Below are 57,671 nucleotides of genomic sequence, written 5' to 3' on the forward strand. Positions count from 1 at the left end.
CAACTGCCGATGATAGTTTGCGCCTGTGCTACTTTCCCAATCTTAAAATTGCCTGTGGTCATTTTAAAACCGGCAATATCAGCGAGGCCGAACAATGGCCCGCCCCGGCTGGTTTTGGCAGCCTGAACCCTGCTAAACACTTTTTAGCCCGCGCCAGCGGCAACTCGATGAACGGTGGAAAAACCCCGATATTAGACGGCCAACTACTATTGCTGGAGCTGATCAGCCCAACCAGCGCCGGTTCACTACAAAACTGTACCGTTGCCATAGAACGCCAGGATCAAAGTGGTGATAACCAATACCTGCTGCGTGATGTGAAAAAAATCGCCGACGGGCAGTATCTGCTGATCGCCAAAAACCCCGATTATCCGCCTCTGGCGGCCGATGAAACCATGCGAACTTTTGCCAGGCTAAAAGGTATAGTGGAATAAGCTCGGCACAGAATAATGATTTGGTTATAGTGCTTAGTTTGGAAGGATGCAAGGCTAAACTTTTGTTTCCAAAAGCGGACATTGCCGATTTAAATCTCCCACAACTCACTTTTGCTGCATATGTGTTAACTTTAACTGAAGTAGTGACAACTATTTTGAAATTAACTATTTTAATGCCAAGGTATTCACCTTGTCGCTAATCCAGTTATCAATCTGCACTTTAATGTACGTTAAAGTGAAAAAAGTTCTCTAGCGGCGAGCTCGACGCAACTTGCTCACTGATTCACATTTCTGTTCGTTAAATTAAAATGAGAGTGTTAATGGCTGAACGCGTAATTCCCTTCGCAGTCAGAACGGTTGATGACAACACAATATCTGACCTTTTCTGTATTGCTGCTGAGCAAGCAAAAGCTGCTGATAAAGTTTCTGAAGCAATGGATTGTGACGTTACAATTCCATATTCAGAATCAATTTTAGATATAATTTTTGATGCCGTTGGTGCACCTGATGACAGTGAGTTTAGAGAACCATTTTTCGAGCTGTTTTTTGATTGGGTGCAATCTGAAACGCAGAGCATGCAAGAATTTTTAAAAGAGTTTTACTTGTGTCTTGATGATCATCTGCACATGTATAGCCTCCGTGAGCAAGATAGTGAGAGCACTTGATATCACACCAATCATCTAATCAGAGACGTTACTAAGTGATAATCAAGGAGCCAAGACACGTTGCTACTGAACTTAGGTACGCGCTGAGAAATGGCATATTTGTGTCAATTGAGGATCTAGCGGTTACTGAGCGAGGGCTAGCATGTAACTGTGTATGTCCTAATTGCAGTGTTGCATTGGAGGCATGCCTCGGAGAAATCCGCCAACATTATTTCAGACACTGCAAAGATTCATCCGATTGTGGTGTAACAAATGAGTCTGCTTTACACGCCTTCGCGAAACAATGTCTCAAAAGTGCTGTTGGGACAGACAAAGTGTTTAAGATACCCCGAGTTGAAGTTGGTAAAGTCATACCGAAAACATTGAGCGGTGAAATCACTGATTCTGTTATGATTACTGCCGCAGAACTTGAGTACCGAGATGAAAATACCGGTACGATCACAGACGTAAGGTTAACCACGTCAAATGGTTGGGTTTTGAATGTGGAAATTAAGGTTACTCATGGCATTGACGATACCAAAGCTACAAAAATAGTTACAGGTAAAGCGTTCACCTTAGAAATCTCACTTAATACCCACACGCTAACTTTATTCAAGCTGGAGGAAGTAGAAAAAGATATATTCGGCTTTAATGGCAAGACAGTTTGGAACCATCCAGAAGCGCAGAGTTGGCAGCATAACCCTAAGAATATATACAAAGCCAAGACTGTGGCACCTAAACCCAAAACTGATCCACCACCAAGATTATCTCCCAGACAGCAAATCAACATACCCCAAGATGTTAGTTATGAGCTGAAAGACTGCTATCTAAGCCATGATGTACATGCTGATGATAATGGACTGAATGTTTTACTAGAGTTTTGTGATGAGCATGGTGAGGTATTAAAACTGCCAGTCATAAAATTCAACGCCCGGTATTACGCATCAATTTTTGAAAAGTTGGAGCCAGGCGCTAAAATCATGGTGATTAGGCATAATGGCGAAGTGGTTAATGTCCGAAAACACTGAGCTCAGACAATCTCAATTTTTAATCATGAACAATTGGCAAGCAATCGACGAAGTGATGATGCATCTCTCTTATAGGCTCCATTGCTTCCTCGTAACCAGTCAAAATAGATAGCATTTGCATATTTATAGCAGCAACAGCGTTGCAGTTCCGAAGAGAATCATAGATAACCTTGGGTTCATAACCTACGCCATTGCTGACAAGTGCTGTAAGACCACTGTGTGTAAAGCTATTAAACGCTGAATTGTTAATGCCTCTAAAGTCATTCAACTGGCCGAGGATATGCGCTGGCGCTTCCGAATTATCAAGCGCTTTAAGCATATCTCCAATCAGGGGTGTTTCCAGCTTTTTTATCTCGTTCGGACCAACGTTGCCCGCTGTTGCGAGTTTATTAAACCAAGCCTCAGTATCAGCGTACATGAGCCAAAATCCGCGTATCAGGCTTTCGTATTGGGGCCGCATCAACGCAAAGCCTGATGATGTAAAGCCATCAGCAATTAACTTAAGAGACGATAGTCCATGTTCAAATGACAAAAGACCCGACTGAAAGGCCATTCGCCATTTAAGCTCCGGCACCGCTTCAAGATGCTGTAACTGCTCAACGTGCTCCGCCATAAAATCATACATCTCAAAGCAGCGTGGCAGTAGCGCTTCTAGTTCTTTTTCGTACACAACTGTTCCTTAGTGCCTCAAAGCCAAAATTGAGCGGGAGCGCCAAAAGGTGGCAATCTGCCATGAATTGTTAGCTGTCTTAGTGTTTGGGTCAATAAAGGTTTTATGTGGTTTACCACCATACTCAAGCATTAGCGAATATAGTTCTCCCTCATCTAACTCTGCGGCTAACATTAACGGAGTGTACCCTTTGACCGGGCTGTTGTGCTCTGCATTGACATCTGAGCCTTGTCTTATTAGCAGTCTTGAAATGTCTCTAAGTTCTTCGATGTTGGTATGTTTACATACTCGATCAATCATCAAATCGGCCATCATTTCTGATATTTCTTTGTAGAACTGCGTTTTTCTATGTTCGGATAATTGTGCCTGTAAGTCAGAGAGGCTGAAGCCAAAATCTCCAGCTGACAACCTCCTACCCACGTCGATGAGCTCTGGCGTTATCGGGTGTTGCAACATGATTTCCCTAAATCTCTCCGGATTCTTTTTAATGCCGACCAGCTTAATGATCTCGTTTAGTGCTGTTTGATTATCCGCTAAGCCCCGTTTACCAACATCTGCACCTAACTCTAAAATCTTACGTACTATTTCGAGCTTACCCGTTCTGACAGCTTGAATAAGTGCGAGGTGCTTTTGCTTTAACGTCTTTTGATTAACAGTGTCGGGAGTCATCGGAGTTTTGATTATCGCGTCGTAATAGCGCCTATCAAGAGACATATAGGGTACTTCGAGTAAATCGAGTTTATGGAGTGACAGCAGTAGTGGTGTATCACCAACCTCAGAGCAGACATTTACGTCAGCACATTGCTGAAGAAGTTGGTTAACTGAAGATAAATCATCCACCATGATGAAGTAATTGATCTGAGGCATTCTGCGCTGCCATGTCCTGCCAACGTTGATTTTCTTGTCTGAATACCTCAAATCGGGCTTAAACTCGCTGTTGAGATCTAGCATCAATGGTCCATACTTATCTGTGAATGGATAAGAGACGCCAGGGAATAAAGTGCGAGGTATGAACATCTGATCAAACCCTTTTCGCCACATATCAACTTCCCACTTTTCCACAGTGTCTTTAAAGCGTAATTGTTTTTGCCCAGATTCGACCGCAGCTGAGGGGATGTCATAGCCGTACAGTACCTGAGCTGTTTTAAGCTTTTTAAAAAAAACGTTATCGGGATTCTCTGCAGCACTTGTAACCACTAAGCTCTCATTTACTACTTGCTCAATGTACGCCCCGCCGCAGCATAGCAAAGCATCAAATGCTTTTTCATAGAGTTCTTTTGCAGGTGCTAAGTGACCTGACAAAACTAAAAATCTTGCTTCAAACCAATTGAGCAATCCCTCGCCACCACTTGGAATTAGGGATGCTGGGATGTTTTTACAGACTTGAAGTTGTTTCGCAGCAAATTCAAAGTCATCTAATGTTTTATACCGTTTGACCAGAATTTTCTCTAAAGCTGATAGCTCTTTTCGAAAACTAGTAAATGCCGAAAAATAACGATTTGGGTGTCTATTCATATTTGCTTGCAAATCGAAGCTGCCAGAAACGTGTATGTCGATGGCACCTTTAATAAGTCGTTTGCCCCAACTTTTTTTCTTGAGTACGTCGATGAATCTGGCTACCAGCAACAACGGCAATATATAAGATTGACTTCCTTGAGGGATAATAGCGTTCAGACGTTGGTAATCAGGGAAATGCTTTCCTGACCGCCAATTTCTGATTTTATCTTTGTCTTCTTTAGTTGCCTCTTCAAATTTTTTCCAGTCCAAAAACGTGTCGCTGCACCACTGCCAAACCTGATCAAAGGCTGAATGTGAACTCAATAAATCGAGAGCCGAAGGCGCATGATAACGTCTATACGGGTCGAGCACTTTTTTTAGTAACGGCTCTAGCTGTATAGCGAAGAAGTGCCGGTTAATTGTAACAAGGGCTCTTCCACGGCTCGATCCGATGAAAAAGCCGCAACCCGCCATTTTGCGGCAGTATGTATTGATAATGTTATATATTGCTTGTCTGGTAAATTCAGCAAAACCGTTTAAGTCGCTTTTGGCTAAGCCTTCATAAAATACGCTATTTATTAACTCACTGATTTGAGCAGGGTGAAGAACTGCTTCCTTAGCTTTTTCATCCAGAAACTTTGTTGCTTTAGTATTTCGGATGCCAAAACAGCCGGCCGCTTCTCGAATGATTTCAACGGGTGTTGGTAGAATGAATCCCTGCTTCATATAGCCTCCATGGCGCAGTAACGTCTTATATCGCGTTTAAAATTATCCAAGGCTCTCTTGTCACTCGGTGAGCTTGGCACTGCAACGCTTTTACCTGAAGGGGCTAAAAGCTTTGAATGCTTCTTTCCGTGGATAAATGTACAGCCAGCTTTGCAAAGTTGCTTAATATACACATTAAAGTCTTTATTTGAGGTAAATTTTTTCATAGTCTAACCCTGAAGCGGGGGAAAGCTCCCCCGCAGACATTATCTAACGCTTAGCAGGTGCAGGAGCAGCATTGCCGCGACCATTACCAGATGGATTGCCTGTAGTGCTTGGCCAATTACCACCATTGCCAGGCTGGTTTGATACTGGGCGAGATGAACCTTGTTTACTCATTGCTTTTTCCTCAGTTAAGCCCGGAATTGGGCGTAACCAAAAATACAATCTTGCTTACTAGATTACGGCAGTGTAGTTGGCGGGATTTTTTTAAATTTTACAAATTACTGAATTTTATATGGAAATTATTTAATGCAAATAGGCGGTAGTGTTAGTGAATTTACATTGCACCAAAAAGCTTTTTGAACAACTGAGTATTTCACGTTTTGAGGAAGGTAAAACAAGCGCCTCAAGCCAGGCTGATCCTTTGCTTAATTGGCATGCCAATATCGTTACCATTCAGCGTAAACAAAACTTGGTGTTTATAAACGATGCAACCCGTTACGCGGTATTTATACCCTGCGTGACAAAAAGTGATCTGAACCGCTTACCCATTCTGTTTCAAGATGTTTTCATAAACAGTCTATTAAAAGCCGGATTATCGAGTGAGCTTGTGGAAAAGGCCGCGTTATATCTGCACGATACTGAGATGAAACTGGATACAGAGTGCAGCCGTTCGGTCCAGGGTACGATGAGACTAGTGGTGAGTGATGTAGAGATAACCCTGAGCTACCGAAAGCAAAAAATCACTGATTTGCTTCCTTACTCTACATCGCTGATGCTCTCCGACCGCCCATGCACAATCAAAGGGGTAAAGGGGGCTATTTGGCCAATCAGGGAAATGGAAAATTTACTAAGAAACCTTCCAAACACATAGGCGGTTGAATGAGCATAATAAATAGCATTGATGATGAGTTGCTAAATTCTGACCTGAAACTGGACGGTAATTTACTGGATTTCCTCTCATGGGCTTATTCAGACTTATGCGACGACGTTAATAAAGGCATTTTTGCTGAGTGGTTGGTGGCAAAAATTTTAGGCATAAAAAGTCCCAGACGCTATTTATGGGCAAATAGTGATTTGGAAACAAGTAGCGGTGTTCGAATCGAAGTTAAAGCCAGCGCATATTGGCAGTCCTGGAAGGCACTTAATCCCGATGGGAGCCTTAAAGACTTATCGAAAGTCATCATCCAGCCTTACAATAAAATTAGGTTTGGTGGATTAGTAGCAAGAGATACGATTGATAACAGTAAGCAAGAATTTGGCTCATTGAAGTCAGATTATTACTGCTTCTGTTTTCATACGGAGAAGAGTTATGAAGCTTGGAACGGGATGGATATGTCGAAGTGGGAGTTTTATCTCGTAGCTGCTAAGGACATTAAGACAAAGAGCGTTAGTCTGAAGTGGTTAAAAGAACGTGGTTATGGGCCGTACACCGCAGCTGGATTGAGAAATCATTGGTTTTCTTGTGACCGAGCTTAGAAGACGAAACTTTTTGTTTTTGGATGGCGCCTCGTTTGAAAGTGTGTGCTGAATTTTTGAGGAAGTCTATTCATCCCCATCCCTGAGCCCACCGACAATGCCAGCTTCACTTATATCTACCAAGTCAGGCAGTTAAATAATATTAAAACGAATGCGCCCGTGAACGTGAACTTGCTGGTACACCAAATTTTATAGCGCTGAGAAAGTATCTGCAGTTTGACATTTAAAACCTCACATCAATACCCCTGCAACTTTAAGCAACACAGGTATACTAACCTATTTCGGAATACCCGATGACTGCAGACACCCACTACCACCTGCTTGTACCCACCCGTAGCAACCACTTTAACACCTGCTTTTACTGCGGCTGCATTGCCGCTACGCATGACTATGCGCCACCGCAGCAGTATCTGGAGTTTTACCTTGCTACACGCGAGGCCAGTGAGTTTTTAAAAATTCCGGTTTGCAATGAATGCCATGAGCTGGTTAAACCCTGCAAAGCCGGCACTTTGGATGAGCGGCACAAATTTGCCAAAACCAAACTGGCTAAAAAGTATGCCAAGGCGCTGAGCATTTACGACATGTGGACGGTGGATGAGTTAGCGGCGTTAGATTTTAGCCTGCGCCACAGTATTGAAGCGGGGTTAAAACTGGGCGCGGAAACCACAGAGCGGCTTAACTTTTTTGGCTTTGACTATGAAGCCGGTGGTATTAGCCAGCAGGTACAAGATACCGCGCCGTTGCACTTCGAGGTGTTTGGCGAGAGCTTTGATAGCTTTCGCGAAGCGCTGGATTTTGCCAGTAAAGCCTACCGCATACCGAAAAACGCGCTAAAAGAAGCCTTTGCCGATAACGGCAACAGCTTTGAGCAGGCAATACAGGCGACTCACCAGCAAGTGGCAGAAAAAGAATTTAACCAGCAGCTAAAACAGCAATGCGCTGCCTTTGCCAAACAGCATAAACAAGCGGTTATTTTTGTGCACAAACAGGTAGAGCGTTACCTGAGTGAAAACGCCGATATGACCATAACCGAAGCGCTGCAGCATTTATATGACACCCGAGTAAAACCGGCCGCCGCGAGGCGTTAACCGCAGCGCAACAGTTTACTGCTAAGGTTGTTTAACCACAAAGCCGCGCGCGCCCAAATCCAACGCCAGGGCGCGCAGTTCGCTTTGCTGAGTTACCGGCGCATAAGCAAAGCAGGTTACCTGTAACCCCGCCTCAGCGGCAGTGTGAATAAACTGGCACACTTCGCTAAAACCCAATTGTATTGGCTTAACCGCTTGCTGATAGGCCGGCGGATTAGTGGCCGGCAGGTAAATTTCTAACTTTTCTACTTCCAGCTCAAGCAGCTGTTGGCACAATGCAGGCGCCTCCTTTGGTGCCACCAGGCCATAGCTGACTAAGGTTACCGGCACGCCATGGCGCCTGGTTTTAAAAGGCGGTAAAAACTCCGCCAGCAGCTCCCTATGCAGCAGCGGATCGCCTATACCGGCGATAGCAATGCCTTGCAGCTCAAACTCGGTAGAAGCATCTTGCTCATAACCGGCCTGATAGGCTTGTTCTGCCACGTTCAGCAATTGCTGCACCGTGGGCGCTGCTGCCAGTTGCGCCAGCAGTTGTGCATTGCCCGCCAGTTGCAGCAACGATTGCGCCGCCGGTAAGCGGCTGCCGCACTGCAGGGTTAAGCGCTGATTATCTGCATAACTGATTAGATTTGCTGTCATTTTTCCTCCTGTGCTTTGGCTGCTATAAGGCCAGTTGGCGCCAATCGTCGGCGGTTAAAAACGCCGGCGCCTTGTGCAGCAGTAACAGCACAAATTTATCTGCCAACCAGGGCTGAAGATTATGCCAAATGCGCTGTGCCATTGCTGCATCCAGGCCGTTAAACGGTTCGTCCAATACCACCAGTTGCGGCTGGCGCAATAACAGCCGCGCTAAACATAAACGCCTGGCCTGGCCGCCGGACAGTTGCTGGCCTGTGTCACCCAACCAGGTGTCCAAACCTTGCGGCAAGTTGCGCGCCCATGCTGCCAGCTCTACCCTATCTAATGCTTGCCATAGCTGTGCCGCGGTAATATTGGCCAGGCCAAGGCTAAGATTGGCGTACAGGGTGTCGGCTATAACGCTGTTTTGTTGGCTAAGATAGACGCTGTGCTGCGCGATACTGCCGGCGGCCTCTGCGCTTAACGGTTGATTATTCAGCAGGTAGTGGCACTGCGCGCCTAACTGCCCGGCTTCTGCCAGTCGCTCTGCTAATACCAACCCGGCCAAAGTAGATTTACCCGCCCCGGAGCGGCCGCTAACCAATAGCCACGGCCGGGCCGTACTGAAACTAAGTTGCAGCGCCCCCTGCCGGCCTGCCGCCAGATACGGGTGCTGCGCCACCGTTAAGCTTAAGCTATGCCATGGTGCTGCTGTGGTTATTGCCGAAGGCGCAACCGCATGCTGTTGGGCCTGCGCTAACGGATACAAACGCTCTGCCGCGTAGCGGGTTTTGCCGACATGGCTAAGTTGGCCGGGCAGCAACTGCAATAACTCGCCCAGCGCAAATACCGCTAACACCAGTAATACCGCTACCGGCGCAGTAACCAGCCCGGCATTAAAACCGGCCAGCGCCAGCAATGCCGCCAACACCACCTGTATACTGTGCAATGCGTTTACCGCTAACTGCGCATTGGCTTGCTGGCGCGCAGTGCGCAATTGTAAGTTGCCAAGGCTGGTACTTAATTGCAGCAGGGCGCGTTGCTGATGCGCCTGCAACCTGGCCGCTCTTAGCTCCGGCAGGCCTTGTAAGTGGTTAATCAACGCGGCTCTGGCCTGATTAAACTGCAGCGCCAGTTGGCGGCTAAGCGGTTGCTGACAGCGGATCAGCAGGCTGAATACCACAGTGCAGCCCACCAGCGTTAACCCCAGCAACAGCAACGCTGAGGGCCAGCTCCAAATGCTGACCACCGCGCTTAGCAGCAGTAAACTAAGCAGCGCCGACAACGGCGGTAACAACAGGCGCAGCAACAGGCTGTCGAGACTCTCCAGCTCGGCCGTAAGCCGGCTTAGCCAGTCAGCATTGGCTTGTTGCTCAACAGCTGTGACAGGTAACACCGCCAACCCCTGAAACAATTGCTGCCTTACCAGCGCCAGTTGCCGCAGCACCGAGTCATGGTTGTACAGCCGCTCAAGATAGCGGCTTACTGTGCGGCCCAGCGCAAAAAAGCGGATACCACTGCCGGGCAGATATACATCCAACGCCAACATAGCGCCTGCTGCCACACTGATACCGGCTAAGGCCGTAGCGGTGATAAACCAACCGGACAATGCCAGTAGCGCCAGGCCGAAGGCCGCTGTAACAAAAGCCAACCCTGCACCAGCCAGCACGCGCCGGCGCTGGTGCCACAATAGTTGCCGGGCCCAATAGCTCAGTGCATTTTTATGTTCTATGTCAGCCATTTACCACCTGCCCTGCTACAATTTCCGACGCCAGCTGCGTTTCAGCTAACTGCCAATGCTGATCTGCCAGCACCTGTAAAGCCGGATCATGGCTGACTAAAATAAGCATAACCTGAGGCTTTAGCTGCTGCAGTGCGCTGAGCACCAGATCACGGCTGTGGCCATCTAAACTTGCGGTGGGCTCATCCAGCAGTACCACGGCTGTAGGCGCCAACAATACCCGCGCCAGCGCCAACCGCTGCAGCTGACCACCGGATAAACCGCGACCCTGCTCACTGATTTGCCGGTACAAGCCCGCAGCGGTTTCTGTAACTAATTCTGCCAAACCCAGCCGACTTAACACCGCCAACATTTGCGCTTCGCTGGCCGCCGGTGCCAACAAGCGCAGGTTGTCGGCCCAGCTGCCGTTGATCAGCCAGGGTTGCTGCGGTAAGTAAGCAAGGGTGTGCTGTGCTAATGATTGGTTATTCAACAATACACTACCGGCCAGTGGCGGCAATAAACCGCACAAACTCTGTAAAATGGTGGTTTTACCGCGGCCGGAAGCCCCGCTGATAAGCAGGCACTGGCCGGTGGTCAGGTTGGCACTAAGCCGGCTTTGCAACGGTTGGGCCGGGGTGTAACCTACGGCTAAATTGTTAATGTGCAACTGCTGCACCTCAGGCACTATGGCTGCAGGCATCGGCTGCGCCGGCGCATGAAAATCAGCTTCGCTTAGCTGAGGCGCTAACTGGTTAGCCGCAGCCAGCGCGGCGGCTCTGTCATGATAAAACTGTGCAAAGCTGCGCAGTGGCTGAAAAAACTCCGGCGCCAGCATTAAAATAAACAAGCCGGACAATAAGCTAAGCGCAGGAGCCGGCCCCCAATTAATGGCGCCCAACAGGCCAAAGCCGATATACAGCGCCACACTGGCAATGGCGACACTGGCGAAAAACTCCAGCACCGCGGAAGATAAAAACGCCACTTTTAACGTGCGCATTAACACACGCCGATACTGATCGCTGCGATTGGCGACTTCCGCGTGGGTTTCGGCTACCGCCTGTAAACGCTGAATGGTAGCAAGATGGCGGATACGATCTAAAAAATGCCCGGCAAGGCGCTGGCGCAGCAGAAAATGGCGCTGGTTCAGCTGCTCTGCCCCCAGCCCCACCAGTGCCATAAACAGCGGGATAAGCGGGGCACTAACCAACAGCAGTAAAGCTGCCAGCCAGTCCATACTGCATACTGCCAACAAAATAAACAGCGGAGCCAACACGGTGAGATATTGCTGCGGCCAATAACGCGCCAGATAACCGTCGAAGGCTTCGACATCTTCCAGCCACTGGCTGGCCAGCGCTGCCGGTGACTGCTGCTGTAACTGATGCACAGCCCGGTGTTGCCAGCTTTGCAGCAATGCCTTACGCAACGCCTCACGGCCGGCAACGGCTGCCGCACCGGCCAATAATTCCTGCGCACGTAACAAGACCAGGCGCAACAACATAACCAGCAGCAGCGCGATCAGCGCTTTAGCCGCTAAGCCAGGTGCTGCTGTGGCATCAGATGCCAGCAGCAACCCCTGATACAACAGATAGCACAGCAGATACCACTGACCAATTAAGCCCAGACAGGCCAACACACCACACAGCACCGCCAGGCGCAACTTGCCGCGTTGCCGGTAGCTGACAAAGCGCAGCAGCTCAGTGCCGCTGCTAAAACTTGCCGTGTTACCGGCCGCGCTAATCATGTCGGGCATGCTGTGTAACAACAAGCTTTAATGGTAGCCACCGGCTTTTACCTTGCCGCGAAATACCCAGTAGGTCCAGGCGGTATAGGTTAGCACTATCGGGATAACGAACAGGAAGCCAAGTAACAAGAACAGCTGTGACTCAAAGGCTGAAGCAGCGTCGTACAAGGTGTAGTTTGGCGGCACCATATAAGGCCATTTGCTGGCCAGCAGGCCTAAATAAGTAAACAAAAACAGCCCCATAGTAGCGACAAACGGCATGCCTTCGTGCTGTTTGCGCAACGAACTGAACACCACATAAGCGCAATACAACGCCAACAATGGCAATAGCCAGATGGCACTGAAACCGCTGAACCAACGCTGTTTAACAAAGGGGTCGACAAAGGGGGTGTACACGCTGATCACGGCGAACACCACCAGTACCATCAGCAATAAGCGCGGCGCCAGCTTGTAAGCCCATTGCTGTACTTCGCCCTCGGATTTCATAATCAGCCAGGTGGCACCCAATAAGGCATAGCCGGCAACCAGGCCAAGGCCGGTGATCACGGTAAATGGCGTTAGCCAGTCCAGCGCGCCGCCAACATAACGGAAGTTTTCTGTTTTAAAGCCCTGAATATATGCGCCTACTACCGCGCCTTGCGCAAACGCTGCCACGGTAGAGCCGCCGGCAAAAGCCCAGTTCCACAAGTACTTAGAGGTTTTGGCTTTAAAGCGAAACTCAAACGCCACACCGCGGAAAATAAGCCCGGCCAGCAGTAAAAACACGCCAATATACAGCGCCGGTAAAAACACCGCATACACCAGAGGGAACGCCGCCAGCAAGCCGGCGCCGCCTAATACTAACCAGGTTTCGTTGCCGTCCCACACCGGCGCTACCGAGTTCATCATCACGTCGCGGTGATGCTCATCCGGCGCAAACGGGAACAATATGCCCTGGCCTAAGTCGAAGCCATCCATTAGTACGTACATCATCACACCAAAGGCGATAATGCCGGCCCAAATCAGCGTTAAATCAAATGGCTGTTCCATTAGTTGTCTCCTTCCAGGCTGGCATGCGCGGCAGAAAATGGCCGCTTGGCGCGTTCAACTTCTTCTTGCTCGTGTGGCCGGTTAGCTTTTTCTACACCACCACGGAACACCTTGAGTAAATAGTAAACCCCGGCACTAAATACCAGCGCATACACCACGATATAGCCAATCAGGGTAAACAGTGCCATGGCGCCGGTAAGCGACGGCGTTAAACCTTCGGCGTGGGTCATCTGGCCGTAAATAAGCCAGGGCGCGCGGCCGGACTCAGTAACTATCCAACCGGCCAGTACAGCAATAAAAGGGCTTAAACTCATTAAACGCAAACCCTGTAAAAAGCTGCGGCTTTGGTGGTATTTGGCCTTGTAACGCAACACCAGGCCCCACAGGGCAAACAGCACCATTAACAGCCCCATAGCCACCATAATACGGAACGACCAAAACACAATAAACACCGGTGGCTGCATTTCCGCTGCCACTTCATTTAAGCCCGGTACTTCGCCGTTCCAATCGTGGGTTAATACATAGCTGGCCAGCTTGGGAATTTTTACTTCAAAATGGTTGCTTTGCGTCTGTTGATCCGGAATAGCAAACAATAACAGCGGCACACCGTTAGCGGTTTGCCAGTTACCCTCCATCGCTGCTACTTTCATTGGTTGATGCTTTAAGGTATTTAAACCATGAAAATCGCCGATGACCACTTGCAGCGGTGCCAACAGCAGCAACATCCAAAGTGCAATAGATAAGGCTTTGCGGTTAGTGTCAAATTCACGCTTTTGCAAAATAAACCATGCGCTTACACCAGCCACCACCAACGCAGCGGTAAGGAACGACGCCAACGCCATATGAATAAAACGGTAAGTAAAGGATGCGGTAAACAGCGCTTCGCTCCAGGACACCACATGGTACATGCCGTTACGCAGTTCTAACCCACCCGGGGTTTGCATTAACGAGTTGGCGGATAAAATCCAGAATGAGGAAATAAAGGTTCCCAGCGCCACCATAATAGCAGCGAACAAGTGCACACCTTGCGGCACTTTGTCACGACCGAACAACAACACACCAAGGAAGGCCGCTTCAAGGAAAAAAGCGGTAATGACCTCGTAACTAAGCACCGGGCCGAGGAAGTTGGCGGTGGCATAAGAAAAGTTACTCCAGTTAGTACCAAACTGGAATGACATAACTATGCCGGATACCACGCCCATACCGAACACTACGGCAAACACCTGGATCCAAAACTTAGATAATTTCTGCCACACCGGGTTACCGGTTCTAAAAGACAACGCTTCAAGCACAGCAATAAAACTGGCCAAACCAATAGTAAATACCGGAAAGATGGCATGAAAACACACCACAAAGGCAAACTGAAGGCGCGAGAGCAATAGCGGGTCAAGTTCCATAAATACTCCTGAGTAAAGCTATAAAAGTAAGCTAACTTTGGCATTATAACCAATGAATATTAATATTCTCTGATATATAAAATGCGCCACTTTGTCGCAGATCATGTTTTGTCGCGTTTAAGTTATAGCGCTCAGCCGCCGGCAACACTATTCTTAATAAGGATTTACTAATTAAAAGGGTGGGTTATGCAAGCTAACGTAGGTGGAATAGATAAAGGCATACGCATTGTGGCCGGTATGACATTAATGACGCTGGCCGCAACCGGCGCCATAGGAGTATGGGGCTGGCTGGGCATAGTGCCGCTGCTGACCGGGTTATTTAACTTTTGCCCGCTGTACAGCTTGCTGGGGATTAAAACCTGTAAGGTGTAAAACCAAAAGCCGCCATAGCGGCATAACCCTGAAAGCTAAACCAACCGACAGCTACGGTTGTGTTTGGCTTTTTAGTTAATCTTAGTTATGGCTACTGCTGCTTTTGGCTGCGGTGGCAATAAAGCGATCCATTTCCGCCTGCAGAATTTCCAGTGGCAGCGCACCGTTGGCTAATAACGCATCATGAAAAGCCCTGATGTCGAAGGCGCTGCCCAATGCCTGCTCTGCTTTGGCGCGTAACTGCCGGATAGTAATTTCACCCATTTTGTACGACAGCGCCTGGCCGGGCCAGGAGATATAGCGATCTACCTCGGCCCGCACATTGGCTGCTGATAACGAGGTGTTGCCGGATAGAAAATCCAGCGCCTGCTGGCGGCTCCAGCCCTGAGAATGAATGCCGGTGTCGATCACCAGGCGGCAGGCGCGCCACATTTCATAGCTGAGGCGGCCAAATTGCTGATAAGCGTTTTCGTATACACCCATTTCTACCCCCAACCGTTCGGCGTACAAACCCCAACCTTCGCCATAGGCGCTTAAATACAAATTACGCCGGAACTGCGGCACGTTTTCCAGCTCTTGTGACAAAGCGCTTTGTAAGTGATGGCCCGGCACCGATTCGTGCAGGGTTAAGGCGACCAGTTCATACAGCGGGCGCTGATCCAAGGCGTCGGTGTTAAGCCAATAGGCGCCGCCACGGCTGCCGCCAATGGCCGCCGGGTTATAAGATGCTGTAGTGTAGTTCGGCGCTATCTCGGCCGGCACCGGCACCACGCCGTAAGGCAGGCGTGGCAGCTTGCCGAAAAACTGCGGCAGGCGGTAGTCGATGCGCTTGGCAATGTACGACGCTTCTTTTAATAACTCGCGCGGCGTCGTGGCATAAAACTGCGGATCAGTGCGTAAAAAAGTGGTGAAGCCGGTAAAGCTGCCGCTAAACCCGGTTTGTTTAATCAAGGCATCCATTTCAGCGCGGATGCGTTTTACTTCCGCCAGCCCGGTGTTGTGGATATCAGCCGGGTCCAGATCTGCGGTAACGTAAGTGTTAATAGTATGCCGGTAGTAGGCTTTGCCGTTGGGTAATTGCTCTGCCGCTAAGCTGTCGGTGGCGGCCTGCATATAATCACCTTCAAGAAAATCCGCTAAACGCGCAAACGCCGGCAGCGCCACCTGTGCAATAGCCTGTTTTGCCGCGCGTTGTAACTGCTGTTGTTCGGTTTGCGAAAAGGCCGCCGGCAGGTTTTTAAACGGCTCGTATAAGCTGCTTTGCAGCGGGTCGCTGTACACCTGCGCCCGCACCGTGGGTGCTATGCCCTGCACGACAATTTTTGGCAGCACAAAGCCGTCTTTAATACCTGTGCGCATATTATTGATGTTTTCGTCAAAGTAGCGGCCAAAATCTTTGATGCGACTGATATAGTCTTGATAATCAGCCACTTTGGTCATAGTGAGGCCACTGCTGGCATCTAACGCCAGGCTCCAGAAACTGTAAAAGGTATTAGCCGGTATACGATCGAGAAACAGTTGATTCGCCTGAATCGAATTGCGCAGCACCCAGCCGAGTAACTGATGATTAACCCGGTCGGCATCGGTTAGTTGCTCTGGCGCAATAGCCTCCAGATGCTGCAGTAGCTGTTGTTCACTGGCAAGACGACGGGCGCGATCTGCCGGCGTGACACCCGGCAAGCGATCATTGTAACCGGCCAGCCCCATGCGGCCGGCGGTAACCGGGTCTTCCTGCAGGCTGTATTGCCAATGATCGTCGATCACTTGTTGCAGTTGCTCAGTCGCCGTGGCGGCTAAAATTGCAGGGGCAATAGCCAATAAGGCCAGGCTAAACAAAGCATGCGTGAATAACGCGGTAAGTGTACGGGACCTGAGCACGGGTGTTCTCCAGACTAATCAAAGGGCTGCGTTTTATCGCTGTACCTTAGCATGCCAGCGCTGAGAGCAGGCAATTTTCTAACCCATGCTGTAAACGGTTTGGCGCATTCGGCGTGGGTGGCAGATCAAACCATCAAACCGCCGTACCGCAGAGGGAGTGATTTCATGGCGCGATAAATACAGAGCAAATGCCGAGCGCTCTTATGCTCTGGGCAGTCTGAGAAATATCATTAGTTCTGTGAGAAAAAAACTGGCCCAAACAGGCCAGCTGCATAATTAAGAAGTGACTTTTGGTGCTGCTTTTTTACTTTCATGCTTGTGAGCAGCTACAGGGTGCTTAAACTCAGCATCATAGTAAGCAACGCCGTTATGATAGTGATAGCCGGTGCATAAGCCTTTATCTTTAGAGGCTTGGCTGCAATTATGACCACCGTTAGAGTCCGTTCTGCCACTATGTGCGTTTACGGAAATGCTCAGCACCGCCGCAACAGCAAGCAACATGGTAACTTTTTTCATGTTCATTCCTTAAATCATTATTTTAATTATAAAACTTTGGGAGATTGCTCAAAGCCTAACCAAGCTATATAAGGTTTCCCTTTATTGCAAACAATTAAGTTGCCGCGGCAATATACCATCTACAAAACCATACAGCTGCGCTAACGTTAGTAGACAGCCACATCAAATCTTGGCAAATGCCTGTGAAAAGTGCTTTTGATGTTTGTGAAACCGCTGTCCACCGGCTGCATTTAACCGTATCTGATTACAGCTGAAAGGCTTTATTATGTAACCCCAATTTCCCTTCTGCGAAAAATAGATGACATAATCGATATTCGTGTCAGTATTTTTCCACTGGTTCTTTACCAGAACGGAATCATCAGTAGTCTCAAGCGACTTTATCTGAACCCGATAGAATACCTGACCATCTGAAATGACTAGATCGGTTTTGCGCCCATGATCCAAAGCGGGCACAAGCACTTCCCAGCCGTCATTCATAAAGAGGCTGGCTGCATATTGTTCAAATGAATGGCTTTGGTAATGACGATGTTGTTCTGAAGCTAAAACAGAGGTTTTAAGTGGCATAGTAAATCCAAAAATTAATGCCGCTACGTGTTTAATGGCCACATCGCTAACGACAGAGATAACCTGTGGTTAATCTCTTAATAATTTAAGAAGCACTATACCGCTTATGCGTGTATCGAGTAGTAACGGAGGCCAGTCCCAAATTTCCAAGCTCTGCTCGTACTTTCTGCTAATACTACTTTCAGCCCCTCTGGGGCGTGTTTCCAGTTCGGTTGTAAACTTAAACCAGACACTGACGTTCGTCAATACAGCCAAGCTAAAAGGCATTTGCCACCTTGGCTGGGCATAACCCCCCGCCTGCAGCGGTGGCGGCTGGAAATCAGCCATAGCGCTTTTCGCTTTTTCAGGCATAAACAAGAAGAGTCATTTATGTGCTCAAACCATTACCACCTATGCCATTTGCATGATGTTTGTGCAGGTAACATAGCTCTCCAGCACTTTTGACTTCACTCCAAACACCTACCCATTAGGTAATTATCTAATCTTTATCATTAAAACAGCGTTGTTCCCATTTTAACTTCATCGTATGTTATGTATCGCATTTCTCTTTTCAGTACGCAGGCAGTATATGGATATAGCATTTTGTACCATTGACGGTAAAAAATGGGTAGCTCAGGACTTTTTTGATTTAGGCGAAGCTGTTTACACCTCTCTAAGGCGTAATCTAAAGTGCCCTTCTTGTGAGGGTGATGCTTGGTTTAGAAAGGCAAGCTATGGCAATAAAGTTCCGCATTTTTGTGCTCATCATCTGGAAGGGTGCGAGTATTCCACAACCTACGAACAAATTGGTGAAGGTGATGGCGGAAGTGAATTTCCTGCCGCAAATCCCGACAGCGGAATCATTCTGGATTTAGGTTTAGAAAAAGACTATTCAATTGACGTAAAGCCTCAAGATCAAAAAGATATAGATCCACAAGGGCAGCATCGTGTAGCAACCAAAATCGAAAATGGTGGAGGAAAAGATTTTCCGGCGCACCTGACATTAAAAAGCCTGCTATATAAACTTGTTCGCTCTGACAAACTCTACTTTTCCGATTCGAAAGTAATAATCCCGAATAGTCCAGTAAAAGGTTTGCCAGAAACGGCCAAAGACCTGTTTGTAAATTTCAAAAACATTAATGAAAACCTGAAAGATAAAAACCGAATTTTTTGGGGTTTCATTAGTGATGCAGGCTATACCACTGATGGTAAGCTATGGCTTAACGCAGGTAGCCGAAATGATGGGCTCAGCGTATCAATAAACCCTGAAATTGCAGACGAGTTTAGACGATATTTCAAAGTGGAAGGCTCTTTAGATAATCTTGCTGGATGCCACGTTTTGGTTATAGGGAATTGCTATTTTGCAGCATCCGGTAAGCCTGTTATATGGTGCGGTCAATTAGACTATATTGTCCTGCGAAGGTACAAATCTGATCTAGCTCATTGAGTTAAATAATAATAAATTCGGATTTGATAGAACTTAATTAATGGGAATTAACAATGGTCGATACTGTCCACAATCCAGACCAATATATGTACGATTTAAAGCATATATTAACTAGTGGTAAAAAGAAGATTGGTATTCTAATCGGAGCAGGCGCTCCTGTTAGCATCAATGTTGCTACTGATGGTACTTGGAAATCATTAATTCCAGACATCGCAGGACTAACAGAAATTGTTGTAGCCAATCTTAACAAGACAGAGCAGTCAGTTTACGCAAACATTAAGAACGATGTCGGCAGCAATAATATCGAGTTGATTTTAAGTCGGATCAGATCTCTTTCCGAAGTCATAGGTAACACAAAAATTCATGGTTTTGATGCCACTGGATTTGAAGGTTTATCAAAAAAAATATGTAGCGAAATAAAAAATGTCGTAAGCAAGCAATTGCCTGATGGAGAGAACCCCTTTTCAAATCTTATTTCATGGATAAATGGCATTAACAGGGAACACGCGGTCGAGGTTTTCACAACCAATTACGACTTACTGCTTGAAGAGGCGCTAGAGAGAACAAGAACTCCTTATTTTGATGGCTTTTCAGGTTCAAGAATAGCGTTTTTCGACCCATCTACCATTTCTACAAACAACTTACCTGCTAGATGGGTTAGGCTTTGGAAACTACATGGTTCTATAAATTGGTCAAAGAATAGCAATGGCGAGATTACTCGCTCGGCTGGCAGCGATGATGGAACTATGGTTTACCCTTCACATATTAAATATGATCAGACTCAGGCCGCCCCTTTTTCAGCACTTTTTGAACGTTTGAAGAATTTCTTGTTAGAACCTGACAGTTTATTGCTAACTGCAGGCTTTTCTTTTGCAGATGCTCATATAACAAACAAATTGGACGAATGCCTTGCGGCTAATGGCTCGTCCGCTTTAATTGCTTTCCAATATAAAAATCTAGACGAAGAAACGCCAGCGCTTAAAATTGCGTCAAGAAGGCCGAATATGAGTGTTTACTGTAAAAATGGAGCAACTATTAATGGCGTATCTGCACCATGGAAGCTTGGTGAACCTCCAAGTAAAAACTGGCATGCCATTCGCGGCGAGTACTGGCACAATGAAAGCTTTTTACTCGGTGACTTTCTAAAATTCACTAAATTCCTTGCGGGGTCAAGAGGGGGAAAATCAGTTGCAATTGTTGAGTTGGTAAATGCTGTAGCCGAGGCTCTTGCGGAAAAAGAGCACGAAGGGAATAAAGATGACGCTTGAACCAACATATTTAGGAAAAGTGACTTCAGTTTCAGGTGCTTCAGTAAGTATTGAAGTAACTCCACAACTAAAATCAGGGCTACTTATAATCGAAGGCAGGACTCATAGAGTTGGACAAGTAGGAAGCTTCATAAGAATACCTCAGGGCTATAATGATCTATATGGTGTTATATCAGAAACATCTGAATCTCAATCAAACGGGGATTTAGATACAAGAATTCTAAAAGCTGAATTAGTTGGCGAAGTTATAGGTTCAGACTTCGAGCGAGGTATAGGGCAATACCCGAGCATCTCAGATGAAGTTCATTTAGTGACTGAAAATGATTTAAAAAAAATATACGGTAACGACACGCACGGACAGATTACCGTAGGAAGACTTTCAAGCTCTGACAGTATAAAAGTAAGTATTGATTTAGACGACTTAGTTAATAAACACTCTGCAATACTTGGTTCAACTGGTGCCGGTAAGTCGACAAGTGTCGCTAGCTTACTTCGTTCCATCGTAACAAATCACCAAGACAATGTATTAATGCCCTCAGCCAGAATAGTTTTATTTGACATACATGGCGAATATGCAGCAGCTCTCAAAGATATTTCTGAAGTCTTTTCTATCACTCCAACAGCTGACGAAAAAAACTTCCATATCCCTTTTTGGTGTGTTTCTCCTGACAGCTTAATAGAGTTTTTATGCGGCTCGAATGAACCGCTGCGAAATAAATTCAATGAGCTTATCCTTGAAGATAAGCGGATATATGCTAGAGACAATCAAGATTTACAACTTGATGAGCACAAAATCACGTCCAATACTCCACTTCCATTTCGCTTAAAGAAAATTTGGTATGATTTGGTTTTTGAAGACAATGTAAATTGGAACGATAAAGAAAAAACTGCAGACCCCGCGTATAAAGATAACGAAAAAGGCGACCCAGATAAACTTATTGCACCCAAATTTATACCTCCTGGTGCAGCTTCAAACCCGCCCCACAAAGGAGGCCCAAAAGCATGGAGCAAACCCCTCGATTTAATGAAGTCTAGGCTATTAGACAATCAATACTCATTTCTCTTAGAACCCGGAGGTTGGAGTCCAGACCTTAAAAACTCTATTGAGAAAGATATTGATCACCTAATTTCAGAGTGGATAGGAAGTAATAAGCCGATAACGATTTTTGATTTGTCGGGAATGCCAACAGCTCGCTTAGAACTGCTTCTTGGCTCAGTACTAGATATTCTGTTCGAAGCGGCTATTTGGAGCAGAGGTCTCGAAAAGGGCTTCAAAAGCACTCCCGTCTTACTAGTTTTGGAAGAGGCACATCGCTACTTGTCTTCAGAAAACTCTGGTTTAGCTAAAAAAATGGTCAGGCGTATTGCCAAAGAAGGTCGCAAATTTGGTGTAGGTTCAATGCTAATAAGTCAAAGACCATCTGAAATAGATGAAACAATACTCTCTCAATGCGGCACTATATTTTCCCTCCGAATTACAAATACAACAGACAGAAATCGAGTTAAAGCAGCAATGTCTGATGGCTTAGCCGGTATTGTAGATTCTTTGCCTGTTCTTCGAACAGGCGAAGCTATCGTAACCGGAGAGGCAGCAAAACTTCCGATGAGATTTAAGTTTCGCCTTCCTAAAGATGGGCAGTTCCCTGACAGTCAAGACCCTCAGGTGAGCCAAAATTGGGCCCGCAAATATGAAGAATCCGATTTCAAAGATTTTATAAATTGTTGGCGACAACAAGACGCCAAAACTAAAAAAAAGGAGAGAGATGATGAATAGGGAACCAGTAACATCAACAAATATTAGCTCAATAGGATATGACCAAGATGCGAATATTTTAGAAGTTGAGTTTAATTCCGGAGCAGTATACCAATACTTTGATGTCCCAGAGTACGTTTGGAGGGAGCTTATGGACGCCACATCACATGGCTCTTTTCTTGCTCAAAACATTAAAGGTGTATACAGCTATTCGCGGTAAATCAAAAATTGCATTCTGAACTGCTACACAGGCGCTACACAAAAAAATTTAGGCATAAAAAAGGCCTCACTTTTCAGCTAAGAGATTAATTTATATAGCGAAACCGATAGGATTACTCGGGCTATCCTGCCCTCGCCCTGCGGGCCAGCGGAGCTGTTCCAAATCGTTCCCGACGATTTGGTCGAACGCCCGTTCTCATCGGGCAGAGTGCCAAAAACACAAAAACCACCCTAAAGGTGGTTTTGATGTTTTGTGGTGCACCCGCCAGGATTACTCGGGCTATCCTGCCCTCGCCCTTCGGGCCAGCGGAGCTGTTCCAAATCGTTCCCGACGATTTGGTCGAACCTAACGGTTCGCCTCCTACGGGGGCTATAAACGCAAAAACCGCCGAATTGGCGGTTTTGACGTTTATGGTGCACCCGCCGCGATTCGAACGCGGGACCTCTGCCTCCGGAGGGCAGCGCTCTATCCAGCTGAGCTACGGGTGCACAATCTGCAATACTGCAGAAGCTGCGCATTATAGACAGCCTTGCTCTGTGTGTCTATCGCCTTACTGCCTGATTTTTCAGCACTCAGTTTCACTGCCCGTATTTACATTGTTGCAGCGTTAGCGCTAGAGTGAGGGCTGGCTAACTTTCCGGCATTCCCCCGCTACGATGAATACAAAATTTTTGCTGTCTTTTGGCCACTGGCTACTGCTGCTAACCTTGCTGCTATTGGCGATGTACGCCACTGAAACCATAGTGCAGCACGAGCAGCAACATGCACGCAGCCAGCAGTTACGCCATGAAATAGCCAGCGCCGGCCAGTTGCGGGCTTTGTTAGAGTCAGAGCTGAATATTCCGCTGTACCTTACCATTGGCCTTACCGCTTACGTGCAGGCCAACAATGGCGAAATTTCGCCGGCTGAAATCCATTTGCTGTTGCCGGAGCTGGTGCATCAGGCGCGGCATATCCGCAATATCGGTGTCGCGCCCGGCAATACCTTACGCTATGTCTACCCGCTAAGCGGCAATGAGCAAGCCATTGGCCTGTATTACCCCGACCTGCAAGAACAATGGCCCGACATTGCCGCCATTATTGCCCAGCGCGAAGCACGGCTGGTGGGCCCTATTGAACTGGTGCAGGGCGGCACCGCCTTTATTTACCGCCTGCCGGTGTACCTGAATGCCGACAGTTACTGGGGCATTATCAGTACCGTAGTTAATATCGACTCGGTTTGGCGCCTGCTGGAAAAGCAAACCACCGAGCAGGAAGTGCAGGTAGCTATTCGCAGCTTGTCGGCACAGGGCCGGGCCAGCACAGCGTTTTATGGTGACGACCGGCTGTTTTATGATGACAGCCTGTTGTTGGGCATCAGTTTGCGCGGTGCGCTGTGGCAAATGGCCGTGCGCTCTTTGGCGCCACTGCCGGATCGCGCGCAGCAAATACGCATCGCCGCCTATGGCATAACAGCATTGCTGCTGTGTTTGCTGGGCTGGCTGTTAATTTCACGTCAGCATTTGCGCGACAGCGTAACAGAGCAACAGCGCAGCAAACTCTATTTACGCAGCATGATGGATAACGTGGCCGATGCCATTATTACCACCGACCCGGACGGCATTATTGAGCAGGTAAACCTGTCGTGCTACCCGATGTTTGGCTATGCCACCTCCACCCTGCCGGGGCTGCATTGGTCGGTATTGCTGGCCGACCCGCAGCGGCTGGACGAGGTATACAGCGCTACCTCCAACGGCAACGCCGAATACGAAACCGCCGGCCGGCGGCGTGACAACAGTACCTTTCCGATGGCAGTGCACCGCAGCCATATCCGGATGCTGCAGCAATCGCGCCAGCTACTGGTATTAAGCGATTTATCTGAGCGGCGGCAAACCGAGCAGTTAAAGCAGCAGTTTATTTCTACCGTAAGCCATGAACTGCGCACGCCGCTTACCTCAGTTTCAGCGGCGTTGGGCCTGGCGGTGGCCGGCGCTTTAGGTGAGTTGACGGCGTCGCAACAGCGTATGCTGCAGCTGGCGCATACCAATTGTCAGCGCTTGAATGCGTTGGTGAGTGACTTACTGGATATTGAAAAAATTACCAGCGGCACTATGACGCTGGAGCTAAGCCTGGTGGCCCTGCGGCCGCTGGTGCAGCAATGTATTGACGAAATGCTGCTGTTTAATAACAACCGTGTGATCACCCTGCACTGCGATACCAATCTGGCTAAGGTGAACGTTGAGGCCGAACCAAACCGGCTTAGCCAGGTGTTAATGCATTTGCTGTCTAACGCGGTAAAGTTTTCACCGACCGACCAGCCGGTACAAGTTAGTATCAGCATGGCAGGTAACCGGGTACGGGTAACGGTGCAGGATAGCGGCCAGGGTGTGGCTGCACAGTTTGTGCCGGGTTTATTCAGTCGCTTTAGCCGCGCCGACAACAGCGACAACCGCGAACATGGCGGTACCGGGCTGGGGTTAGCCATCAGCCGCAGCCTGATCACACTGATGAACGGCAGCATGGGCTATAAACCGGCACCGCAGCAAGGCAGCTGCTTTTACTTTGAACTGCCGTTTATCGCCACCCTGCAACCACAAACGTTGCCCTAAGCCGGTTTTTATCTTAATTTGTTGGCATCTGGCTGCAAACGCGGGGCTTTGTCAGATTTTTTTGGCATACTCGGGTGGCCATGCGCCCAAGCGTAACTATTACAATAAGCTTTAACATCTTCCAGGGAGATATCCATGCGTAAAACACTGATTGCCACCACCGTTGGTGCCGTACTGGCGCTTAGCGCCTGTTCTGATAATACGGCTCCGGCTCAAACTAATACTCAACCAGGCTCTGCCGCGGTAACCGAAGTGACTTCTACTAACCCGTTATTCGTTAAAAGCATGCTGCAATACGAAGCGCCCAATTTCACTGAAATAAAAGACGAGCATTTCCTGCCGGCCTTTGAAGAAGGCATGAAGCAGCATATGGTTGAAGTACTGGCCATTGCCAATAACCCGGAGCCGGCCAGCTTCGACAACACCTTAGTCGCACTGGAAAAAAGCGGCGAGCTGCTTACCCGTGCGTCGCGTATTTTCTATAACCTGGCGGGCTCTAACTCTAACCCGGAGCGGCGTAAAATTCAGTCTGAACTGGCACCGAAAATGGCCGCACACTCAGACAACATTAACTTAAACCCGCAGTTATTCGCGCGGATTAAAAGCCTGTACAACCAGCGCAACGAGCTGCAACTGGACAGCGAGTCGGTACGCTTAGCAGAAGTGTATTACGAGCGCTTTGTGCGGGCCGGGGCCGAGCTGACTGAAGAGCAAAAAACCGCGATTCGGGCGCTGAACGAAGAACACTCTAAACTGACCAACCAGTTCTCGCAGAACCTGCTGGCCGAAACGAAAAACATCGCCGTAGTGGTTGAGACCAAAGAAGAACTGGACGGTTTATCTGACTCGCAAATTACTGCCGCTGCCAATGCCGCTAAAGAAGCCGGCCATGAAGGCAAATACCTGTTAAGCATTACCAACACCACGCGCCAACCGGTGCTGGCTCAGCTGAGCAACCGCGAGCTGCGTAAGCGTGTATGGGAAGTGTCTGCCAACCGCGCGCAAAGCGGTGAAACCGACAACCGCCCACTGGTAGCCCGTTTGGCCCAGCTGCGTGCTGAACGCGCCAAACTGTTAGGCTACGACAACTGGGCCAGCTATGGCCTGGAAGCGCAAATGGCGAAAACTCCACAAGCCGTGTTTGATATGTTAGGCAGCATGGTGCCGGCAGTAGTGGCTAACACTAACCAGGAAGCCGCGGCCATTCAGCAGATGATTAAAGAGAAAGGCGGTGATTTTGAGCTGCAACCGTGGGACTGGGAATACTATGCCGAGTTTGTGCGCCAGGCGAAGTTTGACCTGGACGAAAACGAAGTTAAACAATACTTTGAGTTTAACCGCGTATTAAAAGACGGCGTGTTCTTTACCTTTGAGCGCTTGTACGGCATTACCTTTAAGCCACGGCCGGATTTACCCACTTACCACCCGGATGTAGATGCCTATGAGCTGTTTGATGCCGACGGCACCAGCCTGGCCATTTTCTACGCCGATTACTTCGCCCGTGAAGGTAAGCGCGGCGGCGCCTGGATGAGCTCTTTTGTTGGCCAATCGCACTTAACCGGACAAAAACCGGTAGTGGTTAACGTAATGAACATTCCTAAAGCCCCGGAAGGCGAGCCGACGCTGGTAAGCTATGACCACGTAACCACTATGTTCCACGAACTGGGCCATGGCTTACACGGCATGTTCTCTGACGTAAAATATCCAACATTGGCCGGTACCTCAGTATCGCGCGACTTTGTTGAGTTTCCGTCTACGTTCGAGGAAGACTGGGCCGCCCACCCGGAAGTGATCGCTAACTACGCCAAGCACTACAAAACCGGCGAAGCCATTCCCTCTGAGCTGCTGCAAAAAGTAATGAATTCACGCAGCTTTAACCAGGGCTTTGATACGCTGGAGTATTTGTCTGCCGCCTTGCTGGATATGGAATGGCATTCACTGTCTGCCGACGAGCCGTTGCAGGATGTTAACGCCTTTGAAGCCGCAGCGCTGAAAAAGCACGGTGTAGATTTAGCGGCGGTACCACCGCGTTATAAGTCGACCTTTTTCTCTCACTCTATGGGTGGCGGCTATTCTGCCGGTTACTACGCCTATATGTGGAGTGAAATTCTGGCGGCCGATGCTTTTGCCTTTGTACAGCAGCAAGGTGGGTTGAAGCTGGAAAACGGCCAGAACTACCGCAAAAACATTTTGTCTGTAGGTAACTCACGCCCGCCAATGGAGTCTTACAAAGCCTTCCGTGGCCAGGAGCCTACTACAGATGCGCTGTTAATCCGCCGCGGCCTGAAAACCAAAGTAGATTAATAACCACTTAGCCGCCTGCCGGTTATGCATAAAAAAGCCCCGCTAACTTAGCGGGGCTTTTTCTTGGTTGCCGCTTAATTAACTGCCGGCTACCTGCATCTGGTTTATCAAGATCGAGCCGGTTAATACGCCGCCACGGCGATCAACGTCGTTACCTACCGCCACTATGTTCATAAACATATCTTTTAAATTACCGGCAATGGTCACTTCAGACACCGGAAACTGAATTTCGCCGTGCTCTACCCAAAAACCGGCGGCGCCACGCGAGTAATCACCGGTTACGGTGTTAACGCCCTGGCCCATCAGTTCGGTGACCAGCAGGCCTTTGCCCATGCTGCGGCACAGTTGCAGTAAGTCTTCATCGCCGTGCTGTACCAGCCAGTTATGAATGCCGCCGGCATGGCCGGTACTGGCCATACCCAGCTTACGCGCCGAGTAACTGGTGGTTAGGTATGTTGTCAGTACGCCCTGCTCTATTACGGCTAAATCACGGGTTTTTACGCCTTCGCCGTCAAACGGGCTGGAGGCCAGCGCCTGCTTTAAATGCGGCTGCTCAACAATGCTGACGCCGGGCGCCATAATTTGTTGGCCAACCTTGTCCATTAAAAAGCTGGATTTACGGTAAATACTGCCGCCACTTATAGCCGAGACTAAATGGCCAAACAGGCTGCTGGCGATGTCGGCACGAAACAATACCGGCACTTTTTGCGTGGCAATTTTACGCGCATTAAGCCTGGCTACGGTTTCCAGTGCGGCTTCGCGGCCAATTTGTTTCGGGTCCAGCAGCTGGTTGTAGCGCCGTGCCACGGTAAAGCTGTAGTCGCGCTGCATATCATCGCCATCTTCGCCTATCACCACACAACTGAAGCTGTGGCGTGAGCTGGGGTAGCCGACTAACTGGCCATGGCTGTTGCCGTACACCTTTAAGCCCTGATGCGACGAGAACGACGCGCCTTCCGAATTGGTAATACGTTTGTCGGTGGCAAAGGCGGCTTCTTCGGCGCCGGCACATAAGCGGATGGCTTCGTCGGTGCCGATGCTGTCGGGGTAAAACAAGTCCAGATCCGGTGGCGACATTTCCAGCCAGGCCGCTTCGGCCAAACCGGTATGCGGGTCTTCCGAGGTATAGCGGGCAATATCGGCCGCCGCTTCTACCGTGCGGCGCAGCGCATCGTGGCTTAAATCGGCAGTAGAGGCCGAGCCTTTGCGCTGGCCAAAGTACAAACTGATGCCCAGGCCACCATCCTGATTAAACTCTACCGTTTCCACCTCGCCGTGGCGGGTTTCCACGCTTAAGCCTTTGGTGCGGCTCATCGACGCTTCAGCGCTGCTGGCACCCAATTGCTTTGCATGGGCCAGCACTTCAGCTACGGCTTGTTTTACTTCGTCAATTTCCTGCCAAATAGTGCTTTGGGTTACTTGCATAATGTCTGTTCAGCTAAATTATTTGCCACAAGCTTATCATAGTCTGCTTATGCTGGCTGCTGCTGTGCATCACTATCATGTATACTTAGCGCATTATTGTTAAGAGTGAAGCAAGCATGACAGATTTTATTAACGGCGATACCTGGGACGAAGAAGAAGGTAAGAGTAAGTCTCAGGTTAAGCGTGAAATGCACGAGCTGCAAAAACTGGGCGAAGAGCTGGTAGAGTTAAGCGCCGCATCACGCGCCCGGGTGCCGCTGGATGACGAATTAAAAGACGCGCTGCAATTGGCCGACAAGCTGAGCAATAAGCGCGAAGCGCTGCGCCGGCATATTCAGTTTATCGGCCGCTTAATGCGCACCCGTGATTTAGAGCCGATTGAGCAAGCTTTAGCGGTACTGCGTAATACCAACCAGGCGGCGACACGGCAGTTTCATAAGGTAGAACAATGGCGCGATAAACTGTTGGCGAAAGACGACAGCCTGACCGACTTTATTGCCGCCTACCCGGAGGCCGATGTGCAGCAACTGCGCCAGCTGATCCGCAATGCCAAGAAAGAGCAGGAAAAACAACAGCCGCCCAAAGCCTACCGCGAGCTATTTCAGCTAATTAAACCTTTGATTATTGAAGAATAGTTTATCGCAGATGCCAGCTACAAACTCCGTTGTGCTCGCCACAGCGAAATTCGGGGGCAATCCTGCCCCTCATCCGGCGGGCCAGCTACGCTGACGAAATTCGTTCCCGACGAATTTCTTACCCGCCTTCGCTATACGCGAAAATGTCTGTGGCTGCGCTAACGGAGTTGTAGCCTGCCTTAGCAGACCTTAGTTAGCCAGCCGTGTTTATCTTCGGCCTTGCCCCACTGAATATCATTCAGTGCCTGGCGCAGGGCATTAGTAGTGGCGCCGGCAACACCGGAACCTACCTGATATTCCTTACCGCCATGAATTAAGGTACCCACCGGGGTTAATACAGCAGCAGTGCCGGACAATGCCGCTTCTGTACCCGGCTTAGCGGCGCGCTCCAGCAGTTCGTCTACTGTAAGCTCGCGCTCAGATACGGTCATACCGCGATCGCGGGCCAGGGTTAAAATAGAATCCCGCGTAATGCCATGCAGGAACGAGCTGTCCAGCGCCTTGGTGATAATTTCATTGCCGTCGATCAGCAAAAAGTTGGCTGCACCGGTTTCCTGCACATCGCCATTGGGGCAAAACAGTACCTGGTCGGCCTGCACGCTGGCGCGGGCTTTCATGATCGGCTGCAGCGCACTGGCGTAGTTACCGCCGCTTTTTACCATGCCCATATGCGGCGCACAGCGGGCGTTGTCTTCCAGCAGTAAGCGCAGTGGTTTGGCACCACCGGCAAAATAGTCGCCTACCGGCGACAGTAACACATACAGCATAGACTCCAGGCTTGGCGCGGCAGCTTTGCCGATTGAGGCTTCAGTGCCGATATGGGTTGGCCGGATATACATAGAGCCCGGTGGCACCGGTACGTCTGCCGCATAGCGGCCGACAATATCCAGAATCATCTTGCTTAACATGGCTTTATCAAAGCCCGGCAGCGCCAGCAATTGGCTGCTTTGCGCTAAGCGGGCAACGTTTTTCTCCATGCGGAAGGTATAAATACCACCATCGGCATGGCGAAACGCCTTTAAGCCTTCAAAACAGGTGCTGGAGTAATGCAGCACATGCGCGCCCGGATGCAGGCTGATGCTGTCGGTGGCGACAATTTCCGGCGTGCTCCAGCTGTTGTTGTTAAAACGGGAGATGATCATCTCCGGAGTAAATACGGTGCCAAATGCTGCCATTTTTTACTTTTAATCCCTGTTGATGTTGTTAGTTAAGCACTGAGTGAGCTATCCGGTCTGCCCTAAACCAACCGTTGAAGCCCCGGATGGGCGGAATCGAGCCTACAGGGACGTATTTACGGCGTGTTGGTGTGGGCAGCCGGTTTGCTCACGATCAGTAGTTTAATTCATTCTGTTACTGCGTGCCGCCTACGGTCATCGCGTCCAGCTTCAGTGTCGGCTGGCCGACACCTACCGGTACGCTCTGGCCCTGCTTACCACACACACCCACGCCGGCATCGAGGGCTAAATCGTTACCGACCATCGACACCTGTTGCATCGCTTCCGGGCCGCTGCCAATTAAGGTAGCACCTTTAATTGGTGTGGTAATTTTACCGTTTTCAATTAAGTAAGCCTCAGAGGCAGAGAAGACAAATTTACCCGAGGTAATATCTACCTGGCCACCGCCAAAGTTAGGCGCATAAATGCCTTTTTTCACGCTGGCGATAATTTCTTCCGGCTCGTGCTGCCCGGCCAACATATAGGTGTTGGTCATCCGCGGCATCGGCAAATGAGCGAACGACTCACGCCGGCCGTTACCGGTTGGGTCGACATTCATCAGCATGGCGTTGTGCTTATCCTGAATATAGCCTTTTAAAATGCCGTTTTCGATTAACACATTGTATTGGCCGCGCACACCTTCATCGTCAATATTCAGTGAACCGCGCCGGTGCGCTAAGGTGCCGTCATCAACAATAGTGCACAGCTTAGAGGCTACCTGCTCACCAATACGGCCGGCAAAAGTAGATGAACCCTTGCGGTTGAAATCGCCTTCCAGACCATGGCCTACCGCTTCATGCAGCAGTACGCCCGGCCAGCCGCTGCCCAGTACCACCGGCATAGTACCGGCCGGTGCATCGATAGCGGTTAAATTGACCTGCGCCTGACGCACCGCTTCGCGCGCGTATTGCTGCCAGCGTGGCTCGCCGTTAACCGGCTCAGAGAAGTATAAATAATCGGTGCGCCCGCCGCCACCGGCACCGCCGCGCTCGCGCCGGTCGCCCTGCTGCAGCAACACCGAGCAGTTCAGCCGTACTAACGGCCGGATATCGCTGGCAAAGGTGCCATCGGTTGCCGCGACTAAAATCTCTTCATACACTCCGGTTAAACTTACCATTACCTGCTCGGCACGGTTATCCAGCGTGCGGATATAAGCTTCAATCTGATGCAACAACGCCACTTTGTCGGTATTGGTTAAACTTTGCAGCGGCTCGCACGGCAGGTAAATATCGCTGTTGCCGCTTTTGCTGAAGGCTTTGACTTTGCCACTGCTGCCCTGCGCCGCGATGCCGCGCGCTGCCGTGGCCGCTTGTTTTAACGCCGCAGCACTGATGGTATCGGCATAGGCGAAACCGGTTTTTTCACCGCTAACGGCACGTACGCCGACGCCGCGTTCAATATTAAAGGAGCCGTCTTTCACCAGGCCGTCTTCCAATACCCAGGATTCATGCACACTGGACTGAAAATACAGATCGGCAAAATTCAGCTGATGATCAAATAAATATCCCAGCGTTTGCTGTAAATCATCGGCTGTCAGCCCGGAGGCGGTGATCAGGTTCTGCTCTGGTGCAGTCATGGTTTGGGCTCACTGTTAAATCGGTTATGGTGCGCCAGCGGCATGCTCTGTTTAAGCTGCGCGCAGTCGGATAAATCTATTTCGGCTGAGATCCAGCCGGGTGCCGTGCCGGCATCTGCTAATACGCGGCCCCAGGGATCGATGATCAGGCTGTGACCATAAGTTTCGCGGCCATTGGCGTGTACCCCGGTTTGGTTCGGCGCCAGCACAAAACACTGGTTTTCTATCGCCCGCGCTCTTAGCAGCGTATGCCAGTGTGCGGCACCGGTAACCTTAGTAAAAGCCGAGGGTACACTCAGCAGATTCATGCCCTGTGCCGCTAATGCCTGCATCAGGCCCGGAAAGCGCACATCATAGCATATCGACAGGCCAAGCTTTAACTGGTCGATGTGAGCTACACTGATTTTTTGCCCGGGGTAAGTGCTGGCCGACTCGCGATAACTGCCGGTACTGTCGCTGATTTGCACGTCAAACAAATGCATTTTCTGATAATCGGCCACTATGCTGCCATCGGGTGCGAACACTATGCTGCTGGCGCTGAAGCGCTGCGGATCCGGGCTGGTGGTGGGCAAAGAGCCGGCCAGTAAATACACACCAAACTGTTTTGCTAACGCAGCACAGCCCTGCTGAATAATGCCCTGGCCCAACGCGGCCTGATACTGCAATTGTAAGCCGTCACGGCCGCCAAACACGGCAAAACACTCCGGTAACGCCACCAAATGCGGCAAGCCGTTGCCATAGGCCGCACTCAGTTGCTGCAGATACAGCGCCACCTGCGCCAGATTTTGCTCCGGCTGCGGTACGCTGTTAAGTTGAATGGCAGACAGCCGCCAGTTAGCCATGGGGTTGTTTTCCGCCCGGTTGCGGTTGGTCCGGCGCCGGCAGCTCAATAATGGCTTCCGGCTGAGCTACCCGCACCGGTACCGGCACTTCGGTACTGTGGCGGTTTACTTCGGTCACCACCGGCTTATCGAAACTGCCGGTAACGATAAAATTAATTTTCGAAATCACTTCCGCACTTTGAAACACTTCATCCAGCGCCAGCGCAGCCAGCCCGGTGGCGGGGTTAACCATCCAGGCAATAATCACCGGTAAACTGGAGGTGACCTTGGGCGAGAACGCCATTTGGTAATCCAGCTCTTTACTGACCAGGTCGGCATAGCCCTGTATTTGTAAATTGCCCGGCACGCCATCTATTGCCGCATCGCTGGTTTGTGCCACGCCCTGCGCAATAGCCAGGTTGCCGCTCATGCTGTTATAGAAAAAGCCTTTGGCGAACACATCGCGAAAATCCAGCCGCAATTTGCGCAGCAGGGAGTCCAGGCTGAAAATAGAGAATAAACGCGAGCCCTGGTCGCTGACTTCTGTTAGTGCCCCCTCGCCTAAATTGAACTTCACCTGGCCAGCCAACTCGTCCGGTGCAAACTGCTGCGGCGCACCCGGCCAGTTCAGCGCGAAATCAATTTCGGCACTGCTGCCGGAGATAGCCGACGTAAGCTGAAACTCATCCAGCATAGCGCCCAGGTTAGCGGTTTGCAGCCGGCCGCTGAAACTGCTGTGACCGGCGCTGCTGTTATCGTTCAGCCACACGCCGTTGGCGGTTAAGCGGCTGCGTTTATAGTCGGCACTGAAGTCACTTAACAGCCATTGCTTGCCATCGCTGTGTGCTTTGGCATTAACCTTACCAAAGCGATAACTGCCCAACGAACAATCGCCGCAGGTGAGCTGTATTGGCGGCAATTGCAGCAGCCAACGCTGTGGCTCGTGCACCAATTCAGCCACCGCCGGCGGCAAAGCATCCGCGTCAACCACAGCGTTACTCAGCGGCAAATGCAGGTAGTCCAGCGCGGCGCTGATGCCTTTGCCCTGCCAGTCTTTATTGAACGACCAGCGGCTGGCAATCTCGGTACCGTTTAGCTGTAACTGCCAGCTGTCCGGCAAGGTGGTTAACTCAAATACGGTATTGTTCAGCACTATGCCGGGCGCCATATCCAACCGCGCCACTTTGCCGCGCACCAGGCTTAGCGTCGGGAAAAACGGCTGCTCTGCGTCAGTGTTGCCACTCAATTGCTGTTGTAACAGTTCAAACCAGGGCAAAAATTCGGCCTGCGCCAAATCAATACTGACGTTAAAACCATCGGGATTCAGGCCGCTGTCTTTGTGGCCCAAGATCAGGTGGGCACGGTTTAAGCGTTGCTGCTCGTGCGCCAGCTCGGCATGAAAATGTAACTCGCCGTTATAGTGCAGCGCTAACAATGAGCGCAGCTCATTACCATGGGCGCTAACGCTGAGTTTGCGTTTATCAGCCGCTGCTTTGGCATAAGGTGCCGGTAATAGCAATGCCGTTTGCTGTAAGTCAGTGTGCAACTCGGCGCTGTAGCTAAAGCCGCTTTGCGGCAGGCTAAGCGCCAGGGTTAATTGCCAGTCGGTGTCGCCGTTAACCAGCTCTGTCAACGGTTGATGCAGCGCCTGTGTCAGCTGCTGCGCCTGATGCGCGCCGTTTAACTGCAGCGCCAGCTGATAACCCTGCGCACTGTTCTCTCCCTGCAGCGCCGCAGTTAGCGGCAGGCCGCGCCAACTCAGGCTGAGGTTGTCAGCACGAATTTGTTCATTATCAAATCTCAGCTGGCCCTGCAACCGGCTCAGCTGCATCGCCGGCGCCGCCAGTGCCAGCTCAGTGTCGTTAAAGGTCACAGTACCGCTGGCCTGCACAGTAGGTTGCTTCAGGCCCACGGCCAGCAATACATCGCCCTGTACCGGCCCGCTGGCGCCAAGGTGTTGCAGAGTTTTGCCCAGGTTATCCGCCAGCGGTGATTGCAGCATCAGCGCCGTTAAAGCCGATGCCTCTACTGTTTGTTTGATGCGGATATCCAGGGTGTCGGCAGCAAATAAGTCGGGAATTTCAGCACTGACCGTCTGTTGCAAGGCGATACCGGCCAGCTCACCGGCTTGAGTATGGATTTGCATATTGGCATTATCAAACAGCAATTCAGCGCTTAAACCGGTGAGTTGTGGCCACTGTGGCGCAAACGCAAACTGGCTGTCGTCTAACTGCGCCCGCACCTGAAACACGCCCTGGTGTTCACGGTAAGGAAATTCTGCCGGTTTACCATGCCACAGCATCGTCGCTTCGCTAACGGTGCCACTGACAATGGCCTGATCTAAATAAGACCGTACTTTGTCCAACATATAAGGCGTGGGGAAAAACCGTCCGGCCTGACCGGCATCGACCTGCTGCAATTTTGCCAGGATCTGTAAACTGTCATCCAGTTGCAGGCTGGCATCCAGCTGCATCAAACCAGCCTTTAGTTGCAACTGCGGTGCGCTTAACCGCCAATGCCGGCCATCGGTGCCCGCCTGCCAATACAGGGTTGCGGCCAGCTCGTCATAGTCGGTGGCTTGATTAAACAGCCTGTCCCAGCTTAACTGCGATGCTTCACTGTGCAGTCGCAACCGCGCCAGCTCCGCACTGACGACAAAATCACCGTTGACCTGCTGTAGCCCCGGCACATCGGCCACCGCCACGGTATTCAGGTTGTTAACAGCGCCGCTGAATTGCCATTGTCCGGCGCTGCTGTGCCATTGCAGCTGTGTCAGCGCAGCATCCGGTTGATACTGCATCAGCTGTTGTAACGGCGCTATATCCTCGGCCAGCAACTGTGCCAGTGGCGACAAGGCTGCCAGGGAAAACTGATTCAGACCGGCTTGCCACTGCGCATCGCGGCGGTGCAACTGAAACTGCAAGCCGGGCCAGCTTTGCTCTGCCGCACTGAGGGTTAAATCGCCGGAATACATTGACCAGCCATTCTCAGCCGGCTGCCATAGCAACTGCCCCTGACCCAATTGCAGGCGATGCTGCTCGCCCTGATGTTGCCAGCTCAGGCTGTTATCGGCCAACTCTACCTGGATGCGTTGTAACAGGCCGTTATCTATCCGGCCCCAGGCGGCAAAATTAATGCTGGCCTGGTCCAGCTTGCGACTGGGCGGTAATAATTTGCCAAACCAGGGCAATACATCGAGCTTTTCACTTTGCAAATACAACTGGCCAAAGGCTTGCGCCAGGCTGTCACCGTGCAAATCCAGTACAAAGGACACCGTATTGGCCGTAACACCGGCGAGAGATAAATCGCCGTAACCCTGGTGGCGGTTGCCGCTGTTCAGCCAGTCTAATTGTTTAATGTTGATCATCAGATCCGGGTTATTGTCGTTTTGCAGGATCAACTGGCTGTCGACGACCGAAAAGTACTCTAACTGGCGGAAAAATAACGTTTCCAACGCATCCAACACCGGAGCACCGTCCAGCGGTTCGTCCTGCTTCGCTGACAGTACAGTGTCAGCGTCGAGATAATACCTCAGGCCGCTGAGTTCAAAGTGTTGAGCTGTAAGCTGCCGGCTTAGCAGGCTGCGCCAAAAATCTACTCTGACGCTGGTTTGAGCAATGCTCAGTTGCAACTGCTCAGTGCTGTCATGCAATTGCACATCCTTGAGCAGCAGGGCCGGGCCATATTTTTGCCAGCCGGCACTGAGCTCGCCAATACTGACATTGGCGCCATAGCGGTTGTAAATTAACTGTTCAAGATGATGTTTGTAGCTATCAGCGTACGGCAGGCTGTAGCGTAACACTGAAATCAGCACAGCAAGCAGCACCAGCCCCAGCGCTAATGCCAACCAGAGTTTATGTAAACAATAAAAACAAACCCGCTTTGTGCCTTGCACTACATCATCACCACATCAAATTGCTCCTGGGTATACAGAGGTTCGGTATGAATACTGATCTGCTTACCAATAAACACCTGTAGCTCTGCCAGATTATGAAACTCATCGTTCGTCAGGGCGTCTTTTACCGCCGGCGACACATAAACCACAAATTTATCAGCGGCATAGGCCCGGTTTACCCGCACTATTTCGCGCAGCACTTCAAAACACACCGTTTCTACCGTTTTTAAACTGCCGCGCCCCTCACATACAGGACACTCAGAACAGAGGATATGTTCCAAACTTTCGCGGGTTCTTTTGCGCGTCATCTCAACCAACCCCAGGGCCGAGAAGCCATGAATATTGGTTTTCGCCCTATCGCGCGCCAGTGCCAGCTCTAAGCTGTGAAACACCCGCTTTTTGTGTTCGCTGCTTTGCATATCGATAAAATCGATAATAATAATACCGCCCAAATTACGCAGCCGCAGCTGTCGCGCTATGGCCTGGGTAGCCTCGGCATTAGTATTAAAAATGGTTTCTTCCAGATTGCGATGACCAACAAAGGCGCCGGTGTTAACGTCTATGGTGGTCATCGCTTCGGTTTGGTCGATGATCAGATAGCCGCCGCTTTTCAGCGGTACTTTGCGCTCCAGCGCGCGCTGAATTTCGTTTTCCACGTCAAACATATCAAAAATCGGCCGCTCGCCGGGGTAGTACTCCAGCAACGGCGATAAATGCGGAATAAACTCTTCGCAAAAGGCGGTAAGCTGCTGAAAGGTTAACTTAGAATCGACCCGTACCCGCTCTAACTCAGTGCCGACAAAATCACGCAAAATGCGATACGTCAGGGTGAGGTCTTCATATACCACGCCTTCTTTGCGGGTTTTTTGCTTGCGCTTAATAATCTTGGCCCAGAGCTTTTTCAGAAATTTGGCATCCTGTGCCAACTCTTCTTCTTTCGCGCCCTCGGCCGCGGTGCGCACGATAAAGCCACCGCTGTCATCAAGATAATGGCTGACAATGTCTTTCAGCCGTTGCCGCTCGCTGTCGCTTTCCAGCCGCTGTGACACCCCAACATGCGGCGAGCCCGGCATAAACACCAGATAGCGCGACGGCAGGGTAATATCGGTGGTCAGGCGTGCGCCCTTGGTGCCCAGCGGGTCTTTTACTACCTGCACCAATAAAAACTGGCCTTCATGCACCAGTACGCGAATATCTTTACTGACTGCCGGCTTGCCTTCCAGCTCGGCTACGCTGTCCGGTTGTACTATGTCAGAAGCATGTAAAAACGCGGCTTTATCCAGGCCGATATCAACAAAAGCGGCTTGCATGCCGGGTAAAACACGGCTGACTTTACCAACATAAATATTGCCTACCAGGCCTAACTTGGCCTGGCGCTCTATATGCAGCTCCTGCAATACGCCGTTTTCGATCAGCGCTACCCGGGTTTCACTGGGGGTAACGTTCAGCAGTAGTTCTGCGCTCATAGCTGCTCCTGCCACTGTAGTAATAACTGTTCGGTTTCGCACAGCGGTAAGCCGACTACCGCGGTGTAGCTGCCGTTAATGCGTTGGACAAACTTTGCCGCCAGGCCCTGAATACCGTAACCGCCGGCTTTGTCTTGTGGCTCGCCGCTGTGCCAGTAGGCGCTGATCTCCGCTGCGCTCAGCCGGCGAAAGCACACTTCAGTGCAAACAAGTTGCTGCAACTGGCGGGCAGAGTTTACCAGCGCGATGGCCGTCATAACCTGATGGCAGCGGCCGGACAATAACTGCATAGTGCGCTCAAACCGGGCAAAATCGGCCGGTTTACCAAGGATTTCACCATCGGCTACCACCACAGTATCGGCGCCCAGCACCGGTAAATCACTGTTAGTCCGGGCCAGCCCGGCGCGGGCTTTTTGCAGCGCCAGCCGCTGTACATAGTCGGTTGCGGCTTCACCCGCCAGCGGGGTTTCGTCTATATCGGCGCTGACGAGGCTGAAACTCACACCAAGTTGTGCCAGCAGTTCACGCCGGCGCGGGGAAGAAGAGGCTAAAAAGATATCGGGGTAGCTCATTACAAAGAACTCATTGGATTTTTAATTGCCGCCTGTAGCGCCGCAGTAGCCAGAATAACCAGGGCCACACCAACATACCGGTCAGCACCGGCCACAAATATTGCGGCAAAAAATACACTCCGGTTAAGAAGTGGCTGAGCCAAAATAACAGTAAATGATACAGTGCCAGCAATAAGCCCAGTAACAGCGATTGCTGCACGATGGAAAAATTGCGGATTTTAAGATGATGCAGTGCCACAACAAAAATAACCACAGCAAAGGCCAGCGCATTGACACCCAATACCGTGCCTACCAACACGTCGACAATAAAGCCGGTAAAAAAGGCAGTACCCACGCTAACCCGCTGCGGCAGAGCCATGGTCCAGTACATTAGTACCAGTAAGGCCCAATCCGGCCGCGCTAACTTCACCAGTTGCGGCATCGGCATAACGGTAAGCAGCAGCGCGACAAATAGCGTCAGATAAATAAAAGCTATGCCTTGGGGTCTGCGCATCAGGGCTGCTCCTGCGGTGGTTCCGCTGGCGTCAGTTTGCTGCTGTCTGTTAACAGCAACACATGCCGGATTCGGTCCAGCCGGGCGTAAGGTTCGGCGTATACCAACATAAACGGCTGGCTGGCATCCTGACTGATCCTGACTACCCTGGCCACCGGATAACCTTCCGGGAAGCGACCATCCAGGCCCGAAGTTAATAAACGATCACCTTCGCGAATATCGGTACTGTGCGGTAAATGCAACACCCGCAGCACATCCCATTGCCCGAGGCCTTCGACAATAGCCCGCACTCCGGTGCGCTCTGCCCGTACCGCCAGCGCATGAGTGTTATCAGAAATAAGCAAGGCCCGGCTGCTGGTGGGGCCGACACTGACAATCTGGCCCACTATGCCCTGATCATCAATTACCGGCTGATGCTCTGTTACGCCATCGCTACTGCCTTTGTTCAATACCACCTGGTGGCTGAACGGATGACTGTATACCGCCAGAACTTCGGCAACGAGGCGCTCGCCTTCGATCACCGAGGACGAACCGAGCAAAGCGCGCAGTTTTTCATTTTCCTGCTGAAAAAAGCGCAATAACTGCAACTGGCCGCTTTGCTGCAGCAGGGTTTCTTTTAACCGGGCATTTTCTTCCAGTACGGCTTGCTGCGACATAAATTGGGCAGACGCCCCGGAAAACAACGTTTCCGGCAAACTGGCAACATAAAACAGCGGGCTGACGGCGGTGGTAAGGTAACTGCGCAGTTGGGTGGAACTGTCGGTGTAGCGATCGAGAAACATCAGGCCAGCACTGCACACTACGGCTAAAAACAACCGCAGTGGCAATGACGGGCCCCGACTATAAATCTGGTTCATACAGGTGCAGACACAGCAGACAGGTTCAGTTAGTCATAACTGAACACATCACCACCATGCATATCAATCATCTCCAGTGCTTTACCGCCACCACGGGCGACACAGGTTAACGGGTCATCAGCCACCACCACCGGAATACCGGTTTCTTCCATCAGCAAGCGGTCAAGGTCACGCAACAGTGCGCCACCGCCGGTTAATACCATGCCGCGTTCAGAGATATCTGACGCCAGCTCTGGTGGTGCTTGCTCCAGCGCTACCATTACCGCACTGACAATACCGGCCAGCGGCTCTTGCAGTGCTTCTAAAATTTCATTGCTGGTCATGGTAAAGCTGCGTGGTACGCCTTCAGCCAGGTTACGGCCGCGCACTTCAATTTCCAGTACGTCGTCGCTGGGGTAAGCTGAACCAATTTCAGTTTTAATCCGCTCAGCGGTAGCTTCGCCAATTAAAATGCCGTAGTTGCGGCGGATATAGTTGACGATAGCGTCGTCAAATTTGTCACCACCAATGCGCACTGACGAGGAATACACCACACCGTTCAGCGAGATAATGGCAACTTCAGTAGTACCACCACCGATATCAACAACCATAGAGCCGGTGGCTTCTGATACAGGTAAGCCGGCGCCGATGGCGGCGGCCATAGGTTCATCAATTAAATACACTTCACGTGCGCCGGCGCCCTGGGCCGACTCACGAATAGCCCGACGCTCTACCTGAGTAGAACCGCAGGGTACGCATACCAGCACGCGTGGGCTGGGGCGTAAAAAGCTGTTGCTGTGTGCCTGGCGGATAAAGTGCTGCAGCATTTTTTCAGTCACATAAAAGTCAGCAATTACGCCGTCTTTCATCGGCCGGATAGCTTTAATGTTGCCGGGCGTGCGGCCTAACATGCGTTTAGCGGCATGGCCCACAGCAGCAACACTTTTGGGGCCGCCGGCGCGTTCCTGACGGATAGCCACTACGGAGGGTTCATTCAGCACTATGCCCTGATCTTTTACGTAAATCAGAGTATTTGCTGTACCCAAATCGATAGATAAGTCGTTTGAAAAGAGGCCACGTAATTTATTAAACATGAAAGAACCGGATCCTTATAAACCTGAGTGTCGCACGAGCACTCAGCACTGCGTCGCCTTAGCATAGCAGCGTTGGTAAACATAGCGAGAGTTATTCTAAGTAACTCCCCGATAAGTGAATAGCTTTATCTTACATTTTTGTGCAATTAAACCAAGCCCCCGGCGCATTTATCTATCTGCTACAACGAATTGTACCAAAGTAACCCGGCACGGCAGTAAGATTAGCAGTTACTGAAATAGTTCACGCCAGGAAATTTGCCGTGGATTACCTCTAAAGCGACCAAACATTACCTCCGCTGAAGGGTTTTGTTGATAGTCCGGTGTGGCACCCCGCCAGTAGTATTGCAACCAGGGATGAGTTTCGTATTGCACTTGCCAGGTTCCCACCGCTGAGGGCGGATTAAGCCATAATGTCTGCGCCGGCAAGCGGCCTGACTGCATAATAGCGCTGTTGCCAATCAGGCTCAGATCAGGCGAGCCGCTGATTGTAGTCAGCAAAGCTGAACTGTTGCTGATTAACGAGCAACTATCAGCCGCATTGAGCAGAAAGTCGCTGCCATCCCAATATTCTGTGGCAAATACCAGCGGTAGCGGTTCATCTTCCGGCCCGGCCAGGTTTTGCATACTTAAACGGCCATAACGCAATGCCGTGGTGTCACTATGCAGTGCGCTGATTGCATCTGTCGACACGCCGTCGGCATCGGTTGGTTGGGCATACACTGTCAAATCAAGCGGTGCCGCCGGCAGCGACGGCCGGCTGGCGTAGTGCGACACTGTCATTTGTGCTACACCATCTTGCCAACTACCCAGCGGGCTTATTGCCCCCTCGCCCAGCACGGAGCCGGCAGGCAAATCCGGCGCACTGTAGCGCATACCCTGTGTCACAGTAGCATCACCCCATACCGACAGATCCAGCCTGGCAAAGGCATCGCGGTAATTTTGCGTTACCATGCCGGCCGTATTAAGCGCCTGCAAGGTAAAAGCGGTGCTAAAACCGCGCTGACCAAAATAGGTGAAGCTGCCACAGGCTGCGATAGCACTGCCGGCTTCAAGGTTAAAGCGCTGCGGAATAAAACGCCCGGTTGGTGCACTGGCAGCCGCCGGAATGGGCTCGGCCATACCCAGGTAACTCAGCGCCGGTACTGCAAAACGAAACACCCCAACTTCCGACACACTTTGCACCACAACAGTGGCAGCGTTAACTGCACTTTGCTGCTGATATTGGCTCACCGCCAGGCTGCCGGCATTACCATTGGCCGGTGCCAATAACTGATGCGTAATGGCAATATTGCTGCGGCTGAAATTAGGTGTTACGGGATTTTGGCAAATATCGGTGCTGTTTTGGGCAAAAGCGCGCGCGCTGATGCTCAGGTTAAAGTTCTCTCCGGCGCGGCGAAACACCGGGCAATCGGCATCGGCTGCACTACACTCACCGCCGGTTTGAATACATAGCCCGGCCGGGCGGCGCTTAAACTGATCGGCGCCGTTCATTACCAGGCCGTTATCTTGCGTTGCCGCCGATCCCGTATAGCGGGCATTAAGTTGCAACTGGCCGGCATCGGCATAATTCAGGTCAAAACTGGCCTGACCCTGGGCATTAAAGTTCAGTGCCAGTGTTTGCCGCGTCGCTTCTGTCAGGCCAACGTCGGTATTATTAATCTGTACCGGCCAGGACACCGGCCTGCCGGCGGCGCCTGGGCTGATATAGTCACTCCAGAACGCCACATTTCTGCTGACGTTGGCAAATTGCGGCACACATTGCTGGCTGCTGTCGTCTTTACGTACGGCACTGATAAGAATATTCTGCGTTTGCTGGTTGGCAATGCCGTCCGGCACGTCAAACACCAGGCCGCTGTCAGCAAAACTAATGTTGCAGGCCGCCGCACTAAGCGCACCATTGCCGGCGCGGCACAGCGTTTGGCTTAGCGGCCGCGTTGTCGGCACAGAGCCACTGACACCTATAGTGGTACTACCGACAACACTGCGGCGCAGCGCAACTGTGGTACTGCCACCGCTGAAGTTAATTACATTACCACCAAGCCAGCCGCCGTCAGGTATTGTTGCAGGGCTTAAATTAGCGATTACCGCTTCGGTTACCAATTCGCTGCACGCCGCGTTTTTGCAGGCACGCACGGTGAAGGTTTCCGGGTTACAGGTCAGCGCGCGGCCGCTGTAGTCAAACTCGAAGTGATCTATTTGCTGGCCTACCGGTGCGGAGCGCAGGGCGCAAATACTCAGATTATCCAGCTCATGGATATTATTTGAGCCGCCGGTAGAGCCGGTGAGCGATAAAAAGAAGTTTTCCGGCACCGGCGCCTGGCCGGTCTGATTTTGCGCATTAAAAGGCGCAATCAGGCTGACAAAACCGCTGCCGCTGTCACGCTCTACTGACACCAGGGTAGTGCCGGCCTGGCGCGAGTCTACGGTAAAGCGATAGCGATGCGGACTGTTTTGGTTGCCATCCACCGCCGGCGATAAACAATTGCCATTGGGGTTAGTGCTGCCATTATTGCAGGTACCACGCAGGTAACGATAACCAGTGGTGCCCTCGCCAGAGCCCCGTACCGCAACACTTTGCTGGCGCCGCCCCACATTAGTGCTACCACCTTCGTTAGAGAAATTGCCATATTCATCCAGACCAAAGCCCAGCCAACCTCCGGCAAAGCCGGGAATACCCGGTTTAAAGCCATAGCCCAGCGGGCCACCAAAAGCGCCGGCCTGCGGCGTGATTGTTGCGTCTGACAACACCAGGGCTAAACCGTCGGCACCGTTACCACCGTAAGCGCGATAATCAAATTCCACAATCACCAGGTTGTCCGCTGCAGGGTACAACCGCTGATAAGTAGCGGAGGTGGCCTGGTTGCCGACAGCTTCCGTCATCCGCAGCCGGCCATTAACAACCTGCGGCGTGAAGCTGCCACTGCTGCGGCTGGTTACCCAGCTCTCCGGCGACAAGGTGCCGCTGAAGTTATCGGTCAGACACTGGCCACAAGCACTGCTGCGCGCTGTGCCGTCATAACTAAGCCCGGCGCTTTGATTTTGATACATCTGGCTGATCTGTACCTGGCTAAGCGCCTGATTAAACAGCAGCACTTCATCGATATCGCCGCGAAAATCATCCGTCACGTTGCCATTGGCCTGCCACCAGATCCCGACAGCGGCACCTGCTACAGACAGCCCTGCACTATTGCTGGCAGTAACACAACGCACCAGGTTATTGTTCAGATACAGGCACAGTTGGTTGCCATTACGGGTAAGCGTAACCTGGCTCCAGACATTGTTAGCAACCACCGGGCTACTGCTGCCACCACTAAAGGTATAGTAAGCACCCTTCAGGCCGGCACGGATTTCATTGTTGCCGTTAATGTATAGCTCCAGCTCGGTATTGGAACCGTTGCTACTGGCCGAAAACAATTCGCGAAAACTGTTACCGGCATCCAACCGGAACCACATCGACAAGCTAAAGTTAGTCAGCCCGTTGAGCGCTGCTGCCGGCACATTGATATAGTCATTGCCGGTTGCAGAAAAATCTCCCGCCTCCAGCACCTGACCATCGGCAACAGCACCAACATTTATGCCCGAGGCCGGATAGTTACCGGTTAGGTCAGCAATAACCCCGTTATTTACCGCTGTACATAGATCAAGCGGATAATGCGCACGGGCCTGCTGCAACGGCTCGTACAGTGTGCAAGCACCTGCCGGTGAGGCATTGGGTAAACACTGGCCAAACACCTGGCTGCCACCCTGCACATTAACCGTCGAATACCCGGGGGCCTGCAGCACGCCGTATACTGTGCTGTCATTAAGGGTAATGGCGCCGCTATTGCTGCTGATATTCACCATAGCGCCGGCTGAACCAATGTTACTGTCATCTATTGATACGGTGCTGGCGCCGCTGATACTGCCGCTTTGCATAGTGACACCGGACAGCGTCATAATGTTGTTTGACAGCATAACAAAATCACCCGCCAGGGTGCCGCCGGTCAAATTCATTCCCGAGCGCGCAGTAGCGCCGCCGGATAAATCGGTACCGTTGCTGGTAATAGTATTATTGTTACTGCTGACCAGGCCGGTAACGCTGCCGCCGGTCAGATTAATGCTACCGCCGCTACTTATACTGCCGTTTACCGTGCTGTTAGTCAGCGAGATCGCCGCGCTGGAGGCCGTTATATTGCCCCAGACAACATTAGTGTTGGTACTGGTAATACTGCCGTAATCACTTTGCAGGTTAATCCGCGTTGCCGCACTGCCTATCGTCGCGCCATTCAGGCTAAAACCGTTATTAGCAATCAGTGTTGCAGTGGCATTTGCCACCACAATATCGCCGTTATTTAACGTAACACGGCCGTTACCATTGCAGCGAAAGGTATTGCCATTCACTGACCAATTGGTACTGCACGGCGGGTAGTTGCCGCTGCCGAGGTTATAGGTTGCCGCACTTAGCGGCATTGCGCACAGCAACAGTAGCCACAGCCAGAATACTTGTTTCATTGCCGCACCTCTATTTGTACCGTGCGGCTGGTCAGGAAACCGGCGGCCACGCAATTTGCTGTGCTGCTAAGCTGAAACAGCGGTACGGCACCGGGTGTGGTGGCGGTATAAGCCTTACAACTTAAGCTGGCGCTGCAGCCTTGCAACGCCGGGCCGCTAAACGTATGCGCTGCGCTGACGGCCGTGCAATCGGCGCTGTTGTTGTCTAACGGAAATAACTCTGTCAGCGCCAGCTCCAGGCCACTTTGCGCGGCAAACAAACTGCGATTGCCCTGCACTTCATATACTACGGTTTGCGCACTGCTGCTAAGCAAGCGCGCCATACTCAGCGCCAGCGCCAGCATCACTACAATAACAAAAACCGCGATAACCAGCGCACTGCCGCGCTGCGCATAATAGTTAAGGTACATTGGGCAGGTGCACCTCATAGTTAAAAAACATATCAGAACCGCTATCGGCACCAAACTGCAAAAACATATTTACCACTGCATTGCGGGTTAGCACCGCCTCCTGCACCTGAAATTGCGCATTTTTAACCTGCTGTGCCATTAACACCCCGGCACCGGCCGGCGGGTTGCCGGCAGAAAAATCGTAACCCACCAGGCGGCGGATCTCACCATCACGGGCACAATAACTGACACTGTTTTGCAAAATATAGAAGCGCCGCTCCGGCGAATCCGTGGCAAAGCTGTGGGCGGCGGCCAGCTCCAGCTCCACCGTAGCCCCCTGTGCCGGGTTGGTTATTGCGGCCGCATTCGTCACCGTAGCGCCTTGCAATGACACCCGCCTGTCGCTGGCGGCGTAATAATGTGCCGGCCCGGTGGGATACACTATAAGCTGCTGCGCCAACAAGCTGTTGTTCCAGTCAAATAACTCCAGTTGTACTTCATCACTGCTTTGTGGTGCCACCGGCAGGCGGCGGTATATACCGCTGGCAGCTACCGGAGTAAATTCAACACAACTGCTTAAACCGGCCACCTCATTTACCCGCACGCTGTTTGGCGCCGCGTTGCGCAGTTCGCGCACTAAACGCTCGGCTACAAAGCGGCTTTGGCCAAGAATTTGCTCGCGCCCCGCCACATCGGCATACATTCTGGCGCCCAGGCCAAGGTAGCTGCTTACCGCCACCGCTAAAATAGCCAGGATCACCAGAGTAATTACCAGCTCAACCAGAGTAAAACCGCGCGCGCGCATTACCAGTTACCCCGCAGTGCAGCAAACTCAATCACATCGCCGGTGGGTGTGGTTATCTGCAACTGAATACGCTTAGTTTGCGCTGAGGCGTAACTTACCTGAACCTGCACGCGGTAGGCGCGGTAAATATCCAGCAGGCGCGCATCGGCGCTGCCGAAAATACTGTTAATTTGATCGCCGCTGACATCAAGGTTATGAAAGTCGTCTACGTCGTTATAGTGTTCGCGCTGTTCACGCTCGGCCGGCGTACAAAAGGGAGCGCCGTTGCGGCATTCCGGGCCAAAATCTGCCGCCGGCGTGCAGGGTTTGGCGCCGGTTTCATTGCAGCGCAATAAGCTGCCGCTGCGGCTGGATTGTTGATCAAAGGCTTTGCCGAAGATTTCATTCATCAGGCTTTGGCCAAGCTCTGCCGCGCGCACCTGATGCCAGGGATCAGCGCTTTTTAACAAAATGGGGCCCAGCACCGAGGTAATAATGGCCAGGCTGATACCCAGCACAACAATACCGGCAATTAATTCTATTAAGGTCACACCGCGGCTGCGTTTTAGCATGGGTGTATATAGCCTTCGCTTGCAATACACACGTTTAGTGTAGTCTGTCCCTGCAGCGTTATAGTGCAACTGCCGGCACTGCAAGCCGGCCGGCCCAGATTGTCAAAGCTGATAGTGCCGGCCGGTGCCAGAGTTACCGCATCGCGCGCAGCCACACACACTACCGCGCTGGTATCGGCATCATTACAAGTGGCAGCGCCGATAAGAACGGAAGCAGCGGAGACATTAACAGCGGGGGTAATACAATCTGTGCATTGCATCGCTTGAATTTGTACGCGGCGCAGTAAGTTAAGCAGCTGATCCTGATACAGATATTCTGAGGTGCCGGCAGTAGTAAAAAAACGCGGGGCTATGCTGACACTTAATACCGCCAGTACTACGATGACAACGATCAGCTCAATTAGCGTGTAACCGCAAAAGTTAAGCCTGTTACGCATAAACGGCCCCTTTAACAGCAACCCCGCCAACAGCATAACACCGACGGCGGGGCTAACACCCGGCGCTGCACTAAATGTAAATGCAGCGCCGACTAATCAGCTGACTAAATTAGTTAGCACAACCATCTGTATCTAATAAAATTACCGGTGGGTCATCCGCACTGGTAGCATTAGTGTACTGCAGGTAGCAACCTTTACTGGTAATACCCGTCTCATCTGCTGCAGAAGGAATGCCTACTACTGAACTTTGTGCAATATAAATATCGCCGCCGTCAATAAAAAACACCCAATCTGTTGTGGCAGCAGCAGCGCCCATAAGAGATGCATCTAACGAAGCGGCGGCAACAACGCCAGCGGCTGTAGCCGATGGATAGCCGTAAATCACCTCAATACCGCCAGAGGTCAAATTTGATGCTGTATCACCCAGGCGCCCTTCAATAGCTGCTTTGGCATATACCGTTTGCGCGCCGCCTTGCACTGCACCTTTTAAACCGTTGACCACACTAACACGGGCGTCACCGGCAAAGTTAAAAAAGCGTGGTGCTGCCGTTACCGCCAGAATACCCAGAATAACGATAACAATAATTAACTCAATTAATGTAAAACCTTGATTACGTTTCATAATACTGCCTTTGGATTACGGTTTATTTAAGAAAATAGATACCTGACCCGTTGACGGATTATAGGTAAAACCATTGGTCGCAGTTATGCCGGCAGCTGGTGCCGCTGTTAAACCTGCCGTTTGGTGAAATTCACACACCGGAGCGGCATAACGCACAAAAATATTGTCGTTTGCATCAAATGCTGTATCAGCAGTTGGCGGGCTTTGAAAAACACTCTGAAATGCAGCTATACATTCTGCTGCAGTTACGCTGGCAACCACTGATGCCACCAGTGGTGTACCGCCTCCTGTGGGGTAACCAAAAGCACTGTCCACACCAACATTGACGCCATCATAGTTAATAGTGGCAACACCGGCTGTACCAGCAGGACGGCCCTCAACTTCCCATTGCGCACGCACCAAACCTACTGCAGAAGCAAAACCGCCTGCTATACCTTGCAGAGAAGCATCTTCAGCCTCTGCAGTTACATTTAAAAAGCGTGGTAAAGCTGTAGCGGCTAATAAGCCTAAAATAATCACTACGATAATCAGCTCTATTAAAGTAAAACCTGATTGTCTTTTCATCTTTGTATCTCCCATCCGTTTGTTATCATTAGTATATCGTTAAAATCTGTAATTACACTTACTTTGTCAACAGCTTTACACTGCTGCTACCTGTCAGGTGCCCTTGTAGGCGTTGAGCATATCCCACATTGGCGTAAAAATACCCAGCGCTAAAATCAGTACCATTACTGCCACTACGGCAATAAGAATCGGTTCTATTTTGGCGGTCAGGCTTTTTAAATCAAACGCCACTTCGCGCTCATAAAAGCCGGCCACTTCGGCCAGCATTTCATCCATAGCACCGGTTTCTTCGCCTACAGCCAGCATTTGCAGTACCAGCGGGGTAAACATGCCGCTTTGCTGGCTTACCTTAAGTAAGCTTTCGCCACGTTCTATACTGCGGCGCATTTCACGGATTTTACTGCCGAGGTGCTCATTATCTACCGCGTCGGCCACCAGGGTTAACGCACTGGTCATGGGTACACCGGCCTTTAACATCATGCCAAAGCTGCGGGCAAAGCGGCCCAACGTAGCGCGGTAAATTAAATCGCCTACAAGCGGCACGGCCAGCTTCCATCTACCCCATGTTAAGCGACCCTTATCGGTCTTAACATAAGCGCGCAGCGCCAAAGCACCGCCCACAGCCATGATTAACATTAACGGCCAGAAGCGGACAAAAAACGCCGAGCTGGCCAGCAAAGCTTTGGTAGACCACGGCAGTTCAGCATTAAAGCGGGCAAACATAGCGGCAAACTGCGGAATAACCGCCAGGTTAAGAATAAACATTGCTACCACTAAGGTGAGTAACACAAAAATAGGGTAACGGGTAGCCTGTTTAATTTGCTTGCGGGTTTCCAGCTCCTGCTCAAAATAATAAGTCAGCTGTAAAAAGGCTTCATCCAGCCGGCCGGTGTTTTCACCCACGTGCACTATGCTCACCATCAGCCGGCTGAATACGTCGGGGTGCAGCGCCAGCGCTTGCGACAAATTCCGGCCGCTTTCCAGTTGCTCTACCAACTGCGGCAACAACAGCTGCAGGCGCTTAGATGCTGTGCTTTGTGCCAAACCTTCAATGGCGCGGATAATAGGAATGCCGGCCCGCATTAACGAGTACATCTGGCGCGAAAACATAATTAAGTCAGTTAACGACACCTTGCTTTGCCACAGCACTATGCCTTTAACAGCGCTGCTGCTTTGTTGCTGCTGCCGTTGAATACTCAGCGGTATATAGCTGCGCCGGCGCAATAAATCGGCCGCGGCGCCTTCATTGCCGGCTTCTACTTCCCCGCTGACGGCCTGGCCGGCAGCATCTCGCGCTTTGTAAGCAAATAGTGCCATAGGCTTAGCTTTCCTCTGCCGCTGGCAGTGGGTCGGTATCCAGATACTCGGATACGCGGATCACTTCATCCAGGCTGGTAACGCCCTGCTGAGCGTACTGCAAGGCCATAGTGCCCAGGCTGGTAAAATCTGCACTGTGATGCGCCAGGTTAGTAAAAGCTTCAGTGTCACTGCGCCTTAACGCATCGGCCAGCGGTTTGGTGATCATCAACAGTTCAAACACACCCAGCCGGCCTTTATAGCCGCTGTGGTTACAGGATTGACAGCCGGGCGCATGCCAGTATTTTGCCGACACACTGGTTTTATGATGCCGCAACCAGCTGCTTTCCAACTCGTCGGGTTGGTACGGTTGTTTGCAGTAATCACACAGCCGCCGCACCAGGCGCTGCGCTACTATGGCGCGCAAAGCTGATGCCACCAGATAAGGCGCCGCACCCATATCTATTAGGCGCAAGGTACTGGTTACCGCATCATTGGTGTGTAAGGTAGATAACACCAGGTGGCCGGTTAAGGCGCCACGCAGGCCCATCTCTGCCGTTTCCTGATCGCGCATTTCCCCCACCATGATGATGTCCGGGTCCTGGCGTAAGGTGGTGCGCAGTACATTACTGAAACTCAGGCCTATTTTATGATTCACCTGTACCTGGTTTATCCGTGGCAAGCGGTACTCTACCGGGTCTTCTACGGTAATAATTTTACTGCCGGCCTGGTTTAACTCGCTAAGCAAACCATACAGGGTAGTAGTTTTACCTGAGCCGGTTGGGCCGGTAACCAAAATCATGCCGTGCGGACTTTGAATAATACGGCGTAATTTGGCCAGCATCGGCGCCGGAATGCCGGTTTCTTCCAGTCGCAGTAAGCCGGCAGATTGGTCCAGCAAACGCATTACCACAGACTCGCCGTATTGCACCGGCATGGTGGAAATACGCACATCTATCTGGTGTTTTTTTACGTTGATTTGAAAACGGCCATCCTGCGGCAAGCGTTTTTCCGAGATATCCAGGTTTGCCATCAGCTTTAAGCGCAGTACCAGCGCCGAAGCGATACTGACCTGATTAAGGATATTTTCCTGCAACACGCCGTCTACCCGCTGGCGGATGCGCAGCACTTTGTCATCCGGTTCTATATGGATATCTGACGCTTTAACCTGTACTGCGTCTTCAAAAATCGATTGCAGCAACTTAACAATGGTGTTGTCGGCGTCAATTTGCTCGTCCAGTGCGCTGACATCCAGCCCGCTGTCGTCACCGTGCTCGGCCTTCAGCTGGGTGGCAAAGCTTTCAATTTGCCGCGTGCGGCGATACAAGGTGTCAAACGCTTGAATTAACTGGCTTTCCCGCACTACGGCCAGCTCTATTTGCCGTGGCGCCAGCAGTTCTGCCAGTTGATCCATTGCGGCTAAATCGGCCGGGTCACTCATGCCCAGCAGTACAGTGTCATCACGATCTTCCAGCACCAGGGCACGGAAACGCCGCGCCTGCACTTCGGGCAATAGTTGCACAGCTTTCGGATCTATCGGCTTTTGCGCGATATCCAGAAACGGCACATTCAGCTGCTGCGCCAAAAACTGCAACAGCTGGGCTTCTGACAGAAAATTCAGCTCGGTCAGCGTGGAGCCTAACTTACGGCCGCTTTGCTGTTGTTGGGTTAACGCTTGTTGTAACTGTGGCTCTGAGATAATGCCCTCATGCACCAGTAAATCACCCAAACGCATTTTTAAACGTGGTCTTTGCATCAGGTTACTCTGTAGCAGCTAAACGCTGTTGAATGTAATTCCGGCTGGCAGCAGACAGTGTTTCACTGTGTTGCCATGCCTGGCGATAATAATGCTGTGCCTGAGCGCGCTCGGCCTGTGCATCAAATGAAATAGCCGCCCCCAGCCACCAACGCCCCTGCTGTGGTTGCAGCACCACCAGTTGCGAAAACCAGTGCAGTGCTCCCTGATGCTGCCCCAATTGCTGCAGCGCGGTCGCCTTCATGCCGTAGTAATCCGGTTGCTGCGCTAAGGTAAATTGTGGCGGCAACAAGGCATCTACCGCTTGCCATTGCTGCGCTGCCGCAGCGTGCTGCGCCAGCATTAACTGAATATCGGCATGCACTATGCCTTGTGCCACCGCTTGTTGTAACACTGCATGGGCTTGTGCCGGCTGTCCCAGTTGCAACCACAGCCCGGCCTGCGCCAGATATAACTCCGCGTCTTGCGGCGTTAGCTGCTGCAGTTGCTGCCAGTATTGCAACGCCTGCTGCAATTGGCCGTTTTGTGCAGCAGCCAGCGCTTGCTGCCGTAACCCGGCTTTACGCTGCGCTATGGGTTCGGCCGCATGTTCAATTGTCATCTTACCGGCCGGCGCTGCGGCTTTAGTAACCGGGGCCGGAACCTCGTTTACCACTATAGCTTGCTGTGATGCTTGTGATTGTGGCAAAGCCTGTAGCGGTACAATAACGGCTACCGGCAACGGCTGCTCAACTGTGTTTTCTGTGCTTTCTGCATTCTCAGCACTTTCTGCGCGGACGCTATTGGCAGCCTCTACGCTACCAAGCACTGAACCATCAGCCGCAGCCGCTACTGCAGTATCCGCGGTTAAACTCTGTGCTATCTCCACAACATCTGTAGCCGCCGCTGGCTGTAGCACAGGCGTTGTCGCGGCAGGGTTATCCGCGGCGACATCGCGGGTTAAAATGGCGTACACCGCAAAGCAGAGTAAGCAGAAGCTTAGCAACAACAATATATTCAGCCATAATGGCCGGTCCGGCCGGTAGGCCAATTGCGCCGCCGGCTCTGTGGCAACAGCTGTGTGTTGGCGCTGCTCTAAATCGCGCAGCATTTTATTTAATACACTCATAATGCCGCCAACCTTTGCAGCCAGCTGCTGTTAGCCGCTACCGCATAGCCGGCGATTCCGGGCAGCAACAAACAGGCGGCATACCACAACCAGCTGCGCGGTTTAGGCTGTACATCTTCGGTATCCAACGCGGCGAGGCGCACATGCTGATAGCCGGCAGTGGCTTTGCCTTCACCAAATGCCAGCAACAGTGCTTTATGCGCCAGTATATTTACCAGCCTTGGAATACCGCGGCTATAACGGCTTAATGAGCGCAGCGCCGCGCCGCTGAACAACATCTGGTTGGCGCCGGCCTGTGCCAACCGCTGCTGTAAATAGGCGGCCACCTGAACACGGCTCATCAAAGCCAGTTCACTGGAAAAGGTAATACGCTGACGCAGCTGGCGAAAGCGGTAGCTTGCCAGCTTTTTATTCAACTCCGGCTGGCCAAACAATACCACCTGCAGCAGTTTTTGCTGCTGGGTTTCCAGATTGGTCAGTAAACGCAGCGCCTCTAAAGTATCGTCCGGCAATGCCTGGGCTTCATCTATCAACACTATGGTTTTTTTACCCTGGGCGGCCAACAGCAGCAATTGCCGTTGTAACAGCTGCAATAATTGCGCCGCATCAATATTGGCCGAGTGTTTTAAACCCAATTCCAGCGCCAGTGCCCAACGTAACTCCAGCGGCGTTAAACAGGGATCCGGTAAATACGCCAGCTGCCAGTCGGCGTCGGCTTGTTGCAGCAATTTACGACACAGCAGGGTTTTGCCACTGCCGACTTCACCGGTAATTTTAATAAAACCTTCGCCGGCGGCCAGCGCAGTTTGTAGTACGGCTAACACATCCTGATGCTGTTGCAACGGCACAAAGAACGCCGTATCCGGCGTTAGGCCGAACGGCATTCGGTTCAGTTGGAAATGCCGTTGATACATCGCTAATTGGCCGACCAGTCTGACAGTTGCACCGAAGACTGCTGAATTTGCTGCTGCCATACGCCTTCACCAACCACGGTGGGTTTAAGCAGAATAACCAGCTCTTTTTTCTTTTCTACCTTGCTGATACTGGTAAACAACTTACCCAGTATTGGTATAGCGCTAAGCACCGGCGTACGTGACTCACTGTCGCTGGTAACGGTTTGCATTAAACCGCCAATCACCACGATTTCGCCGCTGCGGGCGCGGATAATGGTATCAGACTCACGAATATTGCTTTGTGCCAACGGCAGGATCACTTCTTCGTTGCTGAAACGGATGGTTTTACTTTGTTCTGCCGTCTCGGTTACTGAAGGGTGCACATGCAGGATCACGCTGCCGTTTTGGTCAATTTGCGGTGTAACATCCAGCGCGATACCGGAGAAAAACGGCTGCAAAGAGATATTCGGTGTACTGATAGTGCCGCCAACGCCGGATATAGTGTCGCTGCTGATGTTAGTAACAAAGTATTCGTCCTGGCCTACTTTAATTACCGCTTTTTGGTTATTCATTGCAGTAACCCGCGGGCTGGACAATACCTGCGCATTGCCCTGAGTTTCCAGCAGGTTAATTACGCCGTTAAAATCGGCATTATTAAATGAAATAGCGGTAACGCCACCTAAAGAGCTGCTGATAGCATTACTGGCCACCGCACCACTGGTGCTGAAATTAAAGCCGGTACTACGCAGGTTCATAATGGCGTTTTGCCAGTTAATGCCTTGCTGATACTCATCATTGAGGGTAACTTCTATGATCTTCGCTTCCAACACCACCTGGCGCTGTAAGTGTTGTTCAGACTGGCCCAGGTAGGCTTTTACTGCGGCAATTTCTTCCGGCATACCCCGTACGGTTACCAGGCCGGCCTGCGGCGTAACCACTACCATCCGTTGTGGCCCGTCGCCCAACACAGTACTGACAGCTTTTTCCAGATCTTTCCAAAAGTCGGTTTGGCTTTCACTTTTTATCGTGCTGCCGTTAAATTGCTGTTGGCCGGATTGGCCCTGGCCGTTTTGATTGTTTTGGTTATTGGCCTGGTTGTTATTCTGGTTATTGTTATTATTGTTGTTGCCGTTATTCTGATTGCTTTGGTTGTCTTGCGACACACCGCCGGAATTTACCGCAATGGAAGAAAAACCCTGACGCTGCAACATCAGATAATTTACAGCGATGCTCTCAGTGCGCAGCCCTGCCGGATAAACTTTATATACCAAGCCTTGCAGGCGGATATCAAAACCATACAGTTGCTGCACAATGGCCATAGTTTCGGCCAGCGTAACCTGCTTTAACTGCAGGCTGATATTGCCACTGACATCCGGGTGCAACACCACGCTATAGGGTGTGTCTGTAACCAATGATTGAAAGAAATCTACCAGATCTGCCTGCACGGCGGCGACGTTAAAGCGCGGCAACTGCGGCTGCACCGGGGTATAGCCGGCGCTGAGTAGATCTTGGGTTACTGCTGCCGGTACCGGCGCTGCGGCTTGCGCTGCGGCATGATTCTGTTGCGCGGCCTGGTGTAAATCCTGTTTAGCTTGTTGCGGAATTGCAGTGGGCGTAAAGGCCTGGCAACCGGCCAGCAGTGCGCTGCTGCATAGCCACAGTATTTTGTGTCCTGACTTATTCTTCATATTGTTTTATCGCTGTGTTAAGTAACGGCAATACCCGCTGTTCACCATTTAATTGCAAAACTACCTGTGCCTGCTGAATGTCGGCTACCCGATACTGCTCAACCCGATCTCCCTTGCGTACCAGTTGGCCGTTTATCAGTGCAACCAAACCCTGTTCAGTATTCTTAATCAGTTGCAGCCGGAGGCTGACCGGCGCAGCAGCGCTTTGTACCGCGCTGCCGTCAATTTGCCAACCACTGGCAGGCTTGGTAGGATCGGCCTGCAGCTGGCTGCTTAGCAGCAAGGCCAGACTACAAACGAATAAAATCTTCATATTCACTCACTGTGCTCAGCTTTAACGACAATTCTGCCTGAGGGTACTCCAACACGCGATACTCCAGCCCGGCGCGGTTTACCAGCCCCGGCAATTGCTCAATACGTTGCAGTACTGCATACAACTTAGCGTAACTGCCGCTCATTACCAGCGTAATAGTATGCTGATATAATAATGCCGCTTCGTCATCAGCCTGCCCTGCCAGCCTGACCGGTTGCGCCGGCGGGGTAGACAAGCTGGTTACCTGCACACCGCTGCTGCTTTGCAGTATGTTTTGCAGCAAGCTGATCATTTGCTCTGAGCCGACAAAATGGGCAGCACTTAGTCTTATTTCGCTATTAAGTTGCTGCTCTTGCTGTTGCAATCCGGCTATTTGCTCCAGATACTTTTGATCCATATTCACGCTGAGTTGGCGCCGCAGGGTATCGGCCTGCGCTTTGGCATCATGTTGTTGCTGTTGCAAAGTGCTCAGTTGCTTTTGCCCTTGCTGAGCAGCCAGTAATACCGGCTCCAGCAGATAAATCAGCAATAACCACAGCGTAAGAAAAATAGCGCCCAACGACAGCAACAGTTTTTCCCGCTGCTGTAACTGACTGAATTTGTCTGATAATAACTGCCATTGCGTCACAAGCCGGCTCCTTGTTGGGCTACCAGCTGAAAGCTTACTGCGCTCTGTTGTGGTACCTGCAACATATTAACCTCGCTAAAGCGCTGCCCTTTGAAATAGCTGAGCCGGCGTAAATCTTCCAGCCATAACGGCACTTTGTCCGGTTGCAATGAAATGCCGCTGAAGCTGCTGTGCTGTTGCTGCAAACTAAAAGCAGTTAACCACAGCTCCTGCCGGTCTATCTGCAGCAAATGCGCAAACACCGGGCTGTACAATTGACCGGCTTGTTGCTGCTGTTGAGCAAGGTAGCCTAACAGTTGCTGCTTTTGCCGTACCCGGTGCTGCACCTGTTCATATTGCTTGATCAGCTCTGCTGACGGCTGGCGCTGCTGCAGTGCTTGTTGATACAACAGCACTTCCTGTTGCTGCACATCCAGTTGTTGCTGCTGTGTTGCAAGCTGCGCAGCCAGTTGTTGTTGCTGATACTGCAACAACAACCAAGCCGACAGCAACAGACCCACCAGTAACAACCAGGCAGATAATACCCGCTGCAAGCTGAGGCGATCGGTTACCGGATACAGTAGCGGTTGATACAGGTTTACCTGCTGTTTCATGCGGCCGGCTCCTTCATCTGTGCGCTAACCGCGGCCACTGCGGGCCAGCAGCGTAACAGTTCGTTGTCGTTCAGTGTTGCAGCCAATGGCGGCGCTTGTAACGGCTCAACACGGTTGAAGCCGCTTTGACTGAGTAATTCAGCCATAATCTGTGGCGCCGTCATCAGTAAGCGGATATCGCGCACCGGCGGCTGCTTGAGCTGGCTTTCGAAATAATCCATTGAACGCTGCAGTTCTAACTGCAAGCGATCCAGGGTTCCAGCGCGTAAGTCTTCTTCGCTGCTTAAATGCAACTTACTGAAACCGCGGGTGCGTCTGGAGAAGTAAAGCAAACCATCACGCACAATTT

Annotated in this window: 51 protein-coding genes and 1 tRNA gene (2 of these 52 only partly in view); 14 read left to right on the forward strand and 38 right to left on the reverse strand. The window is 51.0% G+C overall.

Translation table 11 applies throughout. From position 1 onward, the window contains the following. The 3 genes from Q8O77_RS18065 to Q8O77_RS18075 form a co-directional block, all read left to right on the forward strand. Positions 1-431 carry the final stretch of an HNH endonuclease gene (locus tag Q8O77_RS18065; RefSeq protein WP_305556585.1) on the forward strand. 1,102 nt of this gene lie to the left of the window's left edge, so 431 of the gene's 1,533 nt are visible here — the last part of the coding sequence; its start codon lies off the left edge, out of view; it ends in the stop codon at positions 429-431. Between the two features lie 320 nt (positions 432-751). Continuing rightward, a complete protein-coding gene (locus Q8O77_RS18070; protein WP_305556587.1) occupies positions 752-1,096 on the forward strand; it encodes a hypothetical protein in 345 nt (114 codons plus the stop codon). A gap of 314 nt (positions 1,097-1,410) precedes the next feature. Continuing rightward, complete coding sequence (locus Q8O77_RS18075; RefSeq protein WP_305556589.1) at positions 1,411-2,103, forward strand: hypothetical protein; 693 nt, start codon at positions 1,411-1,413, stop codon at positions 2,101-2,103. 19 nt (positions 2,104-2,122) lie between these two features. Here the strand turns inward: Q8O77_RS18075 and Q8O77_RS18080 are convergent, their stop codons facing one another. The 3 genes from Q8O77_RS18080 to Q8O77_RS18090 are packed head-to-tail and all read right to left on the reverse strand — an operon-like array spanning position 2,123 to position 5,202. After that, positions 2,123-2,773: a hypothetical protein gene (locus Q8O77_RS18080; protein WP_305556592.1), complete on the reverse strand. Its 651-nt coding sequence runs from the start codon at positions 2,771-2,773 to the stop codon at positions 2,123-2,125. 9 nt (positions 2,774-2,782) lie between these two features. Next, on the reverse strand, positions 2,783-4,996 hold the full coding sequence (locus tag Q8O77_RS18085) for a hypothetical protein (RefSeq protein WP_305556595.1): 2,214 nt from the start codon (positions 4,994-4,996) through the stop codon (positions 2,783-2,785). Then, positions 4,993-5,202 carry a hypothetical protein gene (locus Q8O77_RS18090; RefSeq protein ID WP_305556598.1) on the reverse strand — a complete coding sequence of 70 codons (210 nt, stop codon included), beginning with the start codon at positions 5,200-5,202 and terminating at the stop codon, positions 4,993-4,995. The genes Q8O77_RS18085 and Q8O77_RS18090 overlap by 4 nt, the downstream gene beginning before the upstream one ends. Before the next feature lie 320 nt (positions 5,203-5,522). Between Q8O77_RS18090 and Q8O77_RS18095 the strand changes: the two genes are divergently transcribed. From Q8O77_RS18095 to Q8O77_RS18105, 3 genes are all read left to right on the forward strand, one after another. Beyond that, complete coding sequence (locus tag Q8O77_RS18095; protein ID WP_305556600.1) at positions 5,523-6,071, forward strand: hypothetical protein; 549 nt, start codon at positions 5,523-5,525, stop codon at positions 6,069-6,071. A gap of 8 nt (positions 6,072-6,079) precedes the next feature. Beyond that, a complete protein-coding gene (locus Q8O77_RS18100; protein WP_305556602.1) occupies positions 6,080-6,676 on the forward strand; it encodes a hypothetical protein in 597 nt (198 codons plus the stop codon). Positions 6,677-6,969: 293 nt separating this feature from the next. Continuing rightward, entirely contained in the window at positions 6,970-7,764 is a 795-nt protein-coding gene (locus tag Q8O77_RS18105; RefSeq protein ID WP_305556604.1) for a hypothetical protein, read from the forward strand. 21 nt (positions 7,765-7,785) lie between these two features. Here Q8O77_RS18105 and Q8O77_RS18110 read toward each other — a convergent pair whose 3' ends face one another. From Q8O77_RS18110 to Q8O77_RS18130, 5 genes are read right to left on the reverse strand one after another with little or no spacing between them, the layout of a single operon-like run. Next, positions 7,786-8,403 (reverse strand): hydrolase TatD, encoded by a 618-nt coding sequence (locus tag Q8O77_RS18110; RefSeq protein WP_305556606.1) that lies wholly within the window; start codon positions 8,401-8,403, stop codon positions 7,786-7,788. Positions 8,404-8,425: 22 nt separating this feature from the next. After that, a complete protein-coding gene (locus Q8O77_RS18115; RefSeq protein WP_305556608.1) occupies positions 8,426-10,123 on the reverse strand; it encodes an amino acid ABC transporter ATP-binding/permease protein in 1,698 nt (565 codons plus the stop codon). Next, positions 10,116-11,846 carry a thiol reductant ABC exporter subunit CydD gene (gene cydD / locus Q8O77_RS18120; RefSeq protein WP_305556610.1) on the reverse strand — a complete coding sequence of 577 codons (1,731 nt, stop codon included), beginning with the start codon at positions 11,844-11,846 and terminating at the stop codon, positions 10,116-10,118. The genes Q8O77_RS18115 and cydD overlap by 8 nt, the downstream gene beginning before the upstream one ends. Before the next feature lie 27 nt (positions 11,847-11,873). Further along, positions 11,874-12,875: a cytochrome d ubiquinol oxidase subunit II gene (gene cydB, locus Q8O77_RS18125; protein ID WP_305556612.1), complete on the reverse strand. Its 1,002-nt coding sequence runs from the start codon at positions 12,873-12,875 to the stop codon at positions 11,874-11,876. After that, complete coding sequence (locus Q8O77_RS18130; protein ID WP_305556615.1) at positions 12,875-14,272, reverse strand: cytochrome ubiquinol oxidase subunit I; 1,398 nt, start codon at positions 14,270-14,272, stop codon at positions 12,875-12,877. The genes cydB and Q8O77_RS18130 overlap by 1 nt, the downstream gene beginning before the upstream one ends. A 186-nt stretch (positions 14,273-14,458) precedes the next feature. Between Q8O77_RS18130 and Q8O77_RS18135 the strand changes: the two genes are divergently transcribed. Continuing rightward, on the forward strand, positions 14,459-14,644 hold the full coding sequence (locus Q8O77_RS18135) for a DUF2892 domain-containing protein (protein WP_305556617.1): 186 nt from the start codon (positions 14,459-14,461) through the stop codon (positions 14,642-14,644). An 81-nt stretch (positions 14,645-14,725) separates the two neighbouring features. On the opposite strand, the gene Q8O77_RS18140 is transcribed toward Q8O77_RS18135, so the two are convergent. The 3 genes from Q8O77_RS18140 to Q8O77_RS18150 form a co-directional block, all read right to left on the reverse strand. Continuing rightward, positions 14,726-16,522, reverse strand: coding sequence for a DUF885 family protein (locus tag Q8O77_RS18140; RefSeq protein ID WP_305556619.1), 1,797 nt, complete (start codon positions 16,520-16,522; stop codon positions 14,726-14,728). Between the two features lie 276 nt (positions 16,523-16,798). Then, a complete protein-coding gene (locus Q8O77_RS18145; RefSeq protein ID WP_305556621.1) occupies positions 16,799-17,038 on the reverse strand; it encodes a YHYH domain-containing protein in 240 nt (79 codons plus the stop codon). A 162-nt stretch (positions 17,039-17,200) separates the two neighbouring features. After that, complete coding sequence (locus Q8O77_RS18150) at positions 17,201-17,602, reverse strand: group I intron-associated PD-(D/E)XK endonuclease (protein ID WP_305556623.1); 402 nt, start codon at positions 17,600-17,602, stop codon at positions 17,201-17,203. A gap of 568 nt (positions 17,603-18,170) precedes the next feature. Between Q8O77_RS18150 and Q8O77_RS18155 the strand changes: the two genes are divergently transcribed. The 4 genes from Q8O77_RS18155 to Q8O77_RS18170 are packed head-to-tail and all read left to right on the forward strand — an operon-like array spanning position 18,171 to position 22,269. Further along, a complete protein-coding gene (locus Q8O77_RS18155) occupies positions 18,171-19,028 on the forward strand; it encodes a hypothetical protein (protein WP_305556626.1) in 858 nt (285 codons plus the stop codon). A gap of 53 nt (positions 19,029-19,081) precedes the next feature. Further along, a complete protein-coding gene (locus Q8O77_RS18160; RefSeq protein ID WP_305556629.1) occupies positions 19,082-20,296 on the forward strand; it encodes an SIR2 family protein in 1,215 nt (404 codons plus the stop codon). Next, the gene (locus tag Q8O77_RS18165) at positions 20,286-22,070 is read left to right on the forward strand and encodes an ATP-binding protein (protein ID WP_305556631.1); all 1,785 of its coding nucleotides are present in this window, start codon (positions 20,286-20,288) and stop codon (positions 22,068-22,070) included. The genes Q8O77_RS18160 and Q8O77_RS18165 overlap by 11 nt, the downstream gene beginning before the upstream one ends. Then, entirely contained in the window at positions 22,063-22,269 is a 207-nt protein-coding gene (locus Q8O77_RS18170) for a KTSC domain-containing protein (RefSeq protein ID WP_305556718.1), read from the forward strand. The genes Q8O77_RS18165 and Q8O77_RS18170 overlap by 8 nt, the downstream gene beginning before the upstream one ends. Positions 22,270-22,680: 411 nt before the next feature. Here the strand turns inward: Q8O77_RS18170 and Q8O77_RS18175 are convergent. Further along, positions 22,681-22,757, reverse strand: a tRNA-Arg gene (locus tag Q8O77_RS18175). A gap of 168 nt (positions 22,758-22,925) precedes the next feature. Here Q8O77_RS18175 and Q8O77_RS18180 point away from each other — a divergent pair. Continuing rightward, positions 22,926-24,857, forward strand: a complete 1,932-nt coding sequence (locus Q8O77_RS18180) for an ATP-binding protein (RefSeq protein ID WP_305556633.1) — start codon at positions 22,926-22,928, stop codon at positions 24,855-24,857. 135 nt (positions 24,858-24,992) lie between these two features. Continuing rightward, the gene (locus tag Q8O77_RS18185; protein WP_305556635.1) at positions 24,993-27,161 is read left to right on the forward strand and encodes a M3 family metallopeptidase; all 2,169 of its coding nucleotides are present in this window, start codon (positions 24,993-24,995) and stop codon (positions 27,159-27,161) included. 78 nt (positions 27,162-27,239) lie between these two features. Here Q8O77_RS18185 and pmbA read toward each other — a convergent pair whose 3' ends face one another. After that, complete coding sequence (gene pmbA / locus Q8O77_RS18190; protein WP_305556637.1) at positions 27,240-28,586, reverse strand: metalloprotease PmbA; 1,347 nt, start codon at positions 28,584-28,586, stop codon at positions 27,240-27,242. A 116-nt stretch (positions 28,587-28,702) separates the two neighbouring features. Between pmbA and yjgA the strand changes: the two genes are divergently transcribed. Then, positions 28,703-29,221, forward strand: a complete 519-nt coding sequence (yjgA, locus tag Q8O77_RS18195) for a ribosome biogenesis factor YjgA (protein WP_305556639.1) — start codon at positions 28,703-28,705, stop codon at positions 29,219-29,221. Positions 29,222-29,400: 179 nt separating this feature from the next. Here yjgA and Q8O77_RS18200 read toward each other — a convergent pair whose 3' ends face one another. The 25 genes from Q8O77_RS18200 to Q8O77_RS18320 all read right to left on the reverse strand — a co-directional run. Further along, positions 29,401-30,396, reverse strand: coding sequence for a branched-chain amino acid aminotransferase (locus Q8O77_RS18200; protein WP_305556641.1), 996 nt, complete (start codon positions 30,394-30,396; stop codon positions 29,401-29,403). A 175-nt stretch (positions 30,397-30,571) separates the two neighbouring features. Next, positions 30,572-32,011 carry a metalloprotease TldD gene (gene tldD / locus Q8O77_RS18205; RefSeq protein ID WP_305556643.1) on the reverse strand — a complete coding sequence of 480 codons (1,440 nt, stop codon included), beginning with the start codon at positions 32,009-32,011 and terminating at the stop codon, positions 30,572-30,574. After that, positions 32,008-32,853 (reverse strand): carbon-nitrogen hydrolase family protein, encoded by an 846-nt coding sequence (locus Q8O77_RS18210; protein WP_305556646.1) that lies wholly within the window; start codon positions 32,851-32,853, stop codon positions 32,008-32,010. The genes tldD and Q8O77_RS18210 overlap by 4 nt, the downstream gene beginning before the upstream one ends. Beyond that, positions 32,846-36,727: a YhdP family protein gene (locus Q8O77_RS18215; protein ID WP_305556648.1), complete on the reverse strand. Its 3,882-nt coding sequence runs from the start codon at positions 36,725-36,727 to the stop codon at positions 32,846-32,848. The genes Q8O77_RS18210 and Q8O77_RS18215 overlap by 8 nt, the downstream gene beginning before the upstream one ends. Beyond that, on the reverse strand, positions 36,727-38,193 hold the full coding sequence (gene rng / locus Q8O77_RS18220) for a ribonuclease G (protein WP_305556650.1): 1,467 nt from the start codon (positions 38,191-38,193) through the stop codon (positions 36,727-36,729). Before rng ends, Q8O77_RS18215 begins: the two co-directional genes overlap by 1 nt. Beyond that, positions 38,190-38,765, reverse strand: coding sequence for a nucleoside triphosphate pyrophosphatase (locus tag Q8O77_RS18225; protein WP_305556653.1), 576 nt, complete (start codon positions 38,763-38,765; stop codon positions 38,190-38,192). The genes rng and Q8O77_RS18225 overlap by 4 nt, the downstream gene beginning before the upstream one ends. Before the next feature lie 10 nt (positions 38,766-38,775). After that, complete coding sequence (mreD, locus tag Q8O77_RS18230; protein ID WP_305556656.1) at positions 38,776-39,258, reverse strand: rod shape-determining protein MreD; 483 nt, start codon at positions 39,256-39,258, stop codon at positions 38,776-38,778. Next, entirely contained in the window at positions 39,258-40,115 is an 858-nt protein-coding gene (gene mreC / locus Q8O77_RS18235) for a rod shape-determining protein MreC (RefSeq protein ID WP_305556659.1), read from the reverse strand. Before mreC ends, mreD begins: the two co-directional genes overlap by 1 nt. A gap of 29 nt (positions 40,116-40,144) precedes the next feature. Beyond that, positions 40,145-41,188 carry a rod shape-determining protein gene (locus Q8O77_RS18240; protein ID WP_305556661.1) on the reverse strand — a complete coding sequence of 348 codons (1,044 nt, stop codon included), beginning with the start codon at positions 41,186-41,188 and terminating at the stop codon, positions 40,145-40,147. Positions 41,189-41,416: 228 nt separating this feature from the next. Further along, complete coding sequence (locus Q8O77_RS18245; RefSeq protein WP_305556663.1) at positions 41,417-45,679, reverse strand: DUF6701 domain-containing protein; 4,263 nt, start codon at positions 45,677-45,679, stop codon at positions 41,417-41,419. Next, on the reverse strand, positions 45,676-46,089 hold the full coding sequence (locus Q8O77_RS18250; protein WP_305556665.1) for a type II secretory pathway component: 414 nt from the start codon (positions 46,087-46,089) through the stop codon (positions 45,676-45,678). Before Q8O77_RS18250 ends, Q8O77_RS18245 begins: the two co-directional genes overlap by 4 nt. Next, the gene (locus tag Q8O77_RS18255) at positions 46,079-46,873 is read right to left on the reverse strand and encodes a PilW family protein (RefSeq protein WP_305556667.1); all 795 of its coding nucleotides are present in this window, start codon (positions 46,871-46,873) and stop codon (positions 46,079-46,081) included. Before Q8O77_RS18255 ends, Q8O77_RS18250 begins: the two co-directional genes overlap by 11 nt. Beyond that, positions 46,873-47,424, reverse strand: a complete 552-nt coding sequence (locus Q8O77_RS18260; protein WP_305556669.1) for a prepilin-type N-terminal cleavage/methylation domain-containing protein — start codon at positions 47,422-47,424, stop codon at positions 46,873-46,875. Before Q8O77_RS18260 ends, Q8O77_RS18255 begins: the two co-directional genes overlap by 1 nt. Next, a complete protein-coding gene (locus Q8O77_RS18265; RefSeq protein WP_305556671.1) occupies positions 47,418-47,861 on the reverse strand; it encodes a prepilin-type N-terminal cleavage/methylation domain-containing protein in 444 nt (147 codons plus the stop codon). The genes Q8O77_RS18260 and Q8O77_RS18265 overlap by 7 nt, the downstream gene beginning before the upstream one ends. Before the next feature lie 109 nt (positions 47,862-47,970). Next, positions 47,971-48,483: a prepilin-type N-terminal cleavage/methylation domain-containing protein gene (locus Q8O77_RS18270; RefSeq protein ID WP_305556674.1), complete on the reverse strand. Its 513-nt coding sequence runs from the start codon at positions 48,481-48,483 to the stop codon at positions 47,971-47,973. A 15-nt stretch (positions 48,484-48,498) separates the two neighbouring features. Beyond that, positions 48,499-49,047 carry a prepilin-type N-terminal cleavage/methylation domain-containing protein gene (locus Q8O77_RS20120; RefSeq protein ID WP_371133510.1) on the reverse strand — a complete coding sequence of 183 codons (549 nt, stop codon included), beginning with the start codon at positions 49,045-49,047 and terminating at the stop codon, positions 48,499-48,501. A 93-nt stretch (positions 49,048-49,140) separates the two neighbouring features. Then, positions 49,141-50,364 carry a type II secretion system F family protein gene (locus Q8O77_RS18280; RefSeq protein ID WP_305556676.1) on the reverse strand — a complete coding sequence of 408 codons (1,224 nt, stop codon included), beginning with the start codon at positions 50,362-50,364 and terminating at the stop codon, positions 49,141-49,143. Positions 50,365-50,368: 4 nt separating this feature from the next. After that, complete coding sequence (locus tag Q8O77_RS18285; RefSeq protein WP_305556678.1) at positions 50,369-52,099, reverse strand: GspE/PulE family protein; 1,731 nt, start codon at positions 52,097-52,099, stop codon at positions 50,369-50,371. A 4-nt stretch (positions 52,100-52,103) separates the two neighbouring features. Further along, positions 52,104-53,207: a hypothetical protein gene (locus tag Q8O77_RS18290; protein WP_305556681.1), complete on the reverse strand. Its 1,104-nt coding sequence runs from the start codon at positions 53,205-53,207 to the stop codon at positions 52,104-52,106. Then, a complete protein-coding gene (locus Q8O77_RS18295) occupies positions 53,204-54,091 on the reverse strand; it encodes an ExeA family protein (RefSeq protein WP_305556684.1) in 888 nt (295 codons plus the stop codon). Before Q8O77_RS18295 ends, Q8O77_RS18290 begins: the two co-directional genes overlap by 4 nt. 32 nt (positions 54,092-54,123) lie before the next feature. Next, entirely contained in the window at positions 54,124-55,788 is a 1,665-nt protein-coding gene (gene mshL, locus Q8O77_RS18300) for a pilus (MSHA type) biogenesis protein MshL (RefSeq protein WP_305556686.1), read from the reverse strand. Next, on the reverse strand, positions 55,778-56,101 hold the full coding sequence (locus Q8O77_RS18305; protein ID WP_305556688.1) for a hypothetical protein: 324 nt from the start codon (positions 56,099-56,101) through the stop codon (positions 55,778-55,780). The genes mshL and Q8O77_RS18305 overlap by 11 nt, the downstream gene beginning before the upstream one ends. Continuing rightward, a complete protein-coding gene (locus tag Q8O77_RS18310; protein WP_305556691.1) occupies positions 56,079-56,729 on the reverse strand; it encodes a hypothetical protein in 651 nt (216 codons plus the stop codon). Before Q8O77_RS18310 ends, Q8O77_RS18305 begins: the two co-directional genes overlap by 23 nt. Next, positions 56,726-57,322 carry a PilN domain-containing protein gene (locus tag Q8O77_RS18315; RefSeq protein WP_305556693.1) on the reverse strand — a complete coding sequence of 199 codons (597 nt, stop codon included), beginning with the start codon at positions 57,320-57,322 and terminating at the stop codon, positions 56,726-56,728. The genes Q8O77_RS18310 and Q8O77_RS18315 overlap by 4 nt, the downstream gene beginning before the upstream one ends. Beyond that, positions 57,319-57,671, reverse strand: the end of a protein-coding gene (locus Q8O77_RS18320) for a hypothetical protein (protein WP_305556695.1). It continues 562 nt past the right edge of the window; 353 of the gene's 915 nt are visible here — the last part of the coding sequence; its start codon lies off the right edge, out of view; the stop codon is at positions 57,319-57,321. The genes Q8O77_RS18315 and Q8O77_RS18320 overlap by 4 nt, the downstream gene beginning before the upstream one ends.

This window comes from Rheinheimera sp. (assembly GCF_030690345.1).
Lineage (GTDB): Bacteria > Pseudomonadota > Gammaproteobacteria > Enterobacterales > Alteromonadaceae > Alishewanella.

Coding starts and splice junctions, on each gene's coding strand:
- Q8O77_RS18070 (WP_305556587.1), top strand. CDS start 752: ATGGCTGAACGCGTAATTCCCTTCGCAGTCAGAACGGTTGATGACAAC.
- Q8O77_RS18085 (WP_305556595.1), bottom strand. CDS start 4,996: ATGAAGCAGGGATTCATTCTACCAACACCCGTTGAAATCATTCGAGAA.
- Q8O77_RS18090 (WP_305556598.1), bottom strand. CDS start 5,202: ATGAAAAAATTTACCTCAAATAAAGACTTTAATGTGTATATTAAGCAA.
- Q8O77_RS18100 (WP_305556602.1), top strand. CDS start 6,080: ATGAGCATAATAAATAGCATTGATGATGAGTTGCTAAATTCTGACCTG.
- Q8O77_RS18105 (WP_305556604.1), top strand. CDS start 6,970: ATGACTGCAGACACCCACTACCACCTGCTTGTACCCACCCGTAGCAAC.
- Q8O77_RS18110 (WP_305556606.1), bottom strand. CDS start 8,403: ATGACAGCAAATCTAATCAGTTATGCAGATAATCAGCGCTTAACCCTG.
- Q8O77_RS18115 (WP_305556608.1), bottom strand. CDS start 10,123: ATGGCTGACATAGAACATAAAAATGCACTGAGCTATTGGGCCCGGCAA.
- cydD (WP_305556610.1), bottom strand. CDS start 11,846: ATGATTAGCGCGGCCGGTAACACGGCAAGTTTTAGCAGCGGCACTGAG.
- cydB (WP_305556612.1), bottom strand. CDS start 12,875: ATGGAACAGCCATTTGATTTAACGCTGATTTGGGCCGGCATTATCGCC.
- Q8O77_RS18130 (WP_305556615.1), bottom strand. CDS start 14,272: ATGGAACTTGACCCGCTATTGCTCTCGCGCCTTCAGTTTGCCTTTGTG.
- Q8O77_RS18135 (WP_305556617.1), top strand. CDS start 14,459: ATGCAAGCTAACGTAGGTGGAATAGATAAAGGCATACGCATTGTGGCC.
- Q8O77_RS18145 (WP_305556621.1), bottom strand. CDS start 17,038: ATGAAAAAAGTTACCATGTTGCTTGCTGTTGCGGCGGTGCTGAGCATT.
- Q8O77_RS18150 (WP_305556623.1), bottom strand. CDS start 17,602: ATGCCACTTAAAACCTCTGTTTTAGCTTCAGAACAACATCGTCATTAC.
- Q8O77_RS18155 (WP_305556626.1), top strand. CDS start 18,171: ATGGATATAGCATTTTGTACCATTGACGGTAAAAAATGGGTAGCTCAG.
- Q8O77_RS18160 (WP_305556629.1), top strand. CDS start 19,082: ATGGTCGATACTGTCCACAATCCAGACCAATATATGTACGATTTAAAG.
- Q8O77_RS18165 (WP_305556631.1), top strand. CDS start 20,286: ATGACGCTTGAACCAACATATTTAGGAAAAGTGACTTCAGTTTCAGGT.
- Q8O77_RS18170 (WP_305556718.1), top strand. CDS start 22,063: ATGAATAGGGAACCAGTAACATCAACAAATATTAGCTCAATAGGATAT.
- Q8O77_RS18180 (WP_305556633.1), top strand. CDS start 22,926: ATGAATACAAAATTTTTGCTGTCTTTTGGCCACTGGCTACTGCTGCTA.
- Q8O77_RS18185 (WP_305556635.1), top strand. CDS start 24,993: ATGCGTAAAACACTGATTGCCACCACCGTTGGTGCCGTACTGGCGCTT.
- pmbA (WP_305556637.1), bottom strand. CDS start 28,586: ATGCAAGTAACCCAAAGCACTATTTGGCAGGAAATTGACGAAGTAAAA.
- yjgA (WP_305556639.1), top strand. CDS start 28,703: ATGACAGATTTTATTAACGGCGATACCTGGGACGAAGAAGAAGGTAAG.
- Q8O77_RS18200 (WP_305556641.1), bottom strand. CDS start 30,396: ATGGCAGCATTTGGCACCGTATTTACTCCGGAGATGATCATCTCCCGT.
- tldD (WP_305556643.1), bottom strand. CDS start 32,011: ATGACTGCACCAGAGCAGAACCTGATCACCGCCTCCGGGCTGACAGCC.
- Q8O77_RS18210 (WP_305556646.1), bottom strand. CDS start 32,853: ATGGCTAACTGGCGGCTGTCTGCCATTCAACTTAACAGCGTACCGCAG.
- rng (WP_305556650.1), bottom strand. CDS start 38,193: ATGAGCGCAGAACTACTGCTGAACGTTACCCCCAGTGAAACCCGGGTA.
- Q8O77_RS18225 (WP_305556653.1), bottom strand. CDS start 38,765: ATGAGCTACCCCGATATCTTTTTAGCCTCTTCTTCCCCGCGCCGGCGT.
- mreD (WP_305556656.1), bottom strand. CDS start 39,258: ATGCGCAGACCCCAAGGCATAGCTTTTATTTATCTGACGCTATTTGTC.
- mreC (WP_305556659.1), bottom strand. CDS start 40,115: ATGAACCAGATTTATAGTCGGGGCCCGTCATTGCCACTGCGGTTGTTT.
- Q8O77_RS18240 (WP_305556661.1), bottom strand. CDS start 41,188: ATGTTTAATAAATTACGTGGCCTCTTTTCAAACGACTTATCTATCGAT.
- Q8O77_RS18245 (WP_305556663.1), bottom strand. CDS start 45,679: ATGAAACAAGTATTCTGGCTGTGGCTACTGTTGCTGTGCGCAATGCCG.
- Q8O77_RS18250 (WP_305556665.1), bottom strand. CDS start 46,089: ATGTACCTTAACTATTATGCGCAGCGCGGCAGTGCGCTGGTTATCGCG.
- Q8O77_RS18255 (WP_305556667.1), bottom strand. CDS start 46,873: ATGCGCGCGCGCGGTTTTACTCTGGTTGAGCTGGTAATTACTCTGGTG.
- Q8O77_RS18260 (WP_305556669.1), bottom strand. CDS start 47,424: ATGCTAAAACGCAGCCGCGGTGTGACCTTAATAGAATTAATTGCCGGT.
- Q8O77_RS18265 (WP_305556671.1), bottom strand. CDS start 47,861: ATGCGTAACAGGCTTAACTTTTGCGGTTACACGCTAATTGAGCTGATC.
- Q8O77_RS18270 (WP_305556674.1), bottom strand. CDS start 48,483: ATGAAACGTAATCAAGGTTTTACATTAATTGAGTTAATTATTGTTATC.
- Q8O77_RS20120 (WP_371133510.1), bottom strand. CDS start 49,047: ATGAAAAGACAATCAGGTTTTACTTTAATAGAGCTGATTATCGTAGTG.
- Q8O77_RS18280 (WP_305556676.1), bottom strand. CDS start 50,364: ATGGCACTATTTGCTTACAAAGCGCGAGATGCTGCCGGCCAGGCCGTC.
- Q8O77_RS18285 (WP_305556678.1), bottom strand. CDS start 52,099: ATGCAAAGACCACGTTTAAAAATGCGTTTGGGTGATTTACTGGTGCAT.
- Q8O77_RS18290 (WP_305556681.1), bottom strand. CDS start 53,207: ATGAGTGTATTAAATAAAATGCTGCGCGATTTAGAGCAGCGCCAACAC.
- Q8O77_RS18295 (WP_305556684.1), bottom strand. CDS start 54,091: ATGCCGTTCGGCCTAACGCCGGATACGGCGTTCTTTGTGCCGTTGCAA.
- mshL (WP_305556686.1), bottom strand. CDS start 55,788: ATGAAGAATAAGTCAGGACACAAAATACTGTGGCTATGCAGCAGCGCA.
- Q8O77_RS18305 (WP_305556688.1), bottom strand. CDS start 56,101: ATGAAGATTTTATTCGTTTGTAGTCTGGCCTTGCTGCTAAGCAGCCAG.
- Q8O77_RS18315 (WP_305556693.1), bottom strand. CDS start 57,322: ATGAAACAGCAGGTAAACCTGTATCAACCGCTACTGTATCCGGTAACC.